This window comes from Dictyoglomus sp. LHC4 (assembly GCF_055181355.1).
Window position 1 is genome coordinate 57,672 of record NZ_CM143707.1, and the last position, 57,671, is coordinate 115,342.

Consider the following 57,671-nt stretch of genomic DNA (forward strand, 5'->3'; position numbering starts at 1 on the left):
GCTTCATTACTATAAGCAATAATTGCTTCCTTAAACACTTTTGAAACTCCAGGTACATTAACAATTCTTGATGATATCATTCCTCCTGTACATGATTCAGCAATAGCAATAGTTCTTCCCTTCTCCATCAATAATTTAACGACTACCTCTTCCAGAGTAACATCTCCTTCTCCATAAATAAAGTCTCCTAATCTTTTTCTTATATCTCTCATCACTTCTTCTATTAATTTCTCTGCCTCTTCTTTACTTTTTGCCTTAGCTGTTATTCTTAAAATAGCCTCTCCTTCTTTTGCATATGGAGCTATTGTCGGATTGGTTTGATTTTCTATTAAATCCTTAACCCTCTCTTCCATAAAACTTTCTCCTAAACCACAGACTCTTAATACTTTTGACTGAATAGTCTCGGAAGAAAGAGTAAGAAGATATGGTACTACGTATGTTTCAAACATAGGTATCATCTCTCTTGGTGGACCAGGAAGAAGAATGAGTACTTTTCCATTATTGTCATAAATTATTCCAGGAGCTGTTCCCCAATCATTTGGTATCACTTTGCTCCCTTCAATTATATACGCCTGTTTTATATTTCCTTCTGTAAGAGGTAAACCTCTTTTTTCAAAAAACTCTTTTATTCTATTTAAAGATTCCTCATGTAGGATTAATTTTTTATCAAAAAATTCGGCAGAAACTTCTTTAGTAAGATCATCCTTAGTAGGTCCAAGCCCTCCTGTGGCAATTACCATATCACTTCTTGAAAAAGCAATTTCAAGAGCTTTCTTTAATCTTATTGGATTATCCCCTACAGTAGTATTGAAATATACCGTTATACCAAGTTCAGCAAGTCGTCTGTTTAAGTATTGTGTATTGGTATTTAAAATATCCCCAAGAAGAAGCTCTGTACCTACTGATAATATTTCACAAATCATCTCTATTTTTTCCTTTCTTTTAAAAGTTACTTTTACATGATATTATTATAATAGTTTACAATAATTTTTAATTATGGTTAACAAGGAGAATAATATTGAAATATCTTGATTTACTGCTGAAGATTAAAGACACAATAAAAAGGTCTGAAAATCTTGAAGACTGTATAAATAGAATAAATAATATACTTAATTCTTCTAAACTAAACATTTCTTACTATCCAAGCATAAAATATGTAAATTCAGAAAACGAATACTCAAAATTGCTACAAACCTCTGAAAAACCTTTAACATTAATAATCAAGGGAGAAAAGAAGCTTACAAATTTAGACATTAGCCTATTTGAGATTATCTTCCTTGAAATAAAGGAATTTTTAAAAGACTTAGAAGTTAAAAGTAAAAGTGAAAATATAAGAAAAATTTTAGAAAAGATATTAGAGGAAATAGAAAAAGTAGTAAACTACACATCTGCAAATATTGGAATACTTTATGAAGATAAAATTAAATTTTTAGCTTTTAGAGGATATGAAAAATACAACGTAGCAGAGTTTATAAAGGCTTTAGAATTGACAGAAAAAGAGTTCTACACTATAAAAACCGTTATATCCACCAAAAGTCCCCTACTTATAGAAAATACTGATGAATATCCCAATTGGGTATATATACCAGAGACGTCTTGGATTAAATCTCATCTGATAATTCCTATCATATATAACAATAATCTTATAGGTATCATAGGTCTTGATAGTGACAAGCCCTATTCGTTTACTCAAAAAGATATAGAAAAACTATGTTTTATGATACCTATTATCAGTCTTGCAATAGAAAATGCCAAGTTATATGAAATATTAGAAAAATCCTTGGAAGAGAAAACCATAGAAGAAAGAAGAACAAGGTCCTCATTATATCAAGTTATAAAAGTATCAGCAGAGCTTGTAGAATTAAAGGATCCTTATACTTCTGGACATCAAAAAAGGGTTGCTAAGATATCTTCAGTAACAGGTAAAATATTAGGATTTTCACAAGACAGAATAAGATTTTTAAATATTTGCGCTTTACTACATGATATAGGAAAGTTTGCTATTCCCTCTGAGATTTTAAATAAACCTGGTCCCCTTACTCTACTAGAGAAGAGGCTTGTAAATACACATACAGAAATAGGTTATAATATCTTAAAAAAAATAAATGTTTTAAAGGAAGTAGCCTTTGTGATATATCAACATCACGAAAGAATAAATGGATCAGGATATCCTTTGGGACTTAAAAATGGAGAGATTCTTATGGAAGCAAGAATAATAGGAGTAGCAGATGTGGTAGAAGCCATGACATCTCATAGACCTTATCGTCCTCCCTTACCTTTAGAAGTTGCTATAGATGAAATTAAAAATAATAGGGGTATTTTATATGATCCCGATGTAGTTGATGCTTTCTTATATGCCATAGACAAAGGGAGGATAAGACTATGAATTTAAAAGAGATGATTAAAGAGATCTTACCAGAAGTAATTGAGCTTAGAAGAGATTTTCACATGTATCCTGAGTTAGGATTTCAAGAATTTAGAACTTCTGAAAAAATAGCAGATTATTTAGAAAAAAATGGAATCGAGGTAAGGAAAAATATAGCTAAAACAGGAGTTTTAGGGTTATTAAGGGGAAAAGAAAATGGAAAGACCATCTTATTTAGAGCAGATATAGACGCTTTACCATTGGAAGAATTAAATAATGTATCATATAAATCTCGCAATCCGGGAGTTATGCATGCATGTGGACATGATGGGCATACAGCCATATTATTAGGTACTGCCAAAATTCTTAGTAAACTTAGAGACCAATTAAAAGGAAATGTTAAGTTTGCCTTCCAACCTGCTGAAGAGCTTCCCCCAGGCGGTGCAGAACTTATGATTAAAGAAGGGATTCTTGAAAATCCATATGTAGATAAAGTTTATGCATTACACCTTTGGAATCTTTTGCCAAAAGGGAAAATTGCAATAAGAAAAGGGGTATTCTGTGCTCAAGCAGATGCCTTTACTATAAAGATAAGAGGAAAGGGAGGACATGGCTCTGCTCCTCATCACAGTATTGATCCCATTATCGTGGCTGTAAATATAGTTCAAGCTCTCCAAGCCATACCCGCAAGAGAAATAGATCCATTAACTCCTTTTGTATTAAGTGTTTGCAAAATTCAAAGCGGTAATACCTTCAATGTAATTCCAGAGGAAGCGGAAATAGAAGGTACTGTAAGAAGCTTTGATCAAAAAATAGCAGAAAAAGTGGCAGATAGAATAAAAACCATATCTCAAAAAATAGGAGAAGCCTTTGGATGTAAGGTAGATTTGGAATATCAATTTGGGTATCCTCCAGGAAGAAATAACGATCATGAGACAGAATTTGTTAAAAATGTAGCAAAAGAAGTTATAGGAGAAGAAAATATAGAGGAAATGAATCCTTCTATGGGTGGAGAAGATTTTTCATACTTTTTGGAAGAAAGACCTGGAACCATGTTTTTCCTTGGATCAAGAAATGAAGAAAAAGGCCTTATTCATCCCCATCACTCTGCCTATTTTGATTTTGACGAGGAAGTTATGGCAATAGGTATAGAAATCTTTGTTAGAATAGCATTACAAAATCTGATATAATTTTTTTGAAAATAAAAAATAGTAAGAGGGAGGAAGTAATAAATGGCTAACTTAGATAAAACTATATTTAGAATGTATGATATAAGGGGAGAAGTACCAAAAAATCTAAATAGAGAAGTGGCCAAAATAATTGGAAAAGCCTATGCAGAATTTATTAGAAAAAGAATAAATAAAGAAGATCTAAAGGTCTCAGTAGGAAGAGATGCAAGATTATCTTCAAAAGAACTTTCAGAAGGACTAATTGAAGGCTTAAGATCGTCTGGAATAAGCGTCATAGATATAGGGCTCTGTCCTACACCACTTCTTTATTTCTCCCTTTTCAAGCTTCCTGTAGATGGCGGTCTTATGATTACAGGAAGCCATAATCCACCCCAATTCAATGGTATGAAAATCTGTGTAGGAAAGGAAACTATTTATGGTCCTCAAATTCAGGAGTTATACGAGATAGCCATAAATCTTAAGGATCAAAAATCAGATAAAGAGGGCACCTATGAAACTTTTGATATCATATCTTCATACAAAGAATTTCTTCTTAATGAATTTGGAAATTCTGCCATAACAAAGCTCCCTAAAGGAAGCATAAAATTAGTTGTCGATTCTGGAAATGGATGCGGGGGATTGGTAGCCCCTGATGTACTCAGAAAACTTGGAATTGAAGTAATTGATTTATACTCAGAACCTGATGGAAACTTTCCCAATCATCACCCAGATCCTACAGTAATTGAAACTCTAAAGACATTAAGAGAAACTATCTTAAAAGAAAAGGCTGATTTTGGTATAGCCTATGATGGAGATGCTGATAGACTGGGGGTCGTAGATGAAAAAGCAGAAGTAGTATATGGAGATAGATTAGCCTATATCTTTGCCAAAGGAATATTAAAAGAAAGGCCAGGAGGAAAAATTATAGGAGAAGTAAAATGCTCCAAATATCTTTTTGACCTAATAGAAAAATTAGGAGGAGTTCCAGTATTATCTCCTGTAGGCCATTCCCTAATTAAGAAAAAGCTAAGAGAAGAAAATGCACTTTTTGCAGGAGAAATGAGTGGACATATATTCTTTAATGATAGATTCTTCGGATATGATGATGCCATCTATGCAACCATGAGACTTTTGGAGCTATATGCAATAGAAAAGCTTAATAATCCAAATTTTGTTTTCTCTGATTTTCTTAAAGAATTCCCCAAGGTATATGCATCACCAGAGCTCAGAGTCCATTGCAGTGAAGAGAAAAAATTTGAGATCATTAGGACCTTCTTTGATAGATTAAAAGAAAAGTATCCTGAAATAGAAAAAGATATACAGAAGGTTATAACAATAGATGGTGTAAGAATTGAATTTTCTGATGGCTGGGCATTAGCCAGAGCAAGCAATACAGAACCAGTTATTGTATTAAGATTTGAAGCAAATTCTCCTGAAAAGTTAGAATTTTACCATAAGATTTTTGAAAGTATAATCAAAGAAGCTTGCTAAGGAGAAGGGCTAAGCCCCTTCTCCTCTTCTACAAAGATAAAACTTTTCTTACATAATTTAGGACATTTTCAATTATTTTTTCTTCGGGAGAATCCTCATCCATAATAATTTCAAACATTTTATCCTCTATTTCTTTAAAATCTTTACCAAGGGCACTTGCAATATCTCTGGCACTAAAATTCCAACTATCACCAAGAAGCATTTTAGCAAGATTCAAATCTTTTTCAGAAAATAGTCTGTCTAAAGGAAAGCGAGATACAGGAAGTACATAAAGAGTAACAATAGTATTACTAAATGTAGGATTCTCCAAAGAAGAATAGCTAAAAACCTCACCTGTTTTTAAATCCAAAGCTACAATACCGTTTAGAGTAGGAGGATCATAATGTTCAATAGCCCGTCTAACTATATTCTCTATATCCATTCTCCTAACTATATTCCTAATAGACTTTTCTAATTTTTCTAAATCAATTTTTTTCTTATCCAATCTTTTCACCTAAAGGATCTCTTATTAAATTCTGTATAGAAGACAAATAGTATAAGAGTTAACAAAAAAAGATAAAAGTTTAATTGGGAAATAAGAGCTAAAAAACCTTTAAAAACCAGACTAATAAATGAAAAATCAAAGGAAAAAACCTTTAAAAATCTATATACAACAAAGATAAACAAAAAGGAAAAAATTAGTTCTAAAAATATTAAGAAGATGGTTAAAATCTTTCTTTTTATTACTTCTAATCTTAATCTTTTAAGTATATCAAAAGATATTCTCTCCCATTCCTTTCTTATTTCTTCTTCATAAATTTTATCCTTAATAATTTTTTCTATTTGCAAGAACTTATCAAATTCTTTTTTACACTCTTCGCAAGATTGAAGATGTAAAAAGAAATCCTCATCTACTTCAGGGTATAAAAACATTTTCTCTCTAAACTCTTCACAATTCATTTTTTCTCTCCTTTTAAATAATTATATATCTTTTTTTTAGCCCTATAAATATGACTTTTTACAGTATTAAGAGGAATTCTCAGTTTTTTACTTATCTCTTCATAGGAATAGCCCTTATAATAATAAAGAATCAAAACTTCTTTCTCAATTTCATTCAAAGGTCTCCATATATCCCTATTCTCTATTATATATTCAGGATCTTCTACATTCCCTTCTAATAGTTCTTCCTCATAAACCAATCTTCCCTCTTTTCTTAAATAATTAATAGCAAGATTTTTCGCTATCTTAAAAAGATAATTTTTTGCTTTTTCTTCTTCTAAGGATACTTTCATGGCTTTCAAAAAAGTTTCTTGAAGAATATCTTTTGCTATTTCCTCATCCTTCAAAAACTTTCTAAGAAATATATAAATCTCTTCTCCGTACATTTTAAAATATTTCTCAATATTGTCCATTTAATAAAATTATATTACAGATATATAAATTTTCAAAAATTGCAGAAGTATTCTTTATGTTATAAAATAAATGCTAAATTGCATGAAAGGAGATACGTTCTTGGAAGACTATTACTTTTTCTCAATTGTAATACCTGCCCATAATGAAGTAGGATACATTGAGAATACTATTGAACACCTCAAAGAAATAGATTACCCTAAGGAGAAATTAGAAGTAATCATAGTAGAAAACGGATCCACAGATAATACCCTTGATGTAATTAGAAAAAATTCTCCTCCATGGTTCAAAATTATATCCATAAAGGAATCAGGTGTCTCTAAAGCTAAAAATATAGGCATTGAAAACCTTTCTGATAATAGCAATTGGGTTATATTTTTAGATGCGGATACCTATTTTGAAAAAGACTTTTTAAAAGATCTTAACAAATATCTCCATGAACATGCTAATGAGAATTTAGGATGTGGTATGGTATCCCTTCTGCCTTACCCAGATTCAAGAAAAGCAAGATGTTGGTATCATTTTTATAATTTTGCCAATAAAGTCACAAAAACTACAAGATCCATACAGATAATAAGAAGGGATCTCCTAAAAGATCTCAGATATGATGAAAGCTTAACCTTTGATGAAGATACTATGATGATAAGACAATGTAGAAAAAGAGCAAAATATTTCTTCTTTAAGACTAATAAGGTTTATTCATCCACAAGAAGATTTGAGAAAAATGGATGGATAAAACAATTATTCCAATGGATGTACTATGCATCCCTACCCTATAGCAAAAAGAAAAAGATCAAATACAAAGTACTTCGTTAAAAAAGCCTATGTAATAGCTCCATCACTGTCCCTGATATTATAGGCACACTAAAATTATCATCAATAGGATTTGGAACAGCCTCCACAATAAAAGCAATAATTGCGCCTATAGATACTAAATAAAGGGGTAATTTAGAGAAATACCAAAGGAAGAAAGCACAAGTTATACTGGCACATAGAAAACCAAGAGAGCCCTCTAATGTCTTTTCACTATTCTTAAATATTTTTCTTTCTCCAAAATTAATTCCAACCCATTTTGCCATCATATCTCCAAGGGATGTGAATCCAAGAGAAGCGAAGGAAATATTCATATCAAAAAGGACAAAACTTAAAAATATTCCAAGAAGAAAGTTTGTTACAGAAGAAACTCTACCCTTCTCTTTCTCCTTAAAAATTCTGAAGTTTTTAAAAAGTTCAAACTGGAAAAAGTTCTCTACTTTCCATACTAAAATCCTTAAGAGATCAATTATAAAGAAAAGAGCAAGAATTATACCTATCAATATAATTACAAATATTTTGGAAAATATAATAGCAAGAGGTACAAAGAGTAAAGCAAAAGGATGTGAAATTATCCTCCAAAATGTATGTTTTTCAGCATAAAATTTAAATCCATCTCTTATTAAGTTTTTAACTGCCTCCATAACAATAATAAAAACTAAAGAAAACATAAACCAATAGTCTGTATTCAAGCCAATATTAAGCCCTACGAAAGTAACTATAATAGGAAACATGGTCATAGTAAATACATCACCCTTACCCTTTGTGGCCATATTAAGCAATAAAGCATAAAGAATAATATATGATAAAAGATAAAAGACCTGCAATACTGAAAAGCTTTGGCAAATTACCTTAAAAAATATAAAAAAGAAAAGACTTAAAGAAGTAGCAAACCCTCTTCCCCCTCTAAAATCCAAATAAAAAGGAAATTTATGTCCTAAAACAGCAGAAAAACCTGCTAAATATGCATAGGGAATAGAATATTTAAATAGATTATGGATTATAAACATAGGTATAAATCCTTTAAGGACATCATATAAAGCAGTAATAAAGGCTAAGAATCCCCCAACTGTCCTTTTTACATTCAAAGTACCAGGATTACCATCTCCTACTTTCCTAATATCAATCTTTTTGATCCACAGAGGTAAAAAATAACCTGGTAAAAAGGAACCAAAAAGATATCCTATTAAGGATGATATAAGAACCCTAACTAAAGTAGTCATATTTACGCCCCCAAAAATTTTATTTCTTATTTCTACTCTTTCTAATTCATTTTATGCTATACTTACCATTATGAAAAGAATAAATCTTCCAAAAAGATTATTTTTTGATGGAGCTATGGGCACAGAATTACAGAGAAGAGGTCTTCCTGCAGGATCTCCTCCTGAAATATTAAACCTTCAGAATCCATCCTTAGTTGAAGAAGTACATAGAGATTACATAAAGGCAGGAGCTATGGTTATAGAAACCAATACTTTTGGTGGTAATAGAATAAGGTTAAGAAGAGCAGGACTTGAAGACAAGATTGAGGAAATAAATAGAAAAGGGGTAGAGATAGCCAAAAAAGCATCAGAAGGAAAAGTATTCATTGCAGGATCAATAGGTCCCTTAGGTGAACTTTTGGCACCTTTTGGAGATATAACTGAAGAAGAAGCTGAAGAGGTATTTTCCGAACAGATAAAAATATTAGTAGAGGCTGGTGTTGATTTCATACTTATAGAGACCATGATTTATCTCCAAGAAGCCTTGATAGCACTAAAATCTGCGAAAAAATACAACACCTTAGTTGGGGTAACTATGAGTTTTGAATGGATTAGAAATCATGGAAGAACTCCTTTTGGAGATGACATAGAAACATCTATTAAAAGGTTACAAGAAGAAGGGGCAGACTTTGTGGGAGCAAATTGTGGAAAGGGTATAGAAGATATGATTAAGATAGCTGAAATTATAAGAAAAATTACAGATCTTCCAGTACTTATTCAACCTAACGCAGGTATTCCTAAATGGGAAAATGGAAAACTTGTATATCCTGCTACTCCAAATGATTTTAAAATATTTGTAGAAAAGATGCTTAACTTAGGTATAGATTTTATAGGGGGGTGTTGTGGTACTACCCCTACACATATAGGTGTATTCAAAGAGTTCTGTCCTAAATTATAACAATCTTTAATAACCCTATAATTTCATATACCCTTGGAAGTATCTAATTCTTGATATTTGTACAAAATTTAGATAAAATCAAAAACAAAAAAGATTTGTTAAAAAATGCACGAGTGGGCTTTAGCAGAAGGTGTTGTAAACACAGCTTTAGAAATAGCTCAGAATAAAAATCTGAGAAAGGTAAAAACTATATTGTTAAAAGTAGGAGAAATTCAACAAATAGATTTAGAAATTTTTGATTTTGCATTAAAAGAACTTTGTAAAGACACAATTATAGAGAGTGCAGAAATAAAATATGAGAATTTTCCAGCTTATCTATTATGCAATTTTTGTGGACATAAATGGGCTTTTTACGAAAGTTTTAACCAACTTAATGAAGAAGAAAAAGAAGCAATTCACTTTGTACCAGAAACCATCCATGTATATATTAAATGTCCAAAATGTGGAAGCCCTGATTTTGAAATAACAGAAGGAAGAGGAGTATTTATAGAGGATGTATTATGAAACTTATTGATCCCAGATTATCAATAATCGAAAAAAGATTAGAAAACATAAAAAGAATAATACCTGTAGCAAGTGGAAAGGGAGGAGTTGGAAAAAGCACTGTATCTGCACTTTTGGCCCTTTTGTTAAAGGAAAAAAATTATAAAGTAGGCCTTTTAGATCTTGATTTATATGGTCCTTCCTTACATATCTTTTTGAATAATTCCCATTCTTTTCCTAAAGAAGAATATGGCCTAATACCAGTAAATATTAATAATATTGATTTCATGTCCATCATTTACTTCACCCAAAACAAACCACTTATCATGAGAGGAAAAGAATTAACAGATACACTGATCGAAATATTTACAATAACAAGATGGAATCCTCTTGATTTCCTTATTATAGATATGCCTCCTGGAATGGGAGAGATCCTCTTAGACCTTATAAGATTAATTAACAGATTGGAGTTCCTTATAGTAACAAACTCTACCAGAATCGCCATGGAAACAGTAGAAAAGCTTATAAATTTTTTAAAAGAGCAAAATATACCTATACTTGGGCTCATTGAGAATATGAAAATAGGAGATCAAGATTTTGTAAGAGAAAAATGTAATAGTTTAGGTATACCTTATATAGGAAATATATCCTTTTATGATAATTTAGAAAATTACTACGGAAATTATAATGAAATAATTAATTCTCCTATCTCAAAAGAAATCTCTCAAATAGTTAATTTCTTTGCATAAAAATCTTGTATAAGAGAGAGGGTGGACTATGGAGAACATCAAGATTAAGGTAAATGGAAATGAGGTAGAAGTTTCTCCTGGTAAAACTGTGCTCCAAGTCTTAAAGGAACTTGGTATACACGTACCTGTACTTTGTCATTATGAACCACTGATGCCTCAAGGCTCATGTAGATTGTGTGTAGTAGAAGATAGGGGCGTTTTGAAAACCGCCTGTACAACTCCAGTAGAACCAAACATGGACATAAAAACCGATACACCCAATGTAATCAATTCAAGAAAACTTGTTCTACAGCTACTGTTCACAGAAAGGAATCACTATTGCATGTATTGTGAAGTCACAGGTGAATGCGAACTTCAAGATCTGGGATACGAATTTGGATTAGATCACTTTGAATTTCCTACTTACGAGAGGAAATTCCCTGTAGACAATTCTCATCCTTTCATACTTATGGATCATAATCGCTGTGTACTATGTAGAAGATGTGTAAGAGCATGTTCTGAAGTAGCAGGACATTTTGTCCTTGGTGAAATGGAAAGAGGAATTGATACCATGATTATTGCAGATATGGATACACCTCTTGGTAAATCAACTTGTGTGTCCTGTGGGCTTTGTGCTCAAGTATGCCCCACAGGAGCTATTATAGATAAAAGGTCAGCTTACTTAGGTAGAGAGGTACAATCAGATGTCATTAATACAAATTGTGATTTATGTCCAGTAGGATGTGGAATAGAGGTTTATAAAAAGAAAGGAGCAAATTTCATAGTAAAAATATATGGAGATTGGAACTCTGATGTATCTCAAGGAGTACTTTGTAAAGTTGGAAGATATTTATCCCTTTATGATGAAAAGGAAAGGTTAATAGGAATAAGAGTAAAAGATGATTTTGGATATAGAAAAATTAGTGAAGATCAACTTATAAAGTTAGTAAAAGATAAAATAGATAAAGGAATCGCTTATGTAGATGGTACTCTATTTAATGAAGAATTGGAACTAATCAAAGAAATATTCAAGGACAAGGTGTATGCTCTTTATCCTGAAAAAATTCCAATTCCATCTAATATCACACTAAAAGAATTAGATAATAGAAACTTCTACGTTGTTATTGGTGCAGATCTCAATAGAGAATATGGTACCGTAGGATCTATAGTGAAAAGAAATGTGATAGGAAATAAAGCAAAACTTATGGTGATAGATAAAGAATTTAATAGTCTTGTCAAGATTGCTGATTATGTATTTAACATAAAGGATATGTCCATGGCTTTGGATATAATTAAGAAGCAAGATGATGTAGTAGTTATATATAAGGATATAGATAGCGATGAAATAAAGCTTCTATCATCACTAACAAATGCCAAATTCCTCTATCTACCAAAAGAGACCAATTCTTTAGGACTTCAAAAATTAGGAATAAAACATAACAACATTACAGCTGAATGCATATTTGTATTTGGAAAGAATTTAGATGGTCTAAAGAATCTAAATATAAAGGATGCAACAGTCTTTGTATTTACACCATATGAAGATGATGAAATCCATAAAGCTACAGTATTAGTCGGAATCTCTAATGGTTTTGAAAGAGAAGGAACTTTCTATAATTTAGAAGGAAAGAAATTAAAGAAAGAGAAGATATTAAGACCAACATACGATACTGTAGATCTAAAGACTTTCCTATCCCAAATCTTAGGAAGAGCAGAAAAAGTTTCTTAAAAAGAGGTGAAAAAATGGGTAAGATAAAAGTAGCTTCCATATGGTGTGAGGGGTGTTCTGGATGCCATATGTCCTTCTTGGACATGGACGAGCGACTTGTAGAACTTATAAATAAAGGTTTGGAGATTAATGCTACTCCTATAACAGATTTAAAGATACCTGATGAAGGAACAGATATAGGAATAATTGAAGGAGCGGTAGCTACAGACCATCATGAAGAAGAAGTAAAAATGATGAGAGAAAGATGTAAATTTATAGTTGCCCTTGGAGATTGTGCTGTATTTGGTGGAATTCCTACCATGAGAAATTATGTGCCTGTAGAAGAACTTCTTGAAAGAGGCTATATTACCACAGAAAGTACAGTACAAGGCAAAATACCTTCTTCTGAAGAGATAGGAAAACATCTATCAAAGGTAAAGGCAGTAAATGAAGTTATAAAAGTAGACTTCTACATTCCGGGTTGTCCACCTTCAGCAGATGCCATTTATTATGTATTAAAAGAAATTTTAGAAGGCAGAGTACCTAAGTTAGAAGGCGAACTTCTTAAGTATGAATAATGAGGTGAGAATTATGGAAAGAAAAATTACCATAAGCCCAGTTACAAGAATAGAAGGACACGCAAGAGTTACAATACATTTAAATGAAGATGGAAAAGTGGAAAAAGCCTTTATGCACGTAGACCAATTTAGGGGCTTTGAAAAATTTTCTGAAGGAAGACACTTCTCTGAAATGCCAGTAATTACACCAAGAATCTGTGGAATATGTCCCATTAGCCACCATTTAGCATCTGCTAAAGCTACTGACGAAATTATAGGTGTAGATATACCAAGAACCGCTAAACTCTTAAGAGAACTAATCCATATGGGACAGATGATTCAGTCCCACTCAATGCACTTTTTTGAACTTGCAGGGCCAGATCTTATACTTGGTTGGGATGCGGATCCTAAAATAAGAAATGTGGTAGGATTAATTCAAGCAAATCCTCAACTTGCCTTAAAAGCAGTAAAGCTTAGAAAATTTGGACAAAGAATCATTGAACTTGTGGCAGGTAGAAGAATACATCCCACATTTGCAGTACCAGGTGGGGTAAACTCTGCCCTATCTGCTGAAGCAAGAGACGAGATATTAAAGGGAATAGATGAGATGATAGAGTATATAAAAGAGGGTATAAAAATAGCAGAGGACTTTATAGAGAAGAATAAAGAGACCTGTGATAAATTTGCCAGCTTCTCCACAGGTTATATGGGACTTGTAAAAGATGATGGATCATTAGAACTTTATGATGGAAAAATAAGATTCATGGATAAAGATGGAAATATAGTGAAAGAATTTAAGCCCAAGTATTATCTAAAATACATTGGAGAAAAAGTGGAAGATTGGACATACTTAAAATTCCCCTATTACAAACCTTTTGGGTATCCTGAGGGAGTATATAGAGTAGGGCCTCTTGCAAGACTAAATGTGGCAGAAAAAATAAGTACACCTATAGCCAATGAAGAATTTAAGAAATTTAAAGCTCTTGGAAATGGAAAACCAGTAGAAGGATCCATATATTACCATTATGCAAGATTAATTGAAACCATCTATGCTTTAGAAAGGACAAGAGAAATTCTTGAAGATCCAGAGGCAATGAGCCAAGATGTGCTAAGACTTGGAGAAGTAGTCAATGAGGAAGGAATTGGAGTAGTAGAAGCTCCTCGTGGTACCCTAATTCACCATTATTGGGTAGATGAAAAAGGAACTATTGAAAAAGTAAACTTGATAGTATCAACAGGACATAATAACTGGGCAATGAATAAGGCAGTAGAGGAAGTAGCAAAAGCCTTTATAGATGGTAAAAACTTAAAAGAAGGGATGCTAAATAGGGTTGAAGGAGCTATAAGATGCTATGATCCATGTCTCTCCTGCTCTACCCATGCCATAGGAAAAATGCCCCTATTAATAGAGCTTTATGACAAAGAAGGAAATCTATTAGATATAATAAAGAGAGATTGAAAAAAGTATTGTTAGTGGGTTTTGGTAATCCATATAGAAGAGATGATGGATTAGGAATAAAGCTCCTGGACCTTATAGAGAATAACATGGAAAAACTCAAGGTCCAGGAGCTTACTTTTGATATGGCAGAAATCCTTAAAGATTATGATATAGTCATCTTTATTGATGCTTCCATAGAAGGAGATGAAATATCCTTTAAAAAAATCACAGAGGAAAAGACCTTCTCCCCTCTTACCCATCACACATCTTGTGAAGAACTACTCTCTTGGACAAAAACCCTTTATAATAAAAACCCGGAATTTTATCTTCTATCCATAAGAGGGTATGATTTTGATTTTGGAGAAGAAATCTCAGAAAAAGCTTTAGAAAACCTAAAAAAAGGATTAGAATTTATAAAAGGATTTATTGAAAATATATAATGGAAAAAACCTATAAGATAAAAATCTGGGGAATTGTCCAAGGAGTCGGTTTTAGACCCTTTGTATATAGGCTTGCCAAAAGCCTAAATCTTAGAGGATGGATTCTAAATTCTACAGGATCTGTTCATATATTAATCCAAGGAGAGGAAGAAAAAATAAAAAAATTTCTGGAGGATCTTGTAAAAGAAGCACCTCCTCTATCCAAAATAGAAAAAATTGAAAAAGAAGAAATAAATTTTTCAGAAAACATTATAGATTTCTCAATTATTGAAAGCAAAGAAGATACTGGGTTTAACTTCATATCTCCAGATATAGCCATATGTGAAGATTGCTTTAAAGAAATGAGAGATCCAAAAGATCGCAGATTTAATTATCCATTTATAAACTGTACTAATTGTGGACCAAGATATACCATTATTGAAGATTTACCATATGATAGAGATAAAACAACCATGAAAATATTTCAGATGTGTGAAAGATGCAAAGAAGAATATCATGATCCGGAATCAAGAAGATTTCATGCCCAACCTATATCTTGCTATGATTGTGGACCAAAAATCTGGATAGATGGAGAAGAAGTCTCAAACATTTTTGAAAAAATTGGAAAATATTTGGAAGAAGGAAAAATATTAGCTATAAAAGGGCTTGGTGGCTTCCATTTAGCCTGTGATGCTACTAATGAAAGGACAGTAATAAAATTAAGAGAAAGAAAGAAAAGACTATCAAAACCCTTTGCTCTTATGATGAGAGACATGGATATGGTAAAAAAATACTGCTATGTGAGTGAAGACGAAGAAAAAACATTACTTTCAAAAGAGAGACCAATAGTCCTTTTAAAAATTAAAGATTTGGGAGATATATCCAAATATGTGGCTCCTAATAACAAATATTTAGGAATAATGTTACCCTATACCCCCTATCAATACCTAATATTTGATCACTTTCCAAAACCTCTTATCATGACAAGTGGAAACCTCTCTGAGGAACCCATTATTAAGGATAATGATCTTGCAAAGGAAAAACTCAAAAACATAGCCGATGTATTTATCTTTCACAACCGAAATATAGCCCATAGAGTAGATGACAGTGTAGTATTTATAGAAAATAAAGAATTAAATATTATAAGAAGAGCAAGAGGATATGCTCCAGATCCTATAAAAATTCCCTTAAAAATAAAGCCTACTCTTGCCCTTGGTGGAGAATTGAAAAACACCTTATCTCTTGGTAAAGAAAACTATGTTTTTATGAGTCCCCATATTGGAGATTTAAAAGATAAAGATACCCTTCTGGTATATGAAGAAACAATTCAAGAATTTATCAGACTATTTAGGATAGAGCCCGAAATCTTAGTACATGACTTACATCCCCAATATTTATCCACAGATTTTGCAGAAAAATTTAAAAAGTACATGGAGGTTAAAGCCATTCAACATCATAAAGCCCACTTCTTCTCTCTACTCTTAGATAGAGGAATCACTGATAATATTATTTGTTTCTCCTTTGATGGTACTGGATATGGAGAGGATGGAAACATATGGGGTGGAGAAGTATTTATAGGAAATATGGAGGAAGTAAAAAGAGTGGCTCATTTTAAATATTTTCCAGTAGCTGGAGGAGATTATGCCATAGAAAACCCAAGATTAATTTCACTATCTTATATAACCAAGTATTTTCCATCTGAAATTGAAAAAATATTCTCCCATATTGATCCCTTTGAAAAGGAGATAATAAAAAGGCTCATTGAAAAAGATGAAAATACATTTTATACATCATCTTGTGGGAGAATTTTTGATTTAGTCTCTGCACTTTTAGGAATAAGGGAAAAAATAGATTATGAGGGTCAATCTGCTATAGAACTTGAGATGCATGCCATGGAATCTGACGAAGAAGGCTTTTATCCTTTTAAAATAATAGAAGAAAAAGAAACATTTGAGATTGATATTTATCCAACCATTGAAAAGATAATTTTAGAAAAAGAAAAATATAAGAAAAAAGATATCGCCAAAAAATTTCATAACACCATCACCCAAATAATTCTACAAATCTCTGAAATACTAAGAGAAGAATATAAAATCAATAAAATAGGCTTATCAGGAGGCGTATTTCAAAATAGACTTCTTTTAAGAACAACTATACCTTTGCTAAGAAATAAAGGTTTTGAAGTACTCACCCATAAAAATGTACCTACAAATGATGGGGGCATTTCATTAGGACAAATTATAATGGGTAAAAACTGAAAAGTTTTTGATTTCTATGTTATAATTATTTTATGTAAAGGGGAAATAAAAATATTAAATTATTCTAGGAGGACCTCATGAATAATTTAATAATTAAATTGAGACCCCTTATAATAATCTTAATTATTATATTCTTTTTTGAAACAACATCGCCTCATTTAGAAGCTAACATTAACAATATTGAAGATAAATACAATCAAACTTGTACTGCATTCTATGACGATTTTGAAAGAAATGAAATAGGTACAAATTGGATCATTGTGGATGATGCTCCTTCTTCTGATTGGAAAATACAAAATGGAAAACTTGTTCAAAATAGTAATGTGTATAGAGCAGATGGTGAATATGACTACTTTCAAGGTACCCACATAGTTACCAAAGAAAGTTTCTCAGATTTCATATTCTCCTTTGATTTAACATCCACTGATGATGATGGAATTGGAGCTGTCTTTAGATATCAAGATAAAAACAATTATTATAGATTCATCATGGTAAAAGACCCTCAAAATAAAGGACCTTTCAGAAGAATTGATAAGATTGTTAATGGCAAACCATTTCAAGTACTTGCTATTGATAAGAATAACTCTTATGAAGTTGGAAAAAAATATAGGATAACTATTGAAGCAGTAGGAAAACAAATAAAAGTATTCATTGACGACAAAGAAATTTTATCCGCTCAAGATGATACGTTCAAAACAGGAAAATTAGGTTTCATGACTTACGCAAATAGTGGATACTTTGATAATGTTTGCGTATCCATGCTTAATACCCAGAGTAAGACATCAGAAAATATTGACATAACAAATTTTGTTTGGACTGGAACTTGGAATACAAACTGGGGAAAGATGTATTTAGTACAAAAAGGAAATATTGTTGAGGGAAATTATGAACATGATAATGGAAAACTTATTGGGGAAGTAAAAGGAAATAAATTAATAGGTATTTGGTTAGAAGCCCCTACCTATTCTCCACCCAATGATGGAGGAGAATTTGAGCTTACATTATCTCCTGATGGTAAATCCTTCACTGGAAAATGGAGATATGGTAATTCTGGGGAATGGCATACTGATTGGCATGGGACAAAGATTTTAGATACTATTCCTACCCAAGAATCTATTATTCCATATAAAAGCTTAAGAGCAGATATAAAGGAAGATAAGATTGTCCTTGAATGGGATCCACCAGAAGATATGAAAAATTTAACTGGATATAAATTATATCGTGGTATGGTAAATAGCAAGTCCTCTTCCCCTGCTATATCTTTCTTCACTACTAAAAATAGTTATGTGGATAAAGATGTAGAAGAAGGTGTTTCATATTTTTATATAGCAATACCTGTATATAGTGATAATAGGGAGGGTTTACCATCAAATGTAGTTGTGGCAAGTATCAAAACAAAAGCAGAAAACATAGCTACTGAACAAGTATCCTTTTATGATAAGGGAGAAAAAGTCACACAATCAGAAAATATTATAGGTTCTTTAGGAGGAAAGATAGAATTATCAGATGGAACAAAACTTTTAATCCCTCCAAATACAATCAAAGAAGATACAAAGATAAGCATAAAATCAATCACTAATCCAATATTTTACTCAAAGGAGGCAAAAGGGATTGAAATAAGTGGTATTCAAAAACTTTTAGGCGAAATTACTCTTGTTGTAAATGGGCCAAAAGCTTTAACAAATGATGAATTAAACATCTTTGGCTACGACCATATAAATAAAGGGAAATTTGATTTAGAATATGAATATAATCCCTCCACAGGAATTATTTCAATAAAACTCTCACCATCTTTAATATATAGGTCATCTCTGTCAAATATAAAGTTATGTTACAACACATTAGAAAAGATAAGCGCTGATTCTAATACTCTTAGTCTAAAAGATAGACTATTCATATATATAGGATATATTCCTAAATACACCCCAAAACAAAAAGAAAAGATCATAAGAATGCCATATTACGAACAGATTGGTGAATCTTGTGTTTCAACGAGTGCACTAATGTTTCTAAAATTTGCAGGAAAAGATGTAAAGTTATATGATATTTTAAGAGAGCTAAAGGCAAATGACTCTGATTTTGGCTTAGACGAAGATCAAATAGTATATTCTCTGAAAGATTATCTTAGTAAAGAAACGGGTTTTACTGCTTATTCAATACCTCTCTTTAAATCAGACCATTTAAAATGGAAGGTCCTTTCTGAAATAGATAAAGGACATCCCGTTATTTTAAGTTGGGGAAACCATGCTGTAGTATTACTTGGATATACCGAAAATGGAGAAAAAATAATCATGCATGATCCCCAAAATATTTCTCCAGCAAACAATGAAAACGGAACTATGTACACCATCAGAGATTGGAATTTCATTAAAAATAGACATAAATTTCCAACCGAAAAGTACATAATAATAGTTGTTGATGGAAACTATGCTGAAAGTCCATCTTTATCCATTGAACTTCCGGGAAGAGATGAAAAAGGATCAATGACTGCAGGCGATCTATCTTTCCTTGTAAGAAATCCTAATACTCAGAAATTATCTCCTCTTTATCAACTACAGATAAAACCATCCGAAAGTAAAGATGGTTATATATGGGTTAAATCAATAGGTGATAAATTAGAAGTAATACCTCAAGATGCAGAAGTTTTAAATTTAACACTAAATATATTTAATGGATCCAATTATAAAAGAGATGTAGAGGTATATGCCACAATAGATGAAAGTAAATATGGAGTTCCAGGAAAGCGTATAATCTACGATAGAGCTAAATTTACCCTTCCTGAAGCAAAATTTAATGAGGCAAACTACATAACTTATAATCATCAATTTAAACTTGAAGATATAAGAGACTTAACCCTTGGCGATAAAGATGGAAAACAAGAGATATTAATAAGAGTGGGATTATGGGAAGGAGATTTAGTAAGAGATTCCTTCTCTATAAAAGCAGTTATATCCCTTATTCCAAAAGTTACCTCAATAGAGCCCAATACAGGATCTCCTGGAGATATCATTACAATAAAAGGATTTTCTTTTGGAAAAAATCAATCATCCAAAAGTAAAGTTATGATTGGAAATACCCAAGCCCAAATTGAAAGCTGGAGTGACAAAGAGATAAAAATTAAAGTTCCAGAAAATGTTCAAACAGGTCCTGTAGTGGTATACATAGGAGAAAACTATACTTACGAATCAAATAAAGATGTAAATTTTAATGCAAAGACAAAAGTTAAAACTCCTCTAAAAAGAAATTTAAATGGTATTCATGGGTTAAGTTTTACATTACCCGAGTGGATCCATAGAGAAGGTAAATGGTATATAGAAACACCTGCTGTCGTTTACCTTAAATTTTCTGACGGTAATATAGAAGGGGTAAAAGGAGAAGGATATCATACATCTATAGCATCTGGATCTTACGATGATGAAAATATAGTAGTCTATTTTGAATGGAGTTTCTTTGATGATGGCAGAGATTATTGGAATACAATAGTAAAAGGCAAATTTGAGGGTAAAATAAGAGATTGGAAATATCAAAATAATGTAATTGGAGTAACAATAGAAGGAGAGATAAATTGTACAGTCAGATGTTTTTATATAGATGTAGAGAAAAATTTAACAGTTTACGATGTACAAAAAGACTTTATCCTTCCTGGTTGGATTTCAATTCAATTTAAATAACTTCTTAATGATATCCTGATTTAAACTTACATAAGAAAAAATAATTTAAAACTTATCTCAAGTTAACAATATTCCAATTTTCCTTATCCTTTTTAAAAGTAACATATAATATTTCATACTGAGATACACCATCTAAGGATCTTGGTCTTACAGCCATTTTCACAATTTCCCCTTCTTCCTTAAAATCTTCTATCAAGAACCCAATATCGCCAGATACTAAATTCGAAATTCTCTCTCTTAAAACAGTTAACATAATCTTTCTTTCTGGATGTATGTTAGGAAAAATATCTATAGGTATACCCAAGTACTTTTTCTTAAGTTTTTCATACATCCATGAATAAATATCTAAACCATCATATTTATCATCACATACTACATAATCTGAATTAATTATCTCTTTGACCTTCCATCTATCCTTTTCCATATAAAGCAAAGAACAAAAATTTAAATAATAATTTTCTCCTCTACCCTCAACATATGCCCAGTTTTCCCTTACATTTATGTATGTAATTTTTATACTTATATCTATATCATCAGGAATTTTAATATCTTCCCTTTTGTAATAAAAATCTTGATTTACATATTTTTCTGGAAAATTTTTCAATTCCAACTTTAACAGATCTATTATTACATTTTTATCTGCCATCACTATAGGAAAAACTAAAGGCTTCATTGGCGATACAATACCTATTTTCTGATCTTCTGCAATTTTAGAAGGAGGGATTACCCTTATAGAAGAAATTCTATCATTCCATCCTATGTTGCTTAAATCAGCAATTGAAGATGTGATCTCTACATTCTTTCCCTCAAAATGGCTATTTTCATAAACAATAACTTTCCAGCCAATTGGTACTTTTATAGATGAGATACGATCATTAAATTTATATATAGAAAGATCAGAGTAAAAACCACATATAGAATTATTAGGTAGGTCATAAGGCAATTTTAAAAAATAACCTTTGTAACTTTTGTCCTCATAAAATATAGGGAAATCATAAGATGGAATTGAGGCTTTAACAATCTTAACTGATGATATCTTGTCTCCCATTTTAAAATCATCAGAATGTAGATCCTGAATAGTGCTTTCAACTAAAAGTCTCTTACCCTTATAATTTTTGTCTTCAAAGACCTCTAACCCCCAACTATGGAAAGGTAAAAAGATTGATGATACTCTATCATTAAAACCAATTTTAGAAAGATCATCTATATTGTCTAAGATTGGCAAAAAAGCCCCATCACAATTTTTATCCTCATAAAATACTGGATAAGAGATCATTTCTTGGAAAATATCTTCCATCATCCAAATCTTTACATATACTCTTGCCCTTAAATCTCCCTCTCCGTCACTTTTAATATAATATCCTTGTGGTATACTCCATATTTTTATTCCTAAAACTGCATTGTAACTAAAATCCCTTGGATTAAATTCAAAGAGAAAATCTTTTCCAGAACCTGGTCTGATATCCATCTCCTCATCTTTATGCTGAGATCCACGGAATCCGCTATCACTCTCATACATCCTTATCTGAATTCTTACAGGTTTTAAATCCCATAAAGGTTTCAATATTCCCCAAACTGGAAAAGGATGACTCTTATCTACATATTCAGCCTCAGTGTAAGGATAATCAACCTCATTATTTACCACAAACATTACCCAGTAGTCGCTATCTCCCCCTGGTTCCTCATTGTTTATATTATCCCAACCTTCTCCTGTATCAAGATCCATAGCTTCTGGTATTCTAACACAAAGCCATTTTACATCCCTTTCATAATCCATTGTACAATTTCCCAAAAAATTAAAAGCTTCTCTTACAATAGAGTTATCAAGAGGGGCTAAGTTTTGAACCTCTGCATAATTAACCTTTACTATTTCCCCAAAATTGTTTTTATCCTTTATCCCTTCTTCCAATTTATCTATAATATTTACCTTTATAAATCCACCTTTATAAGATGCTTCAAAGAGATCCTTCGCTATTAAAGTACAATTTGAAAACCATTCTATTCCCAAAAAAGGATAATTTGGATTACTTTGAGATGTTAAACCTATTCCTGGAACATTAGGCATATCATCAAAAACAATATCCCAATTTCCCCATATTCTTGGGGCCTTCCATGCTCCACCATAAGTACAGAGCCATCTAATAGTTCCCTCATCAAAATCCGTTAATGTATAGAGATGTTTTTTATTACCTTCTTTAAAATCATAATTTAAAATCTCATTCCAAAACTTGCTATTATTAAAATCTTCCATCACCCATTTTTTTATAAGTCTTAACCATTCTAAGGAGGCTTTATAGGAAGTCCTATATGCAGAATCAAATAATGGTCTTCCTGCATGATCTTTATTGATTACCTCATGATTAGTCTTCCCCCAAAAAGTTGTTAACCTATTAACATTAAAATACATGCCACCTCTTTTTTTAACATCCTCTATTGCCTTAGCTAAATTATTAGGAGATCTTTTCAAAATATCAAAATAAGTAGCATCTTTTATTTTAGAGTAACTACTTAGATTTAGTTCAATCCAATTAGAATGAGCATAAAAATCTTGAACAATATGTAAAGAGATACCAATAATGAGAAGAGCTCCCAACTTATCATTTTTATTAATTTTTTCTTTCAGGGCATTATAGGTATTAAATATTAATTGTTTCCAATATCTTTCAATAACCTCCTCATTATAAAGATTATCAAAGTGTAAAAAATCAACTAATTTCTTAGAAACCCTACAAAAATCATCATCTATTACATACTCAACTGCCTTTTCCTGAAATATATCTACATAAGAATTTCCAACAAGAGCTAAAGAAAAAGCATCTTTATTAAAACCTACTTCCCTCATAACCTCTCTTATTAAATCATAATGATAACCCATAGAGAAACCTAAAGTAATTTCAAATAAAAATATACTTAAAGTAATAAAAAATGAACTACACTTAATTATCTTTCTCATGTTTAATTACCCCCTAAACTGAAACATTTCTGAACTATCTTATTGAGGGATAATTTTGGATGATGCTGAGTAGCTATAAAAAGTAAAACTTACAGCTATAATTATCCCTTTATTGATTATAATAACACATTCTTATAGCACCTTCAAAAATAATTTTAAAGTAATATAAAATATGATACCTACTAAAGTTTAGAATATATTGACTTTTTTAAAATATGAGTTATCCTATCATATAGAGGAAAAAATATAAAAGATAAAACCTAATTAATAAAACCTCTATAAATTCTTTTTTCCTCAAGACTTTTTCATGGTTTCCTATTAAAAATATTAGAATAGGAGGTCTCCAAAAATGAAAAAGTCGATTTTAAGAATCTTTATTTTTCTAATTATCCTTTTAATACTCACCTTTGCAAGTACATGGAAAAACAGAAATTATTCTGGCGCTGACTTCCCTTACAAAGGTGCGCTTTTTTGTCATGATGGTGATTACGTAGAATTCGAGGTAAGCGAAGAAAATAATGGATTTTTCTACATGACTCATTATAACCGTGAGGTAAACTTAGAACCATATTTTTGGGACAGTGAAAAAAACAAATGGGTAGGGAAAGGAACAACCATAATTCTTCCTGCTAATGTCTATCCAGTAGGTGAAAATTTCAAATATGCTCCATGGAATTGGGTATCTTTACAACAAGGTTATTCAGGAAAGACAATACAACTTAGACTTGTAGAAAATAGGACAGTAAACAATCATTATTGTCCTTCAAACGACATAATTATAAAATTTAAAGCAAATGATCAAGTAAGGTATTGGAAAGGTGTTGACTCTGAGAGTTGGTGTGATTTAGATCAAGTGGCAAAGTAGCCTTTATCCCTCTAAGGATAAAATATTAAAGAGCCCCTACATGGGGGCTCTTTATTTTTAGCTTGAGTACATTTAATAAAAATAGTATAATTTTATATTGATATGTATAAAGTAAAATGGGATAAAGAAAACAATTTAGTATTATTATTAGATTCTACTGATGATGAAATTACCCCTCCGAGACCTGTTTTTTTTGAAGAACTTGACCTTTTAGGTTTTGATAAGTATTGGGAATATCCAAAATCAGAAGAACCTCTTTTGTGGAACATAGGAAGAAGATATTATTATAAGGGAGAGTGTGTGGCAGAAGCAAGAGGTGGAAATATTTTTGAATCCCCCAAAATCAAAATAACTGAGGAAGGGAAAAACCTTGTTTTAAAACCTATTGATATAGATTTATTGATACAGAAAAATATATCTGCCATAAAAACCATAGAAGGTGAAGCTATTGATTTCATAAATAATACATATAAAAACTATAAAGATAAAGTTGATGCCTTTATAGTTGCTTACAGTGGAGGAAAAGATTCACAAGTGGTTTTGGATCTTGTATCCCGTACTTTATCCCCAGATGAATATTTTGTTGTTTTTACAGATACTACTATGGAAATCCCTCCCACATATGAAACTTATGAGAAAACAAAAAAGTTATACCAGAAATTATATCCTAAATTAAAATTTTATACCGCAAGAAATGAAAGACATTCTTACGATCTTTGGAAAGTGTTTGGTCCACCAAGTAGATTAATAAGATGGTGTTGTTCCGTATACAAAACTTCTCCCCAAATAAGATTATTAAAATCATTATTTCCTAATAAGACAAATTTAAAGATATTAGTCTTTGATGGTGTAAGAGCAGATGAGAGTTCAATAAGAGGTACTTACAATAGAATAGAAATAGAAAAAAAACATTATACTCAAATAAATTCTGGAGTAATAAGATATTGGAATCTTTTAGAAGTATTTTTATACATATATAGCAGAAAAATTATCTTTAATAAAGCTTATAGATATGGCTTATCAAGAGTAGGATGTAGTATATGTCCATTTGGATCGCCTTGGTCAGAGTATCTCATTAAAAAATTATATCCAGATATCACTCTTAAATATTTAGATATAATAACTAAATATGTAACTAATCTCGGTTTAACTAATGAAAAGAGCATTCAAAAATATATAAAAGAAGGAAATTGGAAAAAAAGAGGTGGTGGAGGAGGAGTCAATGAAGAAAAAATTAGAGTTGATTTTATGGATTTAGAGGAATATTATCAAATATCTGTTAAAAATTATAATGAAAATCTATTTGAATGGTTAAAAGTTTTAGGTTCTTACAATATCTACAAAAATGATAAACAGTATAATATAGAATTATCTACAAACTCAAAGATTGTAAATATCGATGCCACCATAACTGATCATACTATTATTGCTCAAATACCAAAAAATATAGATGCTACAACCCTATCAAATATAAAAAGGGTATTCTATAAAACAGCATATTGCATACACTGTGGTACTTGCGAAGCTGAGTGTACATCTTCAGCAATTATTTTCGATAAAAAATTGACTATTAATAATCAGAAATGTCTTCATTGTTTCAATTGCTTAAATTTTATAAATTATGGTTGTTTATTAGTAAAATCCATTTCAAATTTGGGGAGTAATATGAGTAAAGAAGAAAATCTAAAAGGTTTTAACAGATATTTCACATTTGGTATTCGATCAACATGGTTAGAAGATTTCATAAGTAAAGGAGATAATTGGCTAACTGATAATAAATTAGGAAATGTACAAGTAGAAAGTATGCTCCAATGGTTAAAGGATGCAGAACTTTTAGATATAAAAAGAAAAAAAACAAATGAATTCTATAACAAAATGAAGAAAATATTTGAAATAAATAAACCATTATTTTATCAGATTATTTGGATAAACCTTTTTTATAATTCATCTGTGGTTAAGTGGTATTTACAAAATATAAAATGGAATACAATAATATCCACAGAGGAGCTTTTCAAAACTTTAATCTCTAACAATGTAAATGAAAGAACAGCAAGAAACGGTATTTCATCTTTGGCAAATATGTTTGATAATGTTCCTTATTTTCAAGAATTTAACTTAGGGAGAATCAATAAGCAGAAAAGACAAAGATATATTGAAAAAATAGGCTCTGACAATATCCATCCAATAGCTATACTTTATTCTATTTATAGATATGCCATCTCTAAAGATAGATATCGACTTACGGTTTCAGAATTCTATAGAGAAGATAATAAGGATGGAGGACCTTATCTTATATTTGGAATATCAAGACCAGCATTGGAAAAAATACTAAGGGGATTACAAGAATCTCTAAAAGAATTAATAAAAGTAGACATTGTGGCTGATTTAGATAATATACATCTTTCCGAGGATATAAAAGATTATTCTCAAATATTAGATTATGTAAAATGAATACATATGTGAAAATTAAAGGATTCAAATATAATTCATTTGGCTTAAGACAAGAGTGGCTCTATTCATTCTTAACAAATGAGGAAAATTTTTTAAAAGAAAATAATTTAGGGCCAAAACAGATAGAAGCATTTATTTATTTCCTAAAAGACTGTGAATTAATAGATAAAAATAGAAATCTTACTCTTCTTTTTGAGATTTTAAAATCTATTTATTTAAAGGACGGACCATATTCTCAGATTCTTTGGGGTATAATATGGATAAACTTGTGTTTTAATGTCTCAATATTTAATTGGTGGGCAACACTTCCCATTGGCATATATCATAGAAAAGAGATAATAAATATTATATTATTAAATTATGGTAAAAATAATAGATCTTTAATAAGTGGTTTTAATACCCTTAAAGAAACTCTCTCAAAATCTCCCATAGGTGAAATTTTAGGACAAGGTATACCAATTAAGAAGGGAAAAATTATCCAAGGATTTAATAAAACTGGACTTAAAAGTTTACACCCTATAGTGATACTGTATAATTTATACAAGTATGCAGAGAAAGAAAATTTATACGAAATAGATCTCTATTCCTTAGAAAATACACTCTACTCACCTCAGAAAATATTTACCATATCTACAAAAGATTTGCAAAAATCATTGTTAGATGGCTCCCAATACTCTAATTTATATAGATTATCCTTTGATAGGTTAGGTCTTATTATTCTCAATGATTCCTTGAAAGCTATTAATATATTAGAGAATTATGTGGGGGGAGAAAAAAATGAAATATGAAGAAATAATAAGTCTGCATGAGTATTTTCAGCCAGTTTATGACATTACTCAAGAACCTAAGGACTATTGGAAACAGTTTATTCCAACAAAAGATTTTTTAGAAGTATTAGAAGATTTTCTTACTTCATTAGAAGCAACAAATCCTAAGAACAGGAAATCTATATGGCTTCAAGGAAAATATGGAACAGGAAAAAGTCATGCCACAGGCGTAATAAAACATCTTTTATGGGATGATCTTTCAGAAATAGAGGATTATCTCAAAAATATTGAAAAAGTACAATTAAGAGAGAGACTTAAAAATTTTAGAAAAGAAAATAGAGTACTTCCTGTTACCTTAAAAGGTGTCTCAGGTATAAACTCTCCAAAAGACTTTAGCTTAATAATTGAAAGGGCTGTTAAAGAGTCCTTAAAAAAGTTTAATATTTCAGTGTTAGCAGAAAGTGAATTTGATAAATATTTAAAATACATAGATGATCCAAAAATCAATTGGCAAGATGTTATAGATAGAAATCCACAGTTAAAAAGCCTTGTTGGCGATATAAATGGTCTTAAAAATAAATTACTTCAAAATGATCCTGAAATAATAAAAGTAGTAGAGGGAGCCTTAGGAGATTTAAAAATTGTCCATCCTAATATAGAAGATTGGCTTAGTGAAATATTGAAAAAATTAAGTGAGCAAGGTATAAGATATATGACTATATACTGGGATGAATTTACTCCCCTTTTAGAACTTTCTGTAAGTTCTATACTGCTAAACATTCTTCAAAATATTGCAGAAAAAAGTACTAATGAAAATATATTTCTGTTTATAATATCTCACAGACACCCTCAACAGACACAAGTTGCAAAAGAAGACCAAGAAAAAGTATTAGGAAGATTTATAAATATAACCTACTCTATGGAGAATATCACTACGTTCCATATAATTTCAAAGGCCATAAATAAAAAGAAAGAAGAAGACTGGAGAAAATTAAGAGACGATATTTATAACACACACACTGGATTACATAGGGTATTAACTAAGCTTGTATCAGAGAATAAAGATAATGCAAAAGTATTAAAAGATTTATTTCCCATCCATCCATACACAGCTCAACTTGCGGAAGGTATTTCAGAATACATAGGATCCACAGAAAGAAGCATTTTTAGCTTTTTATATGATGAAGAAAAAGGTTTTATAAACTTCATAAAGAATTACCCTGATAAAAACAATGAATACTTCTTAACAGCAGATAAACTATGGGACTATTTCATAGATGATTTAGAAAGAAGGCAAGATGATAAAATACAAAATATTTTGTCAAAATATTATACTCACTATGAGTCTTTAAAAAATAAAGGTGAAGAATATTTGGCTATCTTTAAAGGAATACTAATTCTTAATCTTCTTCAATCAATTATTAGCTCAACCGACGAATCATCATTTTATTTACCTAAGCAAGAAAACTTAGAAGACATATTTTTAGGAACTCACTATAGAGCATATATCGATCAAGTTTTAAGTTACATCGCTGAAAATATAATTCCTAAAACCCCAGACGGTTTATATCTTATATCTCAAACTCCTCTTCCAATAGAAGAAATAAACAGCGAAAGGGAAACCGCAAGAAAAGATTTTGAAGACATTACAAGATTAATAAATAATGACACAAAAAACTCTCTGTTAGATATAATTAAAAATAACCTTTTAAGAGAACCAAATCTAAATATATACTGGGCAGGACTTTCTGAAGATGAGATTTCAAGAAAAATAGACAGAGATTATAAAAATTCATATAAAATAAATATTGCTCTTTTCTTGCCAAAAATCAATGAAGAGATATCAATAGTTAAGAAAAATATAAAGAAAATAATAAATGGAAATCCCAAAGCCCGAAATATAATCTTTGTAGTATCAAATATGGAATTTGGAGAGCAAAACTACGAGAGATTATTAGAGTATATCGCGAGGAAAAAAGTAGCTAATAAACACTCTTTTGTCGAAGAAGTCCAAAACAACGAAAAATACATAAAAAAAATGATTAGCTCATGGCTTGAAAATATAGAGAAAAGTTTTGTTGATATATTATTTAATGATAAGGAAGAAAAGATACCTTTTTCATCAATAGCAGACAAAATTAATAAAGATTATTCAAAAGAAATATTTAGGTCAGGATTAGAAAATATCGAAAGCTTAACTAAAAATAGAAATCTTTGGACATTTAAAAATTCACCTAAATACGCTGAAACTTTTCTTACAGTTGAGAATAGAGATCAATTAGAAGACGAATTGAAGACTGCTTTAGAAAGGCCAATATTAGATATATTAAAATCTAAAAGTGGTGAATATATTGTTAACAAAGGTTTTGAATTTTACGACTCTGTAGATCCAGATCACCCAACTTTTAAGATTTTCAAAGAAATAGAACACAGAATAAAAGAACACGTCGGTAAAACCTTCAACTTAGGAGAATTATTAGAATTTTTAAAAGAAACTCCATACGGTATTTATCCTAATATGCTCCATTATGCCTTATTAGGATTTGTTTTAAGACCATATACAAATAAATTATATGAGGCAGGAACAGGCAAAAGAGTAAACCCAAAAGTTATGGAAGATAAAATCAAGGATATATTTGAGTATTTTACTAAGGGGAAGGGAAAAGAAAAGTTAGAGGTAAAACTTGGTACTCAATATGAGATAGAACTTACTGAAAATTTAAAAGATCTCTTTGGACTAAAGGAGGCTGAAAATTTAAATAAGGCAAAATGGGAAATAAGAAGATGGATTAAAGAAGTAAATCTACCTATCTGGAGTTTAAAACATTTACCCCAACAAAACGAAAGTATAAAAAACGCTATTAAGGTAATTGAATATTTAAATAGGAGTATTGATAAAGAATTAGATGAAGAGAAAGTTAAAAATTTTCTTAACATAATTAAGAATACAAAAAATGATTTAAGGCTAATTTTGAATAAAGAAAAGGTAAAAGAAGGATTTAAGAATTGGTTATTAAATCACCAATCAGAGGTAAAAATTAATGAGGAAGAAATAGAAGAGATAATAGATTACCTACACCAGCATATGCAAGAAGAAATCGCATTATGGGAAGAAAATAAAGTACTCTTAAAATTGAAAGACTGGACAAAAGAGAGAGACAAAGAAAAACATAAAATTGAATTCATAAACAATTTATGCAAGATATTTAATCTACAAAAGAGAGATAATATTCAAGAATTAAGAGAAGACATCAAGAATTTTATAAATAACCATCTAAAGTATCCCTTATGGAGTATAAAGTATGTTTTAAAGCTTGATGAAATAAACAAAATAATCAATTTCTTGGAAGAATTTATTAGAAGTAATAAAGATCCATCTCAAGAAGATATGATAAGCTTTTCTAATTTACTTTCTACATATGAAAAACTCTTATCTTCAAATCTTAACCCAGAAATAGCAGAAAAAGGCCTCCAAGAATGGATAAAAACAAATAGTAAAAAATCTTTAGATAATAACGATATTAATAACTTTTTATGTTTTATAAGGGAAAATCTGAAAAAAGATATTTACTTATGGGGAGAAGAGGATTTAAAAAATTCCCTTACATTGCACGAATTCCTAAAACTATTGGCACAACTCTTTAATATAGATAATAATTACATAAAATCACCAGATGATATAAAAATGAAAATCAAAAATCAAGTTACTGATAAGATGTATCCCTTCTGGGCTGTTGGATTATCAGATGATAATGAAGTTAAGAAAACAACAGAAGAATTGTCATATTATATAACATCAGATAAAAGCTATTCACTATATGATATAGAAAATCTATACCAAATGCTTGAAAATAATAGAGAAAAAATCAGAGCTATTTGGGACTCCCCTCAGATAGAAAAATTATATAAAGAATGGTTAAAAGAAATTTTAAAAACCACGGAAGATGTATCAAAAATAGTAAGTGAGATTAAAGCCAAAACACGCAATGAAGATTACTACTGGAAAAAGACTGCAGTAGAAAATCAAATTCTGAAAGAGAAAGAAAACCTCATAAGAATATTAAACAAAGAGAAAAAAGAACAAATAGTACAAAAGATAAAGAATACTAACAGAGATCTAAGAGAAATATTAGCAAAACTCATAGATAAATATCCTCAAATAATTTCTGATTTGGAGGAACTTCTTTAAATGGATAATATAGATGATTTGCTAAAAACAATTGAGAAAGACAAGAAAACATTAAGTATTACCCATAGGAGATTCCCTGTAAGGTTTATATTATTAAATAATTATCAGGACTTGAAAAAACTTATATATGAACTACCATCTATTTTAGATATAGAGTTCTTACGTTTAACAGATTTTGATATATTTAAAAATTATAACGATGCATGGATCACCATAAATGACATATTATATTCAATAGATAATCTTAATCCCCAAAAAGATTATCTCCTCTTATCCATATCAGAATATTGCAGATTTCTCTCTGATGATAGCTTCTACTCTCTTTTAAGTAGTATTATGAACATAGAAAACACTCAAGATAACTTTGAAAGAAGAATATATATACCATTAATAGGAATTAAAAATAAATTTGAAAAAATCTTCTTTGAGAAATATCCAAGAAGAAGAGAGCTAATACCCTTTTGGATATTAGAAGGAAAAACAGAAAGACACAATCTATACATCATAGATTTCTTAGATAAAATAGAACTTCATAATACACTTATTATTGAAACCTCAAAAGACTTTCTAAATATATGGGAAAAGAATTTAAATAATTATCAAAATATTCTATGTCTTTCTAAAACATTAAATTTATACTCTGGCCATATAATAAGCGATGATATATTTAATGTTTACAAAATTAAAAATCACAAAGAATACTTAAACCATCTATTTAACATTAATATCCCCATAGAATACAAAGAAGAAGAGAAAGACAATTGGAAAAAATTATGTAAAACATTACAAAATAAAAAATTCACAAACTTTTATGAATTAACAAAAGATCTTCTTAATGTTAAAAAGATTGATATCACAAACCTATTAACAGATTTATCAAAACTTTGGCTTAAAAAAGACGAATTCCACTTATGGATTCTAAAAAATTATATAATAACCAAAGAAGAATACAAAGAAACTTACGCCTCAAGAGTTCTTAAATCTATAGAAAGCTACGAAATAAAAGAAATTTTAACTAAATACTACACCCTTATCTTTGAAGATCCAAAACCTAAAAATGATATTTTAGAAGAAAGAAGTAATACCCTAAAAAATCTATTAGCAGAAGAGATAAATAACATAGAACCTATAATCTCAGAAATTGATAAAATTCTTAAAGAAAAAAGTAATATCTTACCTCCAGATAAATTTAAAATCTATTTGACTGGAACTACCTATTTCGAAAAATCATGGATTATGCAAAATTATGATAAAATAGAAAACTTAAAAGAACTATATCCAGAACTTTACTATTACCTAAGAAAAAATGTTAGGATTGTGAATCTAAAACCAGAACAAGATTGGATTTTAGAGTACTTTAAAGAATACCGCATCTCAAGATTAAAAAATCAACCTACAGAAAGACTATTAGAAATTCTAAATGAAAAAAATAAAAATGAAGATACTTTTTATGAACGGTATCATTCTTTTCATAAAATTAATAATTACAAAATAGAAGATGAATATGAAAAATTCTGGATCGATGCCTTATCCTTAGAATTTCTACCTCTAATAGCAGGAATCTTAGAAGAAAAAGGATACAAAATAGATGCTCATATAGTAGTATCCAATCTTCCTACGATAACTGAAACAAATAAATTCGAAGGAATTGAAAGGATAGATACTCTGGATGGATTTGTCCATGAAAAAAAAGATTCAAATATACATCAAAGACTGATTAAAGAGATGGAAATAATAAAGAAGATAATTAAAAACATACTTCTAACTGGAAGAGATAAATTTGTTATATTATCAGATCATGGATTTACTGCCTTTTCTAATAAAGTTTTACAAAATCAGAAACTTCCAGAGCTTAAAGTACAAGAAAATGAGCCAAGATATGCTATATTAGAGAAAGATCAAAACCTTAAAGTGAAAGAAGATATAATAGTTTATGACCATGATGATAAAAAATATGTCATAGCCTTAAAACACACTTCTTTCTCCTATCCTCAATCTCCTGAAATACATGGAAGAGCAACCCCAGAAGAAGTATTAGTACCTATTATCTATATAACAAAATCAAGAAAAATAGAAGAAAGACCATCTTATAAAATTGATATTCCAAATAGAGAAGTTAGTACGAGATCTCCTGTCTTAACTTTCTACATAACTCCAATTACAGAAGATGTGGTAGTTAAATATAAAGGTGAAAAATTTGAACCCATATATTCAGAAGAAAAAAAGTGTTATACAATTAACTTAAGTAAACTCAAGCCTGGCACATATGAATTAACTTTTTATATAAGTGGTTATGAGGAAAAACATAAAATTATAATAAAAGGAGGCATACAAGAGAAAGAGCTATTATGAAGGAATTCAGTAATTTAGATGAAAAAATTAAAAAAGTTTTCCCTGATGTTTCTCTCCTAAAGATAAAAGAAAATTATAGTGTTTTTAATGGAAAAAATCTTCCATCATTTATTAAAGATTGGCTCATTAAAAAGTTTTCTGATAATGAAGGAAAAGTATATAAGGAAGAAATAATAGAATTCATCAATAAATATATTCCCCAAAAAGAATCAGCCAAAAGATTAAAAGGTACTCTTATGCATAATAGAGAACCTATGGATATATTAACAAGAGTATCAATAGAGCCTGACATTAAAAAAGGTATCTTCAAATTCTCCATTCCTGACCTTGAAATAAGGGATTATGAAGGAAAAGTTTTAGAACACGTCATTGAAAAACATCCAGAATTAAAGGGTGGAGACATTTGGGGAGTTTTTACCCTTAGATATATTGAGGATGAAGAAGAAAAATTTATCGCCATAATAGGATATAAGCCTTTTAAACCTTATGATATAGACTTAGAATACTTTAAAGAAGGAAGAAAAGAATTTAGTCTTGAAGAATGGATAGATTTATTATTAAGATCTATGGAATACAATCCGGATGGATTTAATGATTTTGAACAAAAACTACAATTTATATCCAGACTCCTTATCTTTGTAGAGCCAAGACTAAATATGATTGAGCTTGCCCCAAAAGGAACAGGAAAATCATATGTCTTCAACAATCTAAGTAAATATGGATGGTGTGTAAGTGGAGGAAAGGTAACAAGAGCAAAGATGTTTTATGACATGGCAAAGAATACTCCTGGGTTCATAACAAGATATGATTTTGTAGCTTTTGATGAAGTACAAACTATAGAATTTTCAAATGATGAGGAAATGAGAGCTGCATTAAAAACTTACTTAGAACTGGGCGAATTTACTATTGGAATCTACCATGGAGAATCAACAGCTGGATTTATACTTCTTGGTAATATTCAATTGGATAGTAATTTAAACCCTATAAATCCCAAATATTTTAAAGAGTTACCAGAATCTTTCTATGAATCAGCCTTATTTGATAGATTTCACGGTTTTATAGAGGGCTGGAAACTTCCAAGAATTAGAGAGGACTTAAAAATAAGTGGATATGCATTAAATGTTGAGTATTTCACAGAAATATTGCATAGTCTAAGGGAACGTCCAGAATACTCTTACATCGTTGATGAGCTGTTAGAAATACCACCTAAAGCGGATACAAGAGATACAACCGCCATAAAGAAATTAGCTACAGGTTACCTGAAATTGCTATTTCCTCATGTGGAAGATCCAAGCGATATTGACAAAAAAGCATTTGAAAATTTCTGCTTAAAACCTGCTCTTGAAAAAAGAGGCATAATAAGAAAACAACTACGTTTAATGGATCCTGAATATAAAGAGGAACTACCTGATATAAAGGTGAAAAAATAAAATGATAGACTCAGATTTTTGGAATTCAAAAGACTGTTAAATGAAGTATAAGTTATATCTTATCTAATGAAATAATAGAAAAAATAGATAAGGATCTTATGAATATTTCAGCAAAATTAAAATATGCAGAAAAGGGTAATTTATATGAATTAGGAGAAAAAGCTCACATATCAGTAGTACACCAAAAAGTAGAAGAAAAATTAAAGGATGTATTAACCGAAAAGGATAAACTAATATTAGTACATGAAGGATTGATAAAAAAAGATTCACCTCGTGGCATATGGGAACTTTCTGATAAAGGATATGAATATGTAAAAAATTATTTAGAAAAAAAACGATGGATGAGAATGATTTATATTTAGAAAGCTTATTAGAGGAAATTAATAACTTTTTAAAAAATAAAGATCAAGAGGAAGAACAGACAAAACCCCATCAAGTATTCCCTAAGAAAAGGAAATTTAAGGTTAAAGAAGATAGAGAAGATTTTACAGAACTTCATCTTAAAGAGATAGGAAAATATGGATTACTCTCTCCTTTTCAAGAAAAAGAATTATTCAAAAGAGCGGAACAAGGGGATAAAAAAGCAAAAGAAAAACTAATACTGTCCAATCTCAAATTGGTACACTCTATGGCAAAAAGATATAAAGGAAGAGGCTTGGAATTTTTAGATCTATTACAGGAAGGATACATAGGGCTAATAAATGCTGTTGAAAAATTTAACTGGAGAAGAGGTTATAAATTCTCTACCTACGCAATATGGTGGATAAAACAAGCAATTACAAGGGCTATTGCAGAAAAGGGCAGAACAATTTATGTTCCTATTCATCTTCAAGAAAAGATAAATTACATTAAAAGATGCAAAAAAATACTTTTTGAAAAATTAAAAAGAGAGCCAACCATTGATGAATTATCAATTTATTCAGGTAGCAGTAGAGATTCATTAAAATCTATCCTGGACTATAATTTCATCACTATACCATATGATGTTCCATTACAAGATCTTTCAGAGGAAGAATTTGAGAGTATATATTCCTTAATAGACAAAAATGAAGATTTTACATTAACTATAGATGATATTTTACCTAATAATAACCATGCTTTTGACCTCTTCTTACAAATGGAAATAACATTTATAAAAAATATCATAAATGAATTATTAAATATTCTATCAGAAAGAGAAAGAGAGATTATATACCTAAGATTTGGCTTTAAAGATGGCATTCCAAGAACTCTTGAAGAAATAGGCAAAATATTTGGAATAACAAGGGAAAGAGTAAGACAGATAGAGGCAAAAGCTATAAGGAGAATTAAACATCGTTTGACAAGAGGAAAATATCTAAAATAGGGTAGCAAGTTTAAATTACTTGCTACCCTATAATCCTTTTTACCAAATTATCTTTACAAAGGCTGTTTTCCCTTCTTGAGTCAAATAATCTCTTAAAACATTAGAAAATCTTATTATCATTTTATCTCTGTTTTTCATTGTTAATTTTTTCAAAAATGGATAGGGTTTTAGATTTACATATACTCCTTGAAATTCTATACTCACATCTCTTTTTAGATCATTTATGAGCATTACCTCAAGAGACAAATCATTTAATTCAATTGATTGGTAGAATTTATTAAAAATATTACTGTTTAGATCTTCAAAAAGAAAATTGTTGAAGATTACATATAGATTGTTATCCTTAAAGGAAAATGATATTATTCTATCCTCTACTTCCTTACCTTTTGTAAGGGGAATTTCAATATCTGCTACATAAAAGCTTTGAAGATTATTTTCTTCATACCTTACATTTTCTACATTATCAAAATACTCTTCTAATACACTGGTAATCTCATCCTTATTTTCCTTGAAAGTATCTTTAGAGACAATTTCAAGTTTCAACACTGATTTAACCCAAATCATATCAGTTTTACTATCATTAACAAAATCATATAGGTCACTAAGATAGATTTCTGAAGAGATATCCAAGTTACAACCTGATAATGTGATAACAAGAAATATAATCAAAAAAAACATTATTAGCCTTTTCAATAAACTCACCCCCTAATTAATTTTTTATTATCCTCCTACATCACTTCTATTCTGAACATAAAGTTATATGAAACTGTTTTTGCTGAATCCTTTATGTATACAGGAATCTTTATCCCTACATTATAAATTCCCCTCTTAAATTCAGAATATATTTCTCCTTCTATAGAATAATAACTACCAAGATAGCTATCATATTCATACTCCAAAAGGTCATAAGGAATCATGTATGTTTTAACTTTCCCATAAGGGAGAATATTACTTACATAAAAAGGATTGTAACATGTATAGTAATAAACATCATCTGGAGAAAAACAAGCCAAGTAAGTGGTTTTTCCTGAAGAGTAAGTAAAGGTTGCATTATGCCAGTTAATTTGTAATTCACTGCTTACCTTATTCTCCAATTCATAATATATTTTATTTTCATAAAAAACAAAGCTTATTTTTATCAAATCATCCTCAAAATAAAGATTTTCAGACTCCACTGGATAAAGCATCTTTATTTTTGCATGTGGCAATAAACTGCACCCCTGATAAAATCCCTAAAGACAAGCCTCCTAAAACAATTAATAAAAGTATTCTTAAAAACTTTTTCATCTTGATTTACCTCCTTTCATAAAAATTTTAATTCTCTACATTAACAATTAAATTTATCTCTTCATGTAATCTTGAAAATTATTTTTCTAATGTGACCGCTATCCTAAACACAAAAGAATATATCTTTATTAGATTATTTCTATTCCCGTAATAAATTGGGATTTTCAAACTTACGTGTTTTTCTCCAGGTTCAAATTTAGAGTAAATATCTCCCTCAAGAGTATAATAAATAGAATGATCATATGTACTCCTATTTTTTCTCAACATATCAGAAGGTACAAGATATACACTCATCTTATAAAAAGGAAGAATAGTGCTTTCTGTGAAATATTTAGGCTCAGAACCTAAATAACCCCCAAAAGATGGAAAATCTTTTTCGTTAATACATATTAAAGATATTGATTTTCCAGATGGATATGTAAATAAAGCTTTGTTCCAATAAATTTTTAATTCATATACGCTCTTGTTCTCTAAAATGCAATATATCCCTTTATTAACAACCCCAAAAGAAACTTTTATTAGGTCATCCTCATAATACAAAAATTTTGACTCTATTGGATAGAGCATACTGATATTAACTTTATATGTCGGAGCATTACATCCTACAAAGAACAATAAAATAAACAATAGGAAAATTATTGTTAATACCTTTTTCATAACACATCACCTCCTGTAATTAATAATACTCAGTTAAAAGGTCAAAAACTGATCCCATAGAAAAAATGTAAAAAAAAGAATTTAACTAGGGAAATTAAAAGATTAATTTCTGCTTTTTTAAAAGTCAAAACTGTGTTTTTTATGTTAAAATAAATTTGATAAATTTTAGATTTTACAAAGCATCTTATGGATGTAAAAGGTAAAATAATTATTGGAGATTCAAGAAGAATGGAAGGAGTACTTCTCAGGACGTTAGAATTTTTGGGGAGCAAAACAAATAGAACATGAGGCTATGTTTCCTGATGAATTGCCCCGAAGACTTATTAGAATGTTCTCTTTTGTAGGAGATACAATATTAGACCCCTTTCTTGGAAGTGGTACTACAGTAAAAGTTGCCTTAGAATTAGGAAGAAATGCAATAGGTTATGAGATAAACAAACATTTCATTGAAATTATTAAGAAAAAAATTGGAATATCTGAAAATACATTAATAAAACCTTTCAATATAGAAATTATAGAGAGAGAAGAAAATATAACTATTCCTAAAAATAATTATATACCATCAATACAAGATGCCAAACCTATCTTTGATCCTAAAAAATTCAGATTTGAAGGAGATAGATTATATAAGGTTGTTCACATTATAGATGAATAAACTTTACAAGTGGATACAGGCTTTTTTGTGAAATTTTTAGGTCTAAAAATCATGGAAAAAGAAAAACATTAATATATTTAAAAAACCATCTCCTAGGAAAGAACATTATTTTAAGGTTTGACCCTAATTTTATAGAAGAAGATTATATAAATGCATATCTTATAAAATCAGGTTTAGGTGTTCCAGATATCACCATTCAACACAAGTATAAAGAAAAATTTATAAAAATTTGGAGAGCATTAGGAAAGATTATATTAATGAATTAGGAATTAAATTGTATATAAAGATAACTGAAGTTAAAAAAAATGATATGCTATCAGTAAATATTCTAAAAGAATAACAGAAAAGATTAAAAATCTCTACTTATTAGTGAATAATTATTAAAATAGTAGTATAATTGAAAATAGATGAATTTGAGATTATATAAAATTTTAAGATCCTGTTCTTAACACTTAAATCTTAAAAACTTTATATAATCTCAAAGATTAAGGAGGTAACATGTTAAAACATATATTTTTAATCTCATTTCTAATTTCCCTATTTCTCTTTTACGGTTATAGTTTCCAAAATATACAAGAAAGTGGAAAAATATATTATGTATCTCCAAAAGGAAATAACGCAAATCCAGGTACAAAAGAACAACCTTGGGCAACTCCAGGATATGCTTCTCGAAAGCTAAAAGCAGGTGATACTCTAATTATCTTAGGTGGAAGATATATTCTATCTCAATATGACGATGATATAATAATACCTCAAAATTCTGGTACTCCTGAAAAATGGATAACCATAAAAGGAGAAGAAGGTAATAGACCAGTTCTTGCAGGCAGAGACAACCTTCTCACAGCAATCGATCTCTCTGGAAAAAGTTATATTAAAATTGAAAATTTAGAAATAACAAGTGATAATGGAGAACCTTTTAGAGATGGTATTGAAGCCCTAAATGAACCAATCAGTAATATCATAATAAAAAATGTCTATATACATCATATGGATGAATTTGGAATAAACATCTCAGATGTCAACGGAATTCAGATTTTAGATTCTCAAATAAGCTATTGTGGATTTGGATGCATAGGAGGACCTGAAGGGCAACAAGGTGGTTGGCAAAATGTTCTAATAAGTAAGTGTATTCTTTCTTATAGTGGTCATTATTATCAAGGTGGAAAAGGGCCAGGCCCTTATGATAGACCAGACGGATTTGGTATTGAATCCTCCATGGGTCCTATTGAGATATCAAATACTTTAGTTGAGCATAATAAAGGAGATGGTCTTGACTCAAAGGCTGAAAATACTTATATACATCACTGTATAGTAGCTAACAACTCATGTGATGGTATAAAATTGTGGGGTAATAATAGTAAAGTAGAAAATACTCTTATATATGGAAGAGGAGATGGAAAAAAAGAAGTTACTCCATGGTCAGCTATTGTAATATCTACTGAAAAAAGTAATTCTTCATTTTTTATAATTAATGTTACTGTTGATGATGAGGTTGGTAATAATTATCTTATGCACGTTCAATATGATTACCCTGACATACCCATTAATCTAACAATGAAAAACAATATATTTAGTGCAAGGGGTCCAAATTCCCCAATCTTCTTAGGAAACTCCGTTAAATTTAAAATAGAAAACAATCTATTTTATATGCCAAAACACCCAGACAGAATTTTGGATTATTTGGACAAAACATATGGGACAAAAGAGATTGATAATATAGGAAAAGGTAATTTATACGGTGATCCATTATTTAATCAACCCGCATTTGGAAATTTAGGCGATTATCACCTAAAAGATAAAAGTCCAGCAATTGATAATGGAACTTTAGAGGATGCTCCTAAAAATGATTTAGATAATAGACCTCGTCCTATTGGTAAGGGAGTTGATATGGGTGCCTATGAAAAATGATTAAATAAAAGATAGAATTATAATAATTTTTTATCTTTTTACTTTTGTTGTTTTTAAAATTTTTTTATTATAAAATTAAAACTGTGTGTTTTATTTTAAATTTTAAGGAGGAAAAATGCCTAAAAGATATTTTGTATTCCCTATATTAATAATTCTCTTGCTAACTTTTTCTTTTAGCCAAACAAATCTTTCATATGCAAAATTGGAAGGAAACATATATCATAAAGATGATGGAAAACCTATTGAAGGGGCAATAATAAGGATATTAGGAACAGATTGCATAGGTCTTAGTGATGAAGACGGTAGATATGTAATAAAAAATATTCCAATAGTTGGAGAACAAGAAACTTTTACAATAGATGTTTATGAACCAAACTTAAAATCTATAGCTCTGAGAAGAGCAGTAATTCTTAAATCTGGAACAAATCAAATAGATTTTAGCATTTCTTTATCGGAGTTATTTAAAAAATACTTTGGTAATTTTGATCAAGAATTCCCCTTTTCTATAAAGATAACTAATGATTCATGTTATTTAATATCTGGAAAACTAACTCTCATAAATACAAATAAAAGCTATTTATATTTATTGAAGGTAGATAAGTATGGTAGAAAAGTTTGGGGAAGAACATACTCTATTGGTGAAGATCTGCTTAATGCATATGTGGATATAAATGACAATGAATATATAGTGACTGCAACAGCAATAAACAAAGATAAAGGATATGATATATATCTTTTAAAACTAGATAGTAATGGGAAAATTATATGGGAAAAGAATCATGGAAGATCTGATTGGGATGAAATAATAAAATACTTTATTATAACCAATGAGAGAGAAATAGTGGCTGTAGGATATGTAAAGGCAAGAAACAATGAAGCAATAAAGAGTGATAATTATATAGTTAAATTCAATAAAAATGGTGAAAAGATATGGGATAAAGTATATGGAGAAAAAGATGATGATTATTTTGAGAAAGTCATTCAAGCAACAAATGGGGACTACATTGTTGTAGGTACAACAACACCTTCAGCAAAACCATCTTTCGCCACTTATTATAGAATAGACAAAAATGGTAATTTAATATGGAATAGAGAGATTAAAAGTGAGGGACCCGTATATGGAAAGGCTATAACTCCAGGGCCACAAGGTTATGTGATAGTTGGCAATGAGTATAAAAATTTGCAACAAGGAATTTTCTTAGTCTATATCAACGATAAAGGAGATATATTAATTAGGAAAAATTATGCCCAAAAGGGAAGAAATACTTACGTTACTTCTATAGCCAAAAATTCTAAGAACTATATATTGGCAGGATATGTAAACGAAGATAAAGTTAATAATTCCTATATCCTCAAGTTAGATTTAAATTGGAATTTTGTTGGAGAAATTGTGGAAAGAAAAGATTTTAGCAATTTTATAACTGATGTTATAAGTGAAAAAGACCTTTACTTTATATTTTTAGGATATATACTCCAAGACCAAAATATGGATATTTATCTATATAAGATTTCTTTATAATTATAAAATACTTTTAAGCCAAGATTTAAAATTATATAAGTCTCTTTTTATAAGATCCCAGTTCCTGAGGAGATTATCTTTTAAAAGATTAATCTTCTCAGGAACAATCTCATAAGTATATGCATGTCTAAATATATGTCTAAAACCTCTAAGCTCATCAAGGACAGCATAGCTTTCTTTTGATAATATTTTTGGTCTAATCCCATATATCTCAACAGTCATTCTCTTTAAAAGCTCTTTATGATAATAATCTAAATTTTCTATTTCATTTTCAAAGGTTTTGGCTATTTCTCTAAATAAATCTTCAAAAGCATTATAGAGATTGTGGAGATTATATGCTAAATAAACAGTCTTTTCCTTATTTTATCTATCTCTTCTTCTTGAGACTCAATATATCCTAAGAGTAAACTAATTTTTTCTTTCTTCATTTTATCCTTAACCCACGATTATAAATTTTTTCTTTAAACTTACAATATTCAAGCTCCAAAAGATCAATATTTCTTCCTACAATATCCTCCAAATCTGAAAAAATCCTAAAATAATTCTCTTTTAAGCCTTCCACTGCTATATCCACATCCGATGAATCATAAAAATAATATTCCTCAAGTATGGAGCCAAATATATAAACCTTTTCTACCTTTTTATCCTTAAAATATTCTTTGAGTTTCGGCACTATTTCTTCTAATAGCTTTTTCCTTTTAAGCTCCTTTTCCTCTTTTTCTCTTAAAATTTTTTCTTCCCAAATAGATATATCAAACATAGTTTAGTATAACACAAAAAAGGGGGAGACAAATTATATCTCCCCCCTTTTTAAATACTAATTATTAAATTCAAGAGCCACACCATAAATCTTTAATTCATCATAGGTACCCATTAAAGAACGTGCTCCATAGGGCCAATAATCTCCAAACGGATTATGTCCTATAAAGAATAGCTGTCTATTATTCAGTGGTGTATTATAGCTTGCCTCAGCTATTAGCTCATTATCAAGATAGAGCCTTATTTTTCCTTGAGTTTGACTCCATGTAAAGGCAATTTTATAAAATCTGTCTGAAGAAAGAGTATAATTATAACCTGTGGATGCATAGGACCAACGATAACTATACGTTCCTGACTCAAAATTATTATGATTCTCCCCGTCACACCAAGCAGAAATGAAAAATGCACCAGAAAATGCAGGTAACCAGCCTACTGTATCAATTAAGAAACCCCCTTTATAGGACTCTAAACTTTGATAATACTCATACATATTACTGTCTGGTTTGAAGTAAAACACTATAGTTCCTTCCGTTGGATTAATGTAGGAAGTACTATAACATATATAACTATTTAGATCATCAAGATGTACTCCATCACCAATTGCTCCTTGAGTAAAGGTAATACCTCTTACAGATGATATGGTCTCACCATAAAATGAACTTGTATACTCAGATTCATTATTTGTCTTATTATCCTCAAAACTATCTTTAAAGACAGGAGTTACGGGCATTACCGTTATAAAACGCCAAACTGGACCTTCTGTTACTCCTCCTTTCCCATCTTTTGCCACTACTTTCCAATAGTAAATAGTGTCAAAAGCTAAATCCGTTATCTCATAACTTTTAGAATCATGATTTTCTTTCAAAATAGAGAGATTTTCAATATTTGTACCAAAGTATATGTCAAATACTAAAGGATCACCATCAGGATCTGTACAATCCCAACTTAAGATTACATTAACATTTACATCAGTTGCATTATTTTGTGGATTTGGATTGGAAGGAGTAAGAGGTGGTTGATTTGTAACTGAAGGCTTTGTTACACAACCACTTGCCATAAAGAGGAGGATAAAAATAACCCCAAGGAGTCTTAATATAGAGTTTTTCATTAGGATCACCTCTTTTTCAAATAAATTAGAGATTAAAAAGTTATAGTTTTTTAGGGAGACCAACTATAATTTTTTAATCTCTAATTATATTTTATCTTTAATACATTAATTAGCAAAGTGATATAGATCACATTTTTTAACCCTTTTTGAGATAATTTTTAAAAGATACACATTAAAAAATATAATACTTCTTATTATTACTTTAGTTCTTTCTATTATTATCTCCTTCACAAACATATATCTCATTAGCCTTGAAAAGAATGTTGCAAACGCTATTTTGCTGAAAAATAAAGACTCTTTATAAAGATATTTACAATGATTTTGTCAATTAAGATAGGTAAGAAGTTAATAAATATGAATATTAGTTATATAGAGAAAAATACTAATAGTGACTATATATCAAGACTTTCAAATGACCTCTCCCTTATTCAAGGCTTTTTAAGTAACTCCTCAAATGACCTCTTATATCATCCTATTACTTTTATTCTCGGTATTATTCTTGCTATATCTATCTATATCTATAAATTGGAAATTGACTTTATTTTGTTTTGCCATAATTCCTCTATCTATAATCCTTGCCTTAATTATAAGTAAACCAGTAGAGAAATATAAAAAAAGACAACAAGAAGCTCTTAGCAATGTAAACTCTGTTGCTCAATATTCTATTTCTAGCATAATCTTGGTTAAAGCTTTTAATTTAGAAAAGGAACTTTTTAATAGATACGAAAAGGAACTGATAAAATCTTTTAAATCAGGACTTAATTCAGTCAGATTTGAAATCCTTTTAGAACCAATTAAAATAATGATACAGATTATACTTTTAGTACTTATGTTCTTTTATGGGGGAAATTTAGTCCTTAAAGGAGAATTAACCCTTGGAGGAATTATTGCCTTTATAGAGCTTATGAATGTATTTATAGCTCCTATGAATGTGCTTCCAAATGAAATAAATTCCTATAGGAAGGCAAAATCTTCTTTAGAAAGAATAGAGGAATTATTAAATCAAGAAGATGAAAAAGGTGGAGATGTAAAAGAAGAAAAAGTAAGTAATTAAGATATAGAATTTGAAGATGTATATTTTTCATATGATGAGAAAGAAATATTAAAAGGTATAAGTTTTAAAGTAAAAAGAAGAGAAAAGGTAGCTATTGTAGGAGAAAGTGGTATTGGCAAATCAACCATTATTAAACTTATACTTGGTCTTTACAAATCTCAAAAAGGGAAAACAAAAATTTTTGGGGGTGGATATAAAGGATTGGGATCTATCAGCTTTAAGAGAAAAAATTTCTGTTGCTAATCAAAATACGCACCTATTTCTTGAAAGTATTAAGGAAAATATTAGATATGGTAATTATAATGCAAAGGATGAAGATATCATTTCTGCTACCAAAAAGAGTCTTGCCTATGACTTTATTATAGAGAATATAGGTTTTGAGAGAGATTGGAGAAAGAAGAAGTTTAATATCGGAAGGAGAAAGGCAAAAAATTGCTATAGCATGAGCTCTATTTAAAAAAGATGCAAGACTTTTTATTCTTGATGAAGCCACATCAGTCTTAGACACAAAAACAGAACATACCCTACAAAATATATTAAAAGAGGAGTTAAAAGATAAAACTGTTTTAATCATTACTCACCGACTTTCATCCATAAAAATAGCAGAAAGAATAATAGTCCTTGCTGATGGAAGAATTGTAGAAGAAGGTACCCATGAAGAGCTCATATCTCTTAATGGTAAATATAAACACCTTTGGGAAAAAGGCTTTAAAGATAGCAATATAAAAAATATCTTAGATTTAAAAATCTAAATTTAAATTATGCACTCTATCTTTTCATATTCTCCATCTCTTATATAAAGAGAGTATGGGTACTCAAGTACTTCTTTACCTATCTCTTCTTTTTCTCCATTTCTTTTATACAATATATATTTCTTTACTTTTATATCCTTACCCAACAAGTCTTTTCTTTCTTGATTTATAAAATATATGAGAGTATTAAAAAACCTTATCACAAAAGTATTTTTGGGTACAAATATCTTCTCCTCTTTTCCATTTCCAAAATATGTTACCTCTTCATCTTTTGTTATAAATAAAAAGTTAGGAATTGAGGGCTCTGGCTTAAAACAAAGTCTATTATTTCCATCAAGATAAAAGGGATTTCTTCCTAAGGTCATAAGAATAAGCATGTTATAAAATTCCGCTGTACTTCCAGAAAGTCTCGCTGAAAAACCTGCACCATGCAAATTTTCATCAGGATTTGCACTACTCACAATAAAAGAGACATTTTCAAATATACTCCTTTTATATACTTCAGGTCTCATAAATGGTACAAGACAATTTTTCATATTCTCGTGGTATGTATCAAATTCTTTTGATCTTAAAATCTCTAAAAGATATTTGTATTCAAGATGGAGAAAAACACTCTCATTTTCAAGCCATCCAGGTAGAAAAGCCTTTATTCTTCCAATTTCCAATGGGGCGTCTTTCAATGATTCATTTACTTTATACATCTTCAATTTCTTATCATAGAGATCACTTTCTTTTATTCTCTTAATTATTTCTTTCTTTTTATCAGGGTCTTTCTCTACTTTTAGATAATGTACCTGCCCTTCAAGAAAGAGAGGTAAATCTTTTCTCTCAAATCTTTTAGACTTTATTATCTTTTTTCCCTCTTTTTCTAATATTTCATAATCCACCAGATAATAATAGAAATAAGTATGGTATAAACCTTTATATTTAATAAATGCCTTTTCCAATCCTCTATCTATCTTTTCTAAAAAGACCTTTATTCTGTCAACCACATTAGATAGCTTTACTGTTATCTCATCTCCACTTATTCCCAATCTTGTTCTCTCTCTATAAAACTCTCTTAATTTTGAGCTTTCATCCCAGAACTTAAAATTAGAAATTTCTCCTATAAGATTTTTCTTTGTAATTTCAAAAAGACCATTAATCAAATCCATTACTTCAATTGGAATTTTTATCTCTCTATCTGATAGATGATATTTATCAATCCATTCAAACATTAAAAGAATTAACCTTTTAAGTTCAAAGGTCTCATTTACAGATGATCCAAAAAGCCCAGGAAGGCCATTTAAAGCATCATTCAAACCTGGTTTTCCAGCTTCCATCTCTATTCCCACATTGTCAGGATCAAGAGATGAATATTTCACCACTGCAAGGGTAATCAATTTAGAGATCAAGTTAGTATAATATATATCCCCTTTACCATATTTTGTCCTTACTTTATTGGGTTCTATCTCCCTGGATTTTATGAGTTTTTCTTTTTCTTCATCCCTTTTTAGTGATCTATACTGTCTTACACCTTTATCTGTTAAAACATATCTCTCCTCTCTTGGTAAAACAATTTCTGAGTTATCATAATATGTAAAGATATTTAAATCTAAAAGTAGATTAGCAATTTTATCTGGAAAAACTAATTCGTAACTTTCTATAAGATCTAAATTGTAGAACCAATGATCAACCCAATATCCTTCCCCATGCTCTGCATCTTCTATCTTTCTAGAATTTGTAAGAAGGAAAGATATAAACTCTATTAAATCCCCCTTTTTCAATCTATAGTTGTATTTTTCAAGAATTCTTATTACATCATAAGGAATAAATGGCTTTTTAAAAATTTCATAAAGCTCTTTTTCTATCTCTTTATCAAGCCAGTCTTTTAATTGATCTAATTTTTCCTCAGATAACAAATATTTAATTCCTTTAATCACAAGAGGATTATATCCGTCAAGTTGAATAAGATTTACAAAATACCATATATTAAAATAGTCTACACTTGGATTGAAATATATATCATTTCTTCTATTTTGATTTATATCTCTATAATTGGCATTACCCTGAGAAAAATAGTTAGCTTCAAGTCTAAAAAAGTTATAATCTCTCTCCAAATCTCCATGTTTTCTCGAGAAAAGATAAATAATATCTTTATTCCTACCATACTCCAAAGTAACGGGAAGACCACCTCTTAATATATTGTCAAGAAAACTTTGTCTTGCATAAGAATTAAATTCTTTTGATGAACTATAAACAAAAGAATTATCAATAATACTTCTTATAAGTACCTCATTCTCTATCGCCTTTCTCTTAATAAATTCTCTCTTAGCATATCTATTAATAACAGAATTAAGCCTTTCTTTAGAATCAGCTCTTCCCATAATAGATATAATCATCTTTTCCTCATGAGGTAAAAGGGAAATTTGAGAATAAGAAAAAGCGGATGGGGTCCTATTCCAATAAAATACAGAGTCTACTTTAAAATCCTTTTTTGCAAAATTAAATGGATAAGAAAAATCATCAGCTGGATAAAATATCAAGGTAGGATCTACAATTACAGGAAGAAGCTTATTATCTTCTTCAAAAGAAAAATAAAAATGTCCATCTTTTATAACCTTAACTTCAGTTACATCTTGGAAGGTTGTATATAACCTATAAAAAGGTGCATTATTTTCTAAATTATCAACTCTATACCATGCTTCTATTGTTCTGGACATATTTTTCATAACTTCATTTGTTAGTCCATAAGGTAAAAATTGAGGTATTCCATCAATAATCTCTATATCTACCTTTTTATCCCCAAAATTCTTAATAGTTAATACTCTTATTAAAGCTCCTATAGGCTCATCGGGAAGAGTGAAATAATTTACTTTACATGCAATATGAATGGTCTTATTTATTTCATATATGGTAAGATCATAGGGGGTTATACTCATGTAGCTCTCTCTTTCATATTTTTGATTTTCAGAGGATTCTCTAAAAGGCTCATAAATATCATTATTCATTTTAATAAAAGTTCTAAATCCATATATTGGTGTCAATCTATATGCTTTATCAGCAGGATGAAATTCAAGAATAGCACCATCTTTACTTTCAAACTCAAAACTTGCAATACACTGTCCCCTATTCACATAAAAACACCACATAGGAATGCCCATAATTCCCGATATACCCAGAAGAAAACCGGAAAAGGATATGCAAAGTTATAATTGTAGATATTAAAGGTTAAATCTCTATCTTTATCCACTCCATATTTAACTTTATTATTCATAATGCCCTCCCCAAAATATAATTTGTTTCAAACTAAAACTTATTATATAATGTATCTATTTAATGATCAATAAAAATTCTCCATAATAGAAACAAATATTCGAGTTACCCAAATTTCATCTATTGTTTTAAAAGCTGAATTTATAAATGTAGCAGAATAAGCCATTTCCGAAACTTTTACTTGTTTTTTCAAAAGTAGCTCAACCCATGATTGGTGTAATTTAAGAGGAAGTACTTCCTTTACCTTTTGCAAATATATCAAAACTCAAAAGAAAAATTAAAATTATTAAAAGAACAATAATGATTTTCTTCATTATATAATAAACATTAAATAGATTATAAACAATGGAGGATCTTTTATGAGAAAAAGAATAACAGTCATAGGAAGCTACAATACTGATCTTGTTTCCAAAGCCCCTCATCTTCCAAGACCAGGTGAGACAGTTTTAGGAGGTCCTTTTATAATGGGACCTGGCGGAAAAGGATCAAACCAAGCAATATGTTCTGCAAGATTAGGAGCAGAAGTATACTTTATAGGATGCGTAGGTAATGATAACTTTGGAGAAATGGCAAAAGATTTCTTATTAAAAGAGAACGTAAAAATAGACTATCTAAAGGTAACAGATAAGACCCACACTGGTATAGCACTAATTTTAGTAGATGATAAGACAGGAGAAAATATGATTGTGGTAGCTCCTGGGGCAAACATGGGGGTTACTATTGAGCAAATAAAAGAAGTAAAAGATATTATTATGAATTCAGATGTAATCCTGTTACAATTAGAAATCCCTATAGAAACAGTATCCTATGTATTAGATTTAGTGTTCAGAAAAGATAAGCCATTATCAATATTGAATCCTGCTCCTGCAAGAAATTTAGATAAAAATATCATAGAGAAAGCTGATATTGTAACTCCTAATAGAAATGAATTAGAGATTATAACAGGAATAAAAATAGAAACCTTAGAAGATGTGGAGAAAGCATCAAGAGAATTAATTTCTTACGGAGTAAAAGGAGTAATTGTTACCCTTGGAAAAGATGGTGCTTTTGTAGTAACAAATAGAGAATGTAAACATATACCATCCTTCAAAATGGAAGTTGTAGATACAACAGGTGCTGGTGATGCTTTTAATGGAGGACTTGCGGTAGCTCTTTCAGAAGGAAAAGATTTAATTTCTTCTGTGATTTTTGCCAGTGTAGTTGCTGGATTAAGTGTAACAAAAATAGGTGCTGCTTCTTCTATGCCTTATAGGGAAGAGGTAGAAAGATTTTTAAAAGAATATTCCAATTGATTTGAAGGAAATTGAAACATGCAAAAATTTTATTTATCTTATTATGAGAGATTAAAAGTAGAGGTGTTACAAAGCACTGATGAAGGAAGAGATTTATCTTTCTTAAAGGAAGAAATTGAAAATATATCAAAAATAAAAGATTGGGAAAAAAGAGAAAAGAAAACCAAGAAGCTTTTAGACAAGATTCAAGCTATTCCAATAAGAAAGGATTACACATATAATGAACCCTCAAAATTGGAAGAAATATTTAAAGAGGCTAGTAAAGACGGGGAAAATTATAGAGTAAAAATAATTCCTGATAATAAACTTTTAGACAAAATTTATGGAGCTTACTTAGGAAGAATGGCAGGATGCCTATTAGGAAAACCTATAGAAGGATGGCCTCGTGAATAAAATATGGAATTTTTTAAAAAGATACCAATAATTTTCCAATAAAAAAGTATCTCTCTTCGGATGTTGATAAAGAGATAAAAGAAAAATATGGAATCGAGGATGTAAAGTGGCGAGGATGGATTAATAAAATTGACCATATGATTGAAGATGATGATATAAATTACACTATTCTTGGACTTTATATTTTTAAGAATTATGGAGAAAACTTTACATCTGAAGATGTGGCTGAATCATGGCTTTTTAATCTTCCCATATTTCACACTTATACTGCAGAAAGAGTTGCTTATCAGAATCTTGTAAACCTAATTATGCCTCCAAAATCGGGAGAATTTAGAAACCCTTATAGAGAATGGATTGGTGCTCAAATAAGGGCAGATTTTTGGGGATATATAAATCCAGGAAATCCTAAAAGATCAGCCGAATTTGCATTTAGAGATGCATGTGTATTGCATGTAAAAAATGGAATCTATGGGGAAATGTTTGTGGCATCTTCACTTTCCTGGGCTTTTGTATCGGATAACATAGAAGAAATCATAAAAGTTGGTCTCTCTTTTATACCTAAAAAGAGTAGATCTTATGAATTCATTGAAAAAATCCTTAGCTTTAAGAAAGAGGGAAAATCTTTTGAGAAGGTAAGAGATTATATTTATGAAACCTACGAGAAAAATAGGAAAAACGAAGAATATTGGCATAATTGGTGTCATGTTCTATCAAATGCCCAAATTGTATTTGCATCCCTTTTGTATGGCAACCTTTCATTTGAAAAAGGAATAACAAATGCTGTCTCTTGTGGACTTGATACCGATTGTAATGGGGCAACAGTAGGTTCCATCTTAGGAGCAATATATGGAGCTAAAAATCTTCCAGAATACTGGATAAAACCCTTAAATAACACAGTAGAGTCAGATGTATCTGGCTATAATATTTTTAAAATTTCTGATCTTGCTAAGGAAACACTGGATATAGTTAAAAAGATACAAAATTCAACTTAGAGCATTTCAAAATATTCTCTAATTTTCTGTGCCATCAACTTTCTTCTCTCTTGTAGAAAACTTAAGTAATACATATCATTATCTTCAAGAATACTTATAGATATGCAATGCATCTTAAAGTTTTCTACAAGATCATCAAGATTATCTATACCTCCGTATTTCAAATTCTTAGTCTTGTATTGATATATAAGCTCCTTTATATACTCTTTGGGGGGTTTATTTCCTATAGCCAAATTTATCTCTGACTGGGCCATAACGTAATTAGCTATTTCATTATATTCCTTTCGATCACTAAACCCGATCTTTTTTAGATAATCTTTAGGAAATATATGATGCACATCTCCCTTTATAGAAATAAGATCTTCAACAGTAATATCCTTTGACAAGAAACCTTTATCTTTCATCTTTACTTGAGCTGCAAGAAAAACCTGAAAATAAGGATAATCGCTTGAAGTAATCATACTCTCTGGTAGTGTAACACTCCAAAAAGAATCTGAAAGTTCTGAAGTAAAAATATTATTTATAAATTCCTCAGGATTACTCTCCTCTAATCTTTTAATATCTTCATCAAATTGAGAATCAGATGATCCTGAATACCTTGATGTTAGTATAGATATAACAAACCATTTCCTTACATAAGATTCTATTTTAGCAGGGTGTATCCCTTTCTCCTTTAATGTAACAAATAAATCATATTAAAAATCTAACGGGTTATATGCTCTTATCATAGAACTATCTATGAAACCTTCAGACCTAATTATAATAATAAATTTCTTAAAATTATTCTCTTTTATATAATCAAATAGTCCTTCTCTAAATTTGTTTATAGTATCTTCTATTATCTCTTCTTTATATTCCTTGGTTTTAAAGTCTCTTCCAGATAGTAAAGCAACTAAATCTTGTAATCTACCCCTTTTAAGTTTATAAGTAAATATAGTTCTCAACAAATCCACATATGATGGGTCATATAAATCTCCTTTGTCTTCTCCAAGCCATGCCATCTTTTTAAAATATTCCGTATCAGCAAACTCTTTATCATTTTTAAAAATTTCATTATAAAATTCCGGGTTTTTAGTCAAATTACAAAAATAATCTATAGTCTTAAGAATGATATCTCCCCCATATTTATCATTGACGGCAAACTTCGACATAGCAAAATCGAATTGATTAGACTGGGTACCTTTTGAATTCATTCTAATAAATATCTCTGTGATTTCTTCTAAATCCAATTCTGAATTTAATTCAATAACTCCTACAGGTACATTAACTATACTTCTTAGAGCATCAAGAGACAAAAATATATCATCTTTAATCACATCAGTATTAGACGAAACATATTCTTCTACTAACTTTAAAAAATTAAAATCTAAAAAAAACCTTTGAAATATATAGGATCCATTCTTTATTCTTTTCTATAGCTGTATTTGTTACTTCAAATATCTTTTTCCTGGGATTAAAAGCTATTCTAATTCTTTTCTTCCTGTAGTCTTTATCTACTATCTCTTTACCTAAAATTGCGGTCATAAGAGCTGTAACCCTTTATTGTCCATCTATTAATATCTTTTTACCCTTTGATTGATAATGTCCCATCCTTAGATTTCACATTTGGATTTTGCCGAATAATATATCCCACAGGATTACCCTTATATAATGAATCTATAAAATCTCTAACTTGAGTAGATTCCCAAACAAAAGGTCGTAACATTTCAGGAACTGCCACTTTACCAGATTGAATCCAATAAAGTAATACTGATATAGAATATTGATTAACTGAGAATTTTCGAACAATCATTTCTTATATCCTCCGTCTATTTTATAAAACAGCATTAACATAGAATACCATAACAAAAAGAGGACTTTCAATCCATTAATTTTCTAAATATTACTTAATTTGCCATTTATTAAAAATCATGTCATACTATTGAGAGACAAAATTATCTCCCATTAGGAGGTATATTATGAAAAGGAGATTTATAGTCTTTTCCATTCTTTTCCTTTTGATATTTTCATTTACTTTCTCCAATGATAATAATGTAGTATCCATATCATCAAGCAATAATGCATTTGGTATAGATCTTTATAAAAAGTTAATCTCTGAAGAAAATGGAAATATATTTATATCACCCTATAGCATATCATCTGCTTTAGCTATGACATACGCAGGAGCACGAGGAAATACAGAAAAACAAATGGCTAAAGTATTGTATTTTAACCTTCCTCAAGATGATCTTCACAAAGCTTTTTCTTCCTTAAATGCATACTTTAATAGACCCAACAAAAGTTACCAGTTGGCTATTGCCAACTCTCTTTGGGGGCAATCTAATTATCCTTTCAAAAGTGAATTTATAAGTCTGTTAAACAAATATTATTCAGCAGGATTTAATGAGGTTGATTTTGTAGATGAAGAAAACAGAGAAAAAGCAAGATTATCTATAAATAAATGGGTAGAAGATAAAACAAACAATAAAATTAAAAATTTAATACATCCAGAAGATCTTTCTGCACTAACACGGCTTATACTTGTTAATGCCATCTATTTTAAGGGAAAATGGCAAAATCAATTTGATCCTAAAGAAACAAGAGATATGCCATTTAATTTAGAGAACAAAAAGAAGGTAAATGTGCCAATGATGCATCAGGAAGGACAATTTAATTATACTGAAGATGATAAAGTACAAGTTTTAGAATTACCATATTCTGGAAATGAATTATCCATGGTTATATTCTTACCTAAGGAAGGCATAAGTCTTTCTGATTTTGAGAAAGAACTTTCCATAGAAAGAGTTAATAAATTGTTATCAACCTTAACACAGGAAAAGGTTGATGTATGTATACCAAAATTTAAAATGGAGAAGAGATACCTATTGAATAAACCTCTAATTGAACTTGGTATGAGCGATGCTTTTGATATGATGCTTGCAGATTTTTCAGGAATGACAGGAAGTAAAGATCTTTATATAAGTAAAGTAATACATCAATCCTTTATTGAGGTAAATGAAGAAGGTACAGAAGCTGCAGCAGCTACTGCAGTAATTATGGGGACAAAGGCTATAGCTCCTCAAATTACTGTATTTAAGGCAGACAGACCCTTTATGTTTATTATTCGTGATATAAAAACAAATACCATGCTCTTTATGGGAAGATTTGTAGAGCCTTAAATAAAATTTCACTTTTAACATATACACTTAATCTCTTTCTGATTTATTCCAATAGCTTTCTATAAAATAAAATTCTCTTTACACAACAGTTTTCTTCTAAGCTCTAATTCTCCACGTGCCACCGCAACCTCTTTTGCTTTCAAAAACTCTAAAAGTTCATCTTTTGTCTAGGGTTTCTCTGATTTTTCCTACTTATTTTCATCCTCTATGCTCTGTTTAGATATAGCTTCTGCTATTCTCTTATCAATTTAATAACATTCCCAATATCTACACTATCAATAGGCAATAAAAGACTTTATTTATACTTACTTCCAATTATTTGCTCAATCAAAGGTTGAATATCGCCTTTGCCAATAGCATATAACCCAAAAACCCTTTCATTATCGTATTTTTTTCCCAAGTTGAACAATATATTCTCTAAGTTGTGAAACACTTCCGATAGGCCATGTATTTTTACCACGTTGTTTCCAAAGGCTATTTATCTTGCTTAATAAACCTTCTAAATTTTTCGTCTGTTCACTTCCATCCTTCAATTCGCCAATTAAATTTAATATATCTTCTACTTCACAAATAAACCCTTATCCTTCAATCCATAATTGTCTAAAATTATACAATAAACTTTAAATGCCAATCAGGAATATTTTTGAACTCATCAGGTATTATATCCGTAACAATATAATCTATCTTTTCAAGCGTACATACACGGAAGGGTGCAGAAGTAGCAAATTTACTACTATCTGCCAATAAAACCACCTTGTCTGTCTTTAATATTATAGTTTTTGCAACCTCTGCTTCTTCCATATCAAAAAAGGTAATACCACTTTTTATATCAACACCATTTGCTCCTAAAAAGTAAAAATCAATCTTTCCTATCTCTTGAAAAAATTTTATAACATGTCCACCTATACATTCAAAAGATTTCTCCTTTGTAGTACCTCCAGAGTGTATAAGTTTAAAAGATTTCCTCAGATTAATAACAGCCCAAGCAGAAGTTATAGAGTTAGTTAAAATAGTAAGATCAGATATAGGGCTTTCATCTAAAGCTTGTACCATATAATATATGGTTGTTCCTCCACTCAAGGCAATTACTGCCCCATCTTTTAATAAGGATAAGGCCTTTTTACCTATTTCTTTTTTAGCCTCTTTATTTTCTTCCAATTTAACAAAAAAGGAATTTTCAGAAGTAATTCCTGTAAGGGTAGCTCCTCCTCTTACTCTCTTTATCAATCCTTGACCTTCTAAAAATCTTAAATCTCTTCTTACAGTTATCTCAGAGATACCAAGTTCCTTAGCTATTTCAGGAACAGTGATATATCCTCTTTCTCTAATAAGCTTAATTATTTTATTAAATCTATATTCTTTCATATCAATAAAACCCCATTCTATAAGAAGTATTTAAAATGGCTTTTTTCTATTATATTTGAATAAAAAATGATTGTAAAGAGAATAAAAATCCTCTTTATTTTATAAATTTTTATCCTTTATGATCATAATATGTTGACATATAGGACCAAAAGTGATAAAATTGTAAACAAAAGATAAAGGGAGGTGTTCTAAATGAAAAAAAGCCTTGATTCTCCTTATCACTATTATTTCTCTACTTTTAATTGCTGCTTCTTTTGGTCAAGAAACAGTAACAATTAGGTATGGAGTTTGGATGAGTGAACAGATAGATGGAATTAAAGCACAAATTTCTGCTTTTGAAAAGAAATATCCTAATATTAAAGTAAAACTTGAGCATTTACCATGGGGAGATTATTGGACTAAGTTACAAACTATGTTGGCAGGTGGAGATTGTTGGGATGTTTTCACTATGAATGGTGTTAATTTGAGAGACTACATTGCTAGAAAGTCATAGCAGAACTTACCCCACTCATTAAA

General features: G+C 29.9%; 53 protein-coding genes (1 of these 53 only partly in view). 32 read left to right on the top strand and 21 right to left on the bottom strand.

The features are described from left to right. Positions 1–923, bottom strand: partial view of a competence/damage-inducible protein A gene (locus ACY3JO_RS00285; RefSeq protein ID WP_463084828.1) — the 5' portion only. The gene continues 313 nt to the left of window position 1, outside the view; the window shows 923 of its 1,236 coding nt (coding positions 1–923); its start codon is at positions 921–923; the stop codon falls past the left edge of the window. Positions 924–1,018: 95 nt separating this feature from the next. On the opposite strand from ACY3JO_RS00285, the gene ACY3JO_RS00290 reads away from it, so the two are divergent. Genes ACY3JO_RS00290 through ACY3JO_RS00300 form a run of 3 tightly spaced genes read left to right on the top strand, consistent with a single transcriptional unit; the run spans position 1,019 to position 5,025 of the window. Beyond that, complete coding sequence (locus ACY3JO_RS00290) at positions 1,019–2,386, top strand: HD domain-containing phosphohydrolase (RefSeq protein WP_463084829.1); 1,368 nt, start codon at positions 1,019–1,021, stop codon at positions 2,384–2,386. Next, on the top strand, positions 2,383–3,555 hold the full coding sequence (locus tag ACY3JO_RS00295) for a M20 metallopeptidase family protein (RefSeq protein WP_463084830.1): 1,173 nt from the start codon (positions 2,383–2,385) through the stop codon (positions 3,553–3,555). Before ACY3JO_RS00290 ends, ACY3JO_RS00295 begins: the two co-directional genes overlap by 4 nt. A 42-nt stretch (positions 3,556–3,597) precedes the next feature. Beyond that, positions 3,598–5,025, top strand: coding sequence for a phosphomannomutase/phosphoglucomutase (locus ACY3JO_RS00300; protein WP_463084831.1), 1,428 nt, complete (start codon positions 3,598–3,600; stop codon positions 5,023–5,025). A 28-nt stretch (positions 5,026–5,053) separates the two neighbouring features. Here ACY3JO_RS00300 and ACY3JO_RS00305 read toward each other — a convergent pair whose 3' ends face one another. From ACY3JO_RS00305 to ACY3JO_RS00315, 3 genes are read right to left on the bottom strand one after another with little or no spacing between them, the layout of a single operon-like run. Further along, entirely contained in the window at positions 5,054–5,518 is a 465-nt protein-coding gene (locus tag ACY3JO_RS00305) for a hypothetical protein (protein WP_463084832.1), read from the bottom strand. Next, positions 5,515–5,964, bottom strand: coding sequence for a hypothetical protein (locus tag ACY3JO_RS00310; RefSeq protein WP_463084833.1), 450 nt, complete (start codon positions 5,962–5,964; stop codon positions 5,515–5,517). Before ACY3JO_RS00310 ends, ACY3JO_RS00305 begins: the two co-directional genes overlap by 4 nt. Then, complete coding sequence (locus ACY3JO_RS00315) at positions 5,961–6,389, bottom strand: RNA polymerase sigma factor (RefSeq protein WP_463084834.1); 429 nt, start codon at positions 6,387–6,389, stop codon at positions 5,961–5,963. Before ACY3JO_RS00315 ends, ACY3JO_RS00310 begins: the two co-directional genes overlap by 4 nt. A gap of 127 nt (positions 6,390–6,516) precedes the next feature. Here ACY3JO_RS00315 and ACY3JO_RS00320 point away from each other — a divergent pair, with 127 nt between their 5' ends. After that, on the top strand, positions 6,517–7,230 hold the full coding sequence (locus tag ACY3JO_RS00320; protein WP_463084835.1) for a glycosyltransferase family 2 protein: 714 nt from the start codon (positions 6,517–6,519) through the stop codon (positions 7,228–7,230). Here the strand turns inward: ACY3JO_RS00320 and ACY3JO_RS00325 are convergent. Then, positions 7,227–8,450, bottom strand: coding sequence for a glycerol-3-phosphate acyltransferase (locus ACY3JO_RS00325; protein ID WP_463084836.1), 1,224 nt, complete (start codon positions 8,448–8,450; stop codon positions 7,227–7,229). The genes ACY3JO_RS00320 and ACY3JO_RS00325 overlap by 4 nt on opposite strands. Positions 8,451–8,520: 70 nt before the next feature. Between ACY3JO_RS00325 and ACY3JO_RS00330 the strand changes: the two genes are divergently transcribed. The 9 genes from ACY3JO_RS00330 to ACY3JO_RS00370 all read left to right on the top strand — a co-directional run bounded on the left by ACY3JO_RS00330 (position 8,521) and on the right by ACY3JO_RS00370 (position 20,649). Beyond that, complete coding sequence (locus ACY3JO_RS00330; RefSeq protein WP_463084837.1) at positions 8,521–9,387, top strand: homocysteine S-methyltransferase family protein; 867 nt, start codon at positions 8,521–8,523, stop codon at positions 9,385–9,387. A 105-nt stretch (positions 9,388–9,492) separates the two neighbouring features. Continuing rightward, a complete protein-coding gene (gene hypA / locus ACY3JO_RS00335; protein WP_463084838.1) occupies positions 9,493–9,891 on the top strand; it encodes a hydrogenase nickel incorporation protein HypA in 399 nt (132 codons plus the stop codon). Beyond that, on the top strand, positions 9,888–10,619 hold the full coding sequence (locus ACY3JO_RS00340; RefSeq protein WP_463084839.1) for a P-loop NTPase: 732 nt from the start codon (positions 9,888–9,890) through the stop codon (positions 10,617–10,619). Before hypA ends, ACY3JO_RS00340 begins: the two co-directional genes overlap by 4 nt. 28 nt (positions 10,620–10,647) lie before the next feature. Continuing rightward, positions 10,648–12,327: a 2Fe-2S iron-sulfur cluster-binding protein gene (locus ACY3JO_RS00345; RefSeq protein ID WP_463084840.1), complete on the top strand. Its 1,680-nt coding sequence runs from the start codon at positions 10,648–10,650 to the stop codon at positions 12,325–12,327. A 14-nt stretch (positions 12,328–12,341) separates the two neighbouring features. After that, a complete protein-coding gene (locus tag ACY3JO_RS00350; RefSeq protein ID WP_148806243.1) occupies positions 12,342–12,884 on the top strand; it encodes an NADH-quinone oxidoreductase subunit B family protein in 543 nt (180 codons plus the stop codon). A 13-nt stretch (positions 12,885–12,897) separates the two neighbouring features. Then, positions 12,898–14,322 (top strand): Ni/Fe hydrogenase subunit alpha, encoded by a 1,425-nt coding sequence (locus tag ACY3JO_RS00355; protein ID WP_463084841.1) that lies wholly within the window; start codon positions 12,898–12,900, stop codon positions 14,320–14,322. Further along, the gene (locus ACY3JO_RS00360) at positions 14,319–14,741 is read left to right on the top strand and encodes a hydrogenase maturation protease (RefSeq protein WP_463084842.1); all 423 of its coding nucleotides are present in this window, start codon (positions 14,319–14,321) and stop codon (positions 14,739–14,741) included. Before ACY3JO_RS00355 ends, ACY3JO_RS00360 begins: the two co-directional genes overlap by 4 nt. After that, positions 14,741–16,978 carry a carbamoyltransferase HypF gene (hypF, locus tag ACY3JO_RS00365; RefSeq protein WP_463084843.1) on the top strand — a complete coding sequence of 746 codons (2,238 nt, stop codon included), beginning with the start codon at positions 14,741–14,743 and terminating at the stop codon, positions 16,976–16,978. The genes ACY3JO_RS00360 and hypF overlap by 1 nt, the downstream gene beginning before the upstream one ends. Positions 16,979–17,055: 77 nt before the next feature. Then, positions 17,056–20,649 (top strand): IPT/TIG domain-containing protein, encoded by a 3,594-nt coding sequence (locus ACY3JO_RS00370; RefSeq protein ID WP_463084844.1) that lies wholly within the window; start codon positions 17,056–17,058, stop codon positions 20,647–20,649. Positions 20,650–20,701: 52 nt separating this feature from the next. On the opposite strand, the gene ACY3JO_RS00375 is transcribed toward ACY3JO_RS00370, so the two are convergent. Next, the gene (locus ACY3JO_RS00375; RefSeq protein WP_463084845.1) at positions 20,702–23,602 is read right to left on the bottom strand and encodes a beta/gamma crystallin-related protein; all 2,901 of its coding nucleotides are present in this window, start codon (positions 23,600–23,602) and stop codon (positions 20,702–20,704) included. A 349-nt stretch (positions 23,603–23,951) separates the two neighbouring features. On the opposite strand from ACY3JO_RS00375, the gene ACY3JO_RS00380 reads away from it, so the two are divergent. The 8 genes from ACY3JO_RS00380 (at position 23,952) to ACY3JO_RS00415 (ending at position 37,001) form a co-directional block, all read left to right on the top strand. After that, the gene (locus ACY3JO_RS00380) at positions 23,952–24,467 is read left to right on the top strand and encodes a hypothetical protein (protein ID WP_463084846.1); all 516 of its coding nucleotides are present in this window, start codon (positions 23,952–23,954) and stop codon (positions 24,465–24,467) included. Between the two features lie 102 nt (positions 24,468–24,569). Beyond that, positions 24,570–26,918: a phosphoadenosine phosphosulfate reductase domain-containing protein gene (locus ACY3JO_RS00385; protein ID WP_463084847.1), complete on the top strand. Its 2,349-nt coding sequence runs from the start codon at positions 24,570–24,572 to the stop codon at positions 26,916–26,918. Beyond that, positions 26,915–27,706 carry a hypothetical protein gene (locus ACY3JO_RS00390; protein ID WP_463084848.1) on the top strand — a complete coding sequence of 264 codons (792 nt, stop codon included), beginning with the start codon at positions 26,915–26,917 and terminating at the stop codon, positions 27,704–27,706. Before ACY3JO_RS00385 ends, ACY3JO_RS00390 begins: the two co-directional genes overlap by 4 nt. After that, a complete protein-coding gene (locus tag ACY3JO_RS00395) occupies positions 27,696–31,874 on the top strand; it encodes a hypothetical protein (protein WP_463084849.1) in 4,179 nt (1,392 codons plus the stop codon). The genes ACY3JO_RS00390 and ACY3JO_RS00395 overlap by 11 nt, the downstream gene beginning before the upstream one ends. After that, entirely contained in the window at positions 31,875–34,226 is a 2,352-nt protein-coding gene (gene pglZ, locus ACY3JO_RS00400; RefSeq protein WP_463084850.1) for a BREX-4 system phosphatase PglZ, read from the top strand. Further along, entirely contained in the window at positions 34,223–35,656 is a 1,434-nt protein-coding gene (brxL, locus tag ACY3JO_RS00405; protein WP_463084851.1) for a BREX system Lon protease-like protein BrxL, read from the top strand. The genes pglZ and brxL overlap by 4 nt, the downstream gene beginning before the upstream one ends. Positions 35,657–35,754: 98 nt before the next feature. Then, complete coding sequence (locus ACY3JO_RS00410) at positions 35,755–36,018, top strand: hypothetical protein (RefSeq protein ID WP_463084852.1); 264 nt, start codon at positions 35,755–35,757, stop codon at positions 36,016–36,018. After that, positions 35,994–37,001 (top strand): sigma-70 family RNA polymerase sigma factor, encoded by a 1,008-nt coding sequence (locus ACY3JO_RS00415; protein WP_463084853.1) that lies wholly within the window; start codon positions 35,994–35,996, stop codon positions 36,999–37,001. The genes ACY3JO_RS00410 and ACY3JO_RS00415 overlap by 25 nt, the downstream gene beginning before the upstream one ends. Positions 37,002–37,040: 39 nt before the next feature. On the opposite strand, the gene ACY3JO_RS00420 is transcribed toward ACY3JO_RS00415, so the two are convergent. From ACY3JO_RS00420 to ACY3JO_RS00435, 4 genes are all read right to left on the bottom strand, one after another. After that, entirely contained in the window at positions 37,041–37,694 is a 654-nt protein-coding gene (locus ACY3JO_RS00420) for a DUF7424 family protein (RefSeq protein WP_463084854.1), read from the bottom strand. A 35-nt stretch (positions 37,695–37,729) separates the two neighbouring features. Further along, positions 37,730–38,209: a hypothetical protein gene (locus tag ACY3JO_RS00425; RefSeq protein ID WP_463084855.1), complete on the bottom strand. Its 480-nt coding sequence runs from the start codon at positions 38,207–38,209 to the stop codon at positions 37,730–37,732. Further along, positions 38,166–38,288 (bottom strand): hypothetical protein, encoded by a 123-nt coding sequence (locus ACY3JO_RS00430; RefSeq protein WP_463084856.1) that lies wholly within the window; start codon positions 38,286–38,288, stop codon positions 38,166–38,168. The genes ACY3JO_RS00425 and ACY3JO_RS00430 overlap by 44 nt, the downstream gene beginning before the upstream one ends. Positions 38,289–38,366: 78 nt before the next feature. Further along, positions 38,367–38,945, bottom strand: coding sequence for a hypothetical protein (locus tag ACY3JO_RS00435; protein WP_463084857.1), 579 nt, complete (start codon positions 38,943–38,945; stop codon positions 38,367–38,369). A gap of 292 nt (positions 38,946–39,237) precedes the next feature. Between ACY3JO_RS00435 and ACY3JO_RS00440 the strand changes: the two genes are divergently transcribed. The 3 genes from ACY3JO_RS00440 (at position 39,238) to ACY3JO_RS00450 (ending at position 43,027) form a co-directional block, all read left to right on the top strand. Beyond that, positions 39,238–39,600, top strand: a complete 363-nt coding sequence (locus ACY3JO_RS00440) for a DNA methyltransferase (RefSeq protein WP_463084858.1) — start codon at positions 39,238–39,240, stop codon at positions 39,598–39,600. A 498-nt stretch (positions 39,601–40,098) separates the two neighbouring features. Next, positions 40,099–41,508, top strand: a complete 1,410-nt coding sequence (locus ACY3JO_RS00445) for a right-handed parallel beta-helix repeat-containing protein (protein ID WP_463084859.1) — start codon at positions 40,099–40,101, stop codon at positions 41,506–41,508. 115 nt (positions 41,509–41,623) lie between these two features. Then, positions 41,624–43,027, top strand: coding sequence for a peptidase associated/transthyretin-like domain-containing protein (locus tag ACY3JO_RS00450; protein WP_463084860.1), 1,404 nt, complete (start codon positions 41,624–41,626; stop codon positions 43,025–43,027). Here the strand turns inward: ACY3JO_RS00450 and ACY3JO_RS00455 are convergent, their stop codons facing one another. From ACY3JO_RS00455 to ACY3JO_RS00465, 3 genes are all read right to left on the bottom strand, one after another. Next, positions 43,028–43,315, bottom strand: a complete 288-nt coding sequence (locus ACY3JO_RS00455; protein WP_463085677.1) for a ribonuclease toxin HepT-like protein — start codon at positions 43,313–43,315, stop codon at positions 43,028–43,030. It lies immediately after the preceding gene. Positions 43,316–43,451: 136 nt separating this feature from the next. Next, entirely contained in the window at positions 43,452–43,787 is a 336-nt protein-coding gene (locus ACY3JO_RS00460) for a nucleotidyltransferase family protein (protein ID WP_463084861.1), read from the bottom strand. Between the two features lie 57 nt (positions 43,788–43,844). Further along, entirely contained in the window at positions 43,845–44,894 is a 1,050-nt protein-coding gene (locus ACY3JO_RS00465) for a LamG-like jellyroll fold domain-containing protein (protein ID WP_463084862.1), read from the bottom strand. Positions 44,895–45,248: 354 nt separating this feature from the next. On the opposite strand from ACY3JO_RS00465, the gene ACY3JO_RS00470 reads away from it, so the two are divergent. The 3 genes from ACY3JO_RS00470 (at position 45,249) to ACY3JO_RS00480 (ending at position 46,191) form a co-directional block, all read left to right on the top strand. Next, positions 45,249–45,488, top strand: coding sequence for a hypothetical protein (locus tag ACY3JO_RS00470; RefSeq protein WP_463084863.1), 240 nt, complete (start codon positions 45,249–45,251; stop codon positions 45,486–45,488). Further along, the gene (locus tag ACY3JO_RS00475; RefSeq protein WP_463084864.1) at positions 45,394–45,948 is read left to right on the top strand and encodes an ABC transporter transmembrane domain-containing protein; all 555 of its coding nucleotides are present in this window, start codon (positions 45,394–45,396) and stop codon (positions 45,946–45,948) included. The genes ACY3JO_RS00470 and ACY3JO_RS00475 overlap by 95 nt, the downstream gene beginning before the upstream one ends. Before the next feature lie 93 nt (positions 45,949–46,041). Next, positions 46,042–46,191 (top strand): ATP-binding cassette domain-containing protein, encoded by a 150-nt coding sequence (locus tag ACY3JO_RS00480; RefSeq protein ID WP_463085678.1) that lies wholly within the window; start codon positions 46,042–46,044, stop codon positions 46,189–46,191. Positions 46,192–46,702: 511 nt separating this feature from the next. Here ACY3JO_RS00480 and ACY3JO_RS00485 read toward each other — a convergent pair. From ACY3JO_RS00485 to ACY3JO_RS00495, 3 genes are all read right to left on the bottom strand, one after another. Beyond that, positions 46,703–49,831 (bottom strand): hypothetical protein, encoded by a 3,129-nt coding sequence (locus ACY3JO_RS00485; protein WP_463084865.1) that lies wholly within the window; start codon positions 49,829–49,831, stop codon positions 46,703–46,705. Next, on the bottom strand, positions 49,813–49,956 hold the full coding sequence (locus tag ACY3JO_RS00490) for a hypothetical protein (protein WP_463084866.1): 144 nt from the start codon (positions 49,954–49,956) through the stop codon (positions 49,813–49,815). Before ACY3JO_RS00490 ends, ACY3JO_RS00485 begins: the two co-directional genes overlap by 19 nt. A 66-nt stretch (positions 49,957–50,022) precedes the next feature. Beyond that, positions 50,023–50,208: a hypothetical protein gene (locus ACY3JO_RS00495; protein ID WP_463084867.1), complete on the bottom strand. Its 186-nt coding sequence runs from the start codon at positions 50,206–50,208 to the stop codon at positions 50,023–50,025. Between the two features lie 106 nt (positions 50,209–50,314). Between ACY3JO_RS00495 and rbsK the strand changes: the two genes are divergently transcribed. The 3 genes from rbsK to ACY3JO_RS00510 all read left to right on the top strand — a co-directional run bounded on the left by rbsK (position 50,315) and on the right by ACY3JO_RS00510 (position 52,632). Further along, on the top strand, positions 50,315–51,247 hold the full coding sequence (gene rbsK, locus ACY3JO_RS00500; protein WP_463084868.1) for a ribokinase: 933 nt from the start codon (positions 50,315–50,317) through the stop codon (positions 51,245–51,247). A gap of 18 nt (positions 51,248–51,265) precedes the next feature. Continuing rightward, positions 51,266–51,640 (top strand): hypothetical protein, encoded by a 375-nt coding sequence (locus ACY3JO_RS00505; RefSeq protein ID WP_463084869.1) that lies wholly within the window; start codon positions 51,266–51,268, stop codon positions 51,638–51,640. Positions 51,641–51,768: 128 nt separating this feature from the next. Continuing rightward, positions 51,769–52,632 carry an ADP-ribosylglycohydrolase family protein gene (locus ACY3JO_RS00510; protein WP_463085679.1) on the top strand — a complete coding sequence of 288 codons (864 nt, stop codon included), beginning with the start codon at positions 51,769–51,771 and terminating at the stop codon, positions 52,630–52,632. Here ACY3JO_RS00510 and ACY3JO_RS00515 read toward each other — a convergent pair. The 4 genes from ACY3JO_RS00515 to ACY3JO_RS00530 all read right to left on the bottom strand — a co-directional run bounded on the left by ACY3JO_RS00515 (position 52,629) and on the right by ACY3JO_RS00530 (position 54,424). Further along, a complete protein-coding gene (locus ACY3JO_RS00515) occupies positions 52,629–53,093 on the bottom strand; it encodes a hypothetical protein (RefSeq protein WP_463084870.1) in 465 nt (154 codons plus the stop codon). The genes ACY3JO_RS00510 and ACY3JO_RS00515 overlap by 4 nt on opposite strands. A 234-nt stretch (positions 53,094–53,327) precedes the next feature. Then, positions 53,328–53,927 carry a hypothetical protein gene (locus ACY3JO_RS00520; RefSeq protein WP_463084871.1) on the bottom strand — a complete coding sequence of 200 codons (600 nt, stop codon included), beginning with the start codon at positions 53,925–53,927 and terminating at the stop codon, positions 53,328–53,330. Positions 53,928–53,991: 64 nt separating this feature from the next. Continuing rightward, the gene (locus ACY3JO_RS00525) at positions 53,992–54,156 is read right to left on the bottom strand and encodes a hypothetical protein (RefSeq protein ID WP_463084872.1); all 165 of its coding nucleotides are present in this window, start codon (positions 54,154–54,156) and stop codon (positions 53,992–53,994) included. Positions 54,157–54,196: 40 nt separating this feature from the next. Beyond that, entirely contained in the window at positions 54,197–54,424 is a 228-nt protein-coding gene (locus ACY3JO_RS00530; protein WP_463084873.1) for a hypothetical protein, read from the bottom strand. Between the two features lie 166 nt (positions 54,425–54,590). On the opposite strand from ACY3JO_RS00530, the gene ACY3JO_RS00535 reads away from it, so the two are divergent. Further along, the gene (locus tag ACY3JO_RS00535; RefSeq protein WP_463084874.1) at positions 54,591–55,790 is read left to right on the top strand and encodes a serpin family protein; all 1,200 of its coding nucleotides are present in this window, start codon (positions 54,591–54,593) and stop codon (positions 55,788–55,790) included. A 606-nt stretch (positions 55,791–56,396) separates the two neighbouring features. Here the strand turns inward: ACY3JO_RS00535 and ACY3JO_RS00540 are convergent. Then, positions 56,397–57,155: a DeoR/GlpR family DNA-binding transcription regulator gene (locus ACY3JO_RS00540; protein WP_463084875.1), complete on the bottom strand. Its 759-nt coding sequence runs from the start codon at positions 57,153–57,155 to the stop codon at positions 56,397–56,399. 205 nt (positions 57,156–57,360) lie between these two features. Between ACY3JO_RS00540 and ACY3JO_RS00545 the strand changes: the two genes are divergently transcribed. Next, on the top strand, positions 57,361–57,648 hold the full coding sequence (locus ACY3JO_RS00545; RefSeq protein ID WP_463084876.1) for an extracellular solute-binding protein: 288 nt from the start codon (positions 57,361–57,363) through the stop codon (positions 57,646–57,648). Positions 57,649–57,671 lie beyond the last annotated feature (23 nt).

What these genes read in the sequence shown, in the direction of transcription:
- ACY3JO_RS00395 (WP_463084849.1), top strand. Translation starts at nt 27,696, where the DNA reads ATGAAATATGAAGAAATAATAAGTCTGCATGAGTATTTTCAGCCAGTT.
- ACY3JO_RS00350 (WP_148806243.1), top strand. Translation starts at nt 12,342, where the DNA reads ATGGGTAAGATAAAAGTAGCTTCCATATGGTGTGAGGGGTGTTCTGGA.
- ACY3JO_RS00300 (WP_463084831.1), top strand. Translation starts at nt 3,598, where the DNA reads ATGGCTAACTTAGATAAAACTATATTTAGAATGTATGATATAAGGGGA.
- ACY3JO_RS00450 (WP_463084860.1), top strand. Translation starts at nt 41,624, where the DNA reads ATGCCTAAAAGATATTTTGTATTCCCTATATTAATAATTCTCTTGCTA.
- ACY3JO_RS00370 (WP_463084844.1), top strand. Translation starts at nt 17,056, where the DNA reads ATGAATAATTTAATAATTAAATTGAGACCCCTTATAATAATCTTAATT.
- ACY3JO_RS00485 (WP_463084865.1), bottom strand. Translation starts at nt 49,831, where the DNA reads ATGTGGTGTTTTTATGTGAATAGGGGACAGTGTATTGCAAGTTTTGAG.
- ACY3JO_RS00295 (WP_463084830.1), top strand. Translation starts at nt 2,383, where the DNA reads ATGAATTTAAAAGAGATGATTAAAGAGATCTTACCAGAAGTAATTGAG.
- brxL (WP_463084851.1), top strand. Translation starts at nt 34,223, where the DNA reads ATGAAGGAATTCAGTAATTTAGATGAAAAAATTAAAAAAGTTTTCCCT.
- ACY3JO_RS00415 (WP_463084853.1), top strand. Translation starts at nt 35,994, where the DNA reads ATGGATGAGAATGATTTATATTTAGAAAGCTTATTAGAGGAAATTAAT.
- hypF (WP_463084843.1), top strand. Translation starts at nt 14,741, where the DNA reads ATGGAAAAAACCTATAAGATAAAAATCTGGGGAATTGTCCAAGGAGTC.
- ACY3JO_RS00430 (WP_463084856.1), bottom strand. Translation starts at nt 38,288, where the DNA reads ATGAAAAAGTTTTTAAGAATACTTTTATTAATTGTTTTAGGAGGCTTG.
- ACY3JO_RS00540 (WP_463084875.1), bottom strand. Translation starts at nt 57,155, where the DNA reads ATGAAAGAATATAGATTTAATAAAATAATTAAGCTTATTAGAGAAAGA.
- rbsK (WP_463084868.1), top strand. Translation starts at nt 50,315, where the DNA reads ATGAGAAAAAGAATAACAGTCATAGGAAGCTACAATACTGATCTTGTT.
- ACY3JO_RS00385 (WP_463084847.1), top strand. Translation starts at nt 24,570, where the DNA reads ATGTATAAAGTAAAATGGGATAAAGAAAACAATTTAGTATTATTATTA.
- ACY3JO_RS00375 (WP_463084845.1), bottom strand. Translation starts at nt 23,602, where the DNA reads ATGAGAAAGATAATTAAGTGTAGTTCATTTTTTATTACTTTAAGTATA.
- hypA (WP_463084838.1), top strand. Translation starts at nt 9,493, where the DNA reads ATGCACGAGTGGGCTTTAGCAGAAGGTGTTGTAAACACAGCTTTAGAA.
- ACY3JO_RS00345 (WP_463084840.1), top strand. Translation starts at nt 10,648, where the DNA reads ATGGAGAACATCAAGATTAAGGTAAATGGAAATGAGGTAGAAGTTTCT.
- ACY3JO_RS00410 (WP_463084852.1), top strand. Translation starts at nt 35,755, where the DNA reads ATGAATATTTCAGCAAAATTAAAATATGCAGAAAAGGGTAATTTATAT.
- ACY3JO_RS00460 (WP_463084861.1), bottom strand. Translation starts at nt 43,787, where the DNA reads ATGTTTGATATATCTATTTGGGAAGAAAAAATTTTAAGAGAAAAAGAG.
- ACY3JO_RS00330 (WP_463084837.1), top strand. Translation starts at nt 8,521, where the DNA reads ATGAAAAGAATAAATCTTCCAAAAAGATTATTTTTTGATGGAGCTATG.
- ACY3JO_RS00535 (WP_463084874.1), top strand. Translation starts at nt 54,591, where the DNA reads ATGAAAAGGAGATTTATAGTCTTTTCCATTCTTTTCCTTTTGATATTT.
- ACY3JO_RS00340 (WP_463084839.1), top strand. Translation starts at nt 9,888, where the DNA reads ATGAAACTTATTGATCCCAGATTATCAATAATCGAAAAAAGATTAGAA.
- ACY3JO_RS00355 (WP_463084841.1), top strand. Translation starts at nt 12,898, where the DNA reads ATGGAAAGAAAAATTACCATAAGCCCAGTTACAAGAATAGAAGGACAC.
- ACY3JO_RS00325 (WP_463084836.1), bottom strand. Translation starts at nt 8,450, where the DNA reads ATGACTACTTTAGTTAGGGTTCTTATATCATCCTTAATAGGATATCTT.
- ACY3JO_RS00530 (WP_463084873.1), bottom strand. Translation starts at nt 54,424, where the DNA reads ATGATTGTTCGAAAATTCTCAGTTAATCAATATTCTATATCAGTATTA.
- ACY3JO_RS00515 (WP_463084870.1), bottom strand. Translation starts at nt 53,093, where the DNA reads ATGATTACTTCAAGCGATTATCCTTATTTTCAGGTTTTTCTTGCAGCT.
- ACY3JO_RS00490 (WP_463084866.1), bottom strand. Translation starts at nt 49,956, where the DNA reads ATGAATAATAAAGTTAAATATGGAGTGGATAAAGATAGAGATTTAACC.
- ACY3JO_RS00465 (WP_463084862.1), bottom strand. Translation starts at nt 44,894, where the DNA reads ATGAAAAACTCTATATTAAGACTCCTTGGGGTTATTTTTATCCTCCTC.
- ACY3JO_RS00315 (WP_463084834.1), bottom strand. Translation starts at nt 6,389, where the DNA reads ATGTACGGAGAAGAGATTTATATATTTCTTAGAAAGTTTTTGAAGGAT.
- ACY3JO_RS00435 (WP_463084857.1), bottom strand. Translation starts at nt 38,945, where the DNA reads ATGAAAAAGGTATTAACAATAATTTTCCTATTGTTTATTTTATTGTTC.
- ACY3JO_RS00390 (WP_463084848.1), top strand. Translation starts at nt 26,915, where the DNA reads ATGAATACATATGTGAAAATTAAAGGATTCAAATATAATTCATTTGGC.
- ACY3JO_RS00470 (WP_463084863.1), top strand. Translation starts at nt 45,249, where the DNA reads ATGAATATTAGTTATATAGAGAAAAATACTAATAGTGACTATATATCA.
- ACY3JO_RS00505 (WP_463084869.1), top strand. Translation starts at nt 51,266, where the DNA reads ATGCAAAAATTTTATTTATCTTATTATGAGAGATTAAAAGTAGAGGTG.
- pglZ (WP_463084850.1), top strand. Translation starts at nt 31,875, where the DNA reads ATGGATAATATAGATGATTTGCTAAAAACAATTGAGAAAGACAAGAAA.
- ACY3JO_RS00310 (WP_463084833.1), bottom strand. Translation starts at nt 5,964, where the DNA reads ATGAATTGTGAAGAGTTTAGAGAGAAAATGTTTTTATACCCTGAAGTA.
- ACY3JO_RS00445 (WP_463084859.1), top strand. Translation starts at nt 40,099, where the DNA reads ATGTTAAAACATATATTTTTAATCTCATTTCTAATTTCCCTATTTCTC.
- ACY3JO_RS00440 (WP_463084858.1), top strand. Translation starts at nt 39,238, where the DNA reads ATGTTTCCTGATGAATTGCCCCGAAGACTTATTAGAATGTTCTCTTTT.
- ACY3JO_RS00525 (WP_463084872.1), bottom strand. Translation starts at nt 54,156, where the DNA reads ATGACCGCAATTTTAGGTAAAGAGATAGTAGATAAAGACTACAGGAAG.
- ACY3JO_RS00380 (WP_463084846.1), top strand. Translation starts at nt 23,952, where the DNA reads ATGAAAAAGTCGATTTTAAGAATCTTTATTTTTCTAATTATCCTTTTA.